The organism is Stenotrophomonas sp. Steno-Z10-HUANG (genome assembly GCF_056393075.1).
In genome coordinates, this window is sequence record NZ_JBWJPA010000008.1 from 112,035 (window position 1) to 169,705 (window position 57,671).

Annotated in this window: 46 protein-coding genes (2 of these 46 cut by a window edge); 21 read left to right on the forward strand and 25 right to left on the reverse strand. The window is 71.5% G+C overall.

Annotated features, from left to right (window positions below):
• From AC06E6_RS12105 to AC06E6_RS12120, 4 genes are all read right to left on the reverse strand, one after another.
• Positions 1-125, reverse strand: partial view of a YbhB/YbcL family Raf kinase inhibitor-like protein gene (locus tag AC06E6_RS12105; protein ID WP_104937684.1) — the beginning only. Its footprint begins 487 nt before the window's first position; 125 of the gene's 612 nt are visible here — the first part of the coding sequence; it begins with the start codon at positions 123-125; its stop codon lies beyond the left edge, outside the window.
• Positions 126-190: 65 nt separating this feature from the next.
• Complete coding sequence (locus AC06E6_RS12110; RefSeq protein WP_240213176.1) at positions 191-2,260, reverse strand: tetratricopeptide repeat protein; 2,070 nt, start codon at positions 2,258-2,260, stop codon at positions 191-193.
• 75 nt (positions 2,261-2,335) lie between these two features.
• On the reverse strand, positions 2,336-3,367 hold the full coding sequence (locus AC06E6_RS12115; RefSeq protein ID WP_240213205.1) for a YheT family hydrolase: 1,032 nt from the start codon (positions 3,365-3,367) through the stop codon (positions 2,336-2,338).
• A gap of 113 nt (positions 3,368-3,480) precedes the next feature.
• Positions 3,481-4,272 carry a lysophospholipid acyltransferase family protein gene (locus AC06E6_RS12120; protein WP_161615006.1) on the reverse strand — a complete coding sequence of 264 codons (792 nt, stop codon included), beginning with the start codon at positions 4,270-4,272 and terminating at the stop codon, positions 3,481-3,483.
• A gap of 123 nt (positions 4,273-4,395) precedes the next feature.
• Here AC06E6_RS12120 and AC06E6_RS12125 point away from each other — a divergent pair, with 123 nt between their 5' ends.
• Positions 4,396-6,972: an EAL domain-containing protein gene (locus AC06E6_RS12125; RefSeq protein WP_240213177.1), complete on the forward strand. Its 2,577-nt coding sequence runs from the start codon at positions 4,396-4,398 to the stop codon at positions 6,970-6,972.
• Between the two features lie 33 nt (positions 6,973-7,005).
• Here the strand turns inward: AC06E6_RS12125 and AC06E6_RS12130 are convergent, their stop codons facing one another.
• The 7 genes from AC06E6_RS12130 to AC06E6_RS12160 form a co-directional block, all read right to left on the reverse strand.
• Positions 7,006-7,425: a hotdog fold thioesterase gene (locus AC06E6_RS12130; RefSeq protein ID WP_161615005.1), complete on the reverse strand. Its 420-nt coding sequence runs from the start codon at positions 7,423-7,425 to the stop codon at positions 7,006-7,008.
• 54 nt (positions 7,426-7,479) lie between these two features.
• Positions 7,480-8,025 carry a DUF488 domain-containing protein gene (locus AC06E6_RS12135; protein WP_240213178.1) on the reverse strand — a complete coding sequence of 182 codons (546 nt, stop codon included), beginning with the start codon at positions 8,023-8,025 and terminating at the stop codon, positions 7,480-7,482.
• 1 nt (position 8,026) lies between these two features.
• A complete protein-coding gene (locus tag AC06E6_RS12140) occupies positions 8,027-8,230 on the reverse strand; it encodes a DUF2945 domain-containing protein (RefSeq protein ID WP_202626473.1) in 204 nt (67 codons plus the stop codon).
• A gap of 68 nt (positions 8,231-8,298) precedes the next feature.
• On the reverse strand, positions 8,299-10,257 hold the full coding sequence (locus tag AC06E6_RS12145) for a phospholipase D-like domain-containing protein (protein ID WP_240213179.1): 1,959 nt from the start codon (positions 10,255-10,257) through the stop codon (positions 8,299-8,301).
• Positions 10,254-10,823 carry a YceI family protein gene (locus tag AC06E6_RS12150; RefSeq protein ID WP_161615002.1) on the reverse strand — a complete coding sequence of 190 codons (570 nt, stop codon included), beginning with the start codon at positions 10,821-10,823 and terminating at the stop codon, positions 10,254-10,256. Before AC06E6_RS12150 ends, AC06E6_RS12145 begins: the two co-directional genes overlap by 4 nt.
• 143 nt (positions 10,824-10,966) lie before the next feature.
• The gene (locus tag AC06E6_RS12155) at positions 10,967-11,443 is read right to left on the reverse strand and encodes a SixA phosphatase family protein (protein ID WP_104937677.1); all 477 of its coding nucleotides are present in this window, start codon (positions 11,441-11,443) and stop codon (positions 10,967-10,969) included.
• A gap of 20 nt (positions 11,444-11,463) precedes the next feature.
• Entirely contained in the window at positions 11,464-12,096 is a 633-nt protein-coding gene (locus AC06E6_RS12160; protein ID WP_104937676.1) for a ParA family protein, read from the reverse strand.
• A 130-nt stretch (positions 12,097-12,226) separates the two neighbouring features.
• On the opposite strand from AC06E6_RS12160, the gene AC06E6_RS12165 reads away from it, so the two are divergent.
• Entirely contained in the window at positions 12,227-13,708 is a 1,482-nt protein-coding gene (locus AC06E6_RS12165) for an AAA family ATPase (protein WP_240213180.1), read from the forward strand.
• Positions 13,709-13,720: 12 nt separating this feature from the next.
• On the opposite strand, the gene AC06E6_RS12170 is transcribed toward AC06E6_RS12165, so the two are convergent.
• Together AC06E6_RS12170 and AC06E6_RS12175 are read right to left on the reverse strand one after the other, a co-directional pair.
• Positions 13,721-14,854 carry a WD40 repeat domain-containing protein gene (locus AC06E6_RS12170; protein WP_478061514.1) on the reverse strand — a complete coding sequence of 378 codons (1,134 nt, stop codon included), beginning with the start codon at positions 14,852-14,854 and terminating at the stop codon, positions 13,721-13,723.
• Positions 14,855-14,989: 135 nt separating this feature from the next.
• A complete protein-coding gene (locus tag AC06E6_RS12175; RefSeq protein ID WP_240213182.1) occupies positions 14,990-15,628 on the reverse strand; it encodes a tetratricopeptide repeat protein in 639 nt (212 codons plus the stop codon).
• Between the two features lie 222 nt (positions 15,629-15,850).
• Between AC06E6_RS12175 and AC06E6_RS12180 the strand changes: the two genes are divergently transcribed.
• From AC06E6_RS12180 to AC06E6_RS12190, 3 genes are all read left to right on the forward strand, one after another.
• Positions 15,851-19,561 (forward strand): indolepyruvate ferredoxin oxidoreductase family protein, encoded by a 3,711-nt coding sequence (locus AC06E6_RS12180; RefSeq protein ID WP_240213183.1) that lies wholly within the window; start codon positions 15,851-15,853, stop codon positions 19,559-19,561.
• Between the two features lie 136 nt (positions 19,562-19,697).
• Positions 19,698-19,955: a helix-turn-helix domain-containing protein gene (locus AC06E6_RS12185; RefSeq protein WP_104940062.1), complete on the forward strand. Its 258-nt coding sequence runs from the start codon at positions 19,698-19,700 to the stop codon at positions 19,953-19,955.
• A 3-nt stretch (positions 19,956-19,958) separates the two neighbouring features.
• The gene (locus AC06E6_RS12190) at positions 19,959-21,278 is read left to right on the forward strand and encodes a type II toxin-antitoxin system HipA family toxin (protein WP_240213184.1); all 1,320 of its coding nucleotides are present in this window, start codon (positions 19,959-19,961) and stop codon (positions 21,276-21,278) included.
• A gap of 51 nt (positions 21,279-21,329) precedes the next feature.
• Here the strand turns inward: AC06E6_RS12190 and AC06E6_RS12195 are convergent, their stop codons facing one another.
• Together AC06E6_RS12195 and AC06E6_RS12200 are read right to left on the reverse strand one after the other, a co-directional pair.
• On the reverse strand, positions 21,330-23,228 hold the full coding sequence (locus AC06E6_RS12195) for a M61 family metallopeptidase (protein WP_240213185.1): 1,899 nt from the start codon (positions 23,226-23,228) through the stop codon (positions 21,330-21,332).
• Positions 23,229-23,262: 34 nt separating this feature from the next.
• Positions 23,263-23,907, reverse strand: a complete 645-nt coding sequence (locus tag AC06E6_RS12200) for a DUF938 domain-containing protein (protein WP_104937670.1) — start codon at positions 23,905-23,907, stop codon at positions 23,263-23,265.
• A gap of 153 nt (positions 23,908-24,060) precedes the next feature.
• Here AC06E6_RS12200 and AC06E6_RS12205 point away from each other — a divergent pair, with 153 nt between their 5' ends.
• The 9 genes from AC06E6_RS12205 to AC06E6_RS12245 all read left to right on the forward strand — a co-directional run bounded on the left by AC06E6_RS12205 (position 24,061) and on the right by AC06E6_RS12245 (position 36,710).
• A complete protein-coding gene (locus AC06E6_RS12205) occupies positions 24,061-25,689 on the forward strand; it encodes a TldD/PmbA family protein (protein WP_240213186.1) in 1,629 nt (542 codons plus the stop codon).
• A 177-nt stretch (positions 25,690-25,866) separates the two neighbouring features.
• A complete protein-coding gene (locus AC06E6_RS12210) occupies positions 25,867-27,501 on the forward strand; it encodes a TldD/PmbA family protein (RefSeq protein WP_104937668.1) in 1,635 nt (544 codons plus the stop codon).
• A 22-nt stretch (positions 27,502-27,523) separates the two neighbouring features.
• Positions 27,524-28,858, forward strand: a complete 1,335-nt coding sequence (locus AC06E6_RS12215) for a TldD/PmbA family protein (protein ID WP_478061519.1) — start codon at positions 27,524-27,526, stop codon at positions 28,856-28,858.
• 135 nt (positions 28,859-28,993) lie between these two features.
• Entirely contained in the window at positions 28,994-29,722 is a 729-nt protein-coding gene (locus AC06E6_RS12220) for a DUF4159 domain-containing protein (RefSeq protein WP_161614995.1), read from the forward strand.
• Between the two features lie 16 nt (positions 29,723-29,738).
• Positions 29,739-30,728 carry an AAA family ATPase gene (locus tag AC06E6_RS12225; protein ID WP_104937665.1) on the forward strand — a complete coding sequence of 330 codons (990 nt, stop codon included), beginning with the start codon at positions 29,739-29,741 and terminating at the stop codon, positions 30,726-30,728.
• A gap of 33 nt (positions 30,729-30,761) precedes the next feature.
• Positions 30,762-31,664 carry a DUF58 domain-containing protein gene (locus AC06E6_RS12230; RefSeq protein ID WP_313233143.1) on the forward strand — a complete coding sequence of 301 codons (903 nt, stop codon included), beginning with the start codon at positions 30,762-30,764 and terminating at the stop codon, positions 31,662-31,664.
• Entirely contained in the window at positions 31,661-32,812 is a 1,152-nt protein-coding gene (locus AC06E6_RS12235) for a BatA domain-containing protein (protein ID WP_427852427.1), read from the forward strand. The genes AC06E6_RS12230 and AC06E6_RS12235 overlap by 4 nt, the downstream gene beginning before the upstream one ends.
• A complete protein-coding gene (locus tag AC06E6_RS12240; protein ID WP_240213190.1) occupies positions 32,809-34,941 on the forward strand; it encodes a DUF4175 domain-containing protein in 2,133 nt (710 codons plus the stop codon). Before AC06E6_RS12235 ends, AC06E6_RS12240 begins: the two co-directional genes overlap by 4 nt.
• On the forward strand, positions 34,938-36,710 hold the full coding sequence (locus AC06E6_RS12245) for a carboxypeptidase regulatory-like domain-containing protein (RefSeq protein ID WP_240213191.1): 1,773 nt from the start codon (positions 34,938-34,940) through the stop codon (positions 36,708-36,710). Before AC06E6_RS12240 ends, AC06E6_RS12245 begins: the two co-directional genes overlap by 4 nt.
• Before the next feature lie 719 nt (positions 36,711-37,429).
• Here the strand turns inward: AC06E6_RS12245 and AC06E6_RS12250 are convergent.
• The 5 genes from AC06E6_RS12250 to tmk form a co-directional block, all read right to left on the reverse strand.
• A complete protein-coding gene (locus AC06E6_RS12250; RefSeq protein WP_478061523.1) occupies positions 37,430-39,349 on the reverse strand; it encodes a M61 family metallopeptidase in 1,920 nt (639 codons plus the stop codon).
• A gap of 96 nt (positions 39,350-39,445) precedes the next feature.
• Positions 39,446-40,612, reverse strand: a complete 1,167-nt coding sequence (locus AC06E6_RS12255; protein ID WP_240213193.1) for an OmpA family protein — start codon at positions 40,610-40,612, stop codon at positions 39,446-39,448.
• Positions 40,613-40,783: 171 nt separating this feature from the next.
• Complete coding sequence (locus AC06E6_RS12260; protein WP_233996266.1) at positions 40,784-41,533, reverse strand: PIN domain-containing protein; 750 nt, start codon at positions 41,531-41,533, stop codon at positions 40,784-40,786.
• Between the two features lie 66 nt (positions 41,534-41,599).
• Positions 41,600-42,541: a 23S rRNA (adenine(1618)-N(6))-methyltransferase RlmF gene (gene rlmF, locus AC06E6_RS12265; RefSeq protein ID WP_478061526.1), complete on the reverse strand. Its 942-nt coding sequence runs from the start codon at positions 42,539-42,541 to the stop codon at positions 41,600-41,602.
• Positions 42,542-42,592: 51 nt separating this feature from the next.
• A complete protein-coding gene (gene tmk / locus AC06E6_RS12270; RefSeq protein ID WP_161615524.1) occupies positions 42,593-43,270 on the reverse strand; it encodes a dTMP kinase in 678 nt (225 codons plus the stop codon).
• A 157-nt stretch (positions 43,271-43,427) separates the two neighbouring features.
• On the opposite strand from tmk, the gene AC06E6_RS12275 reads away from it, so the two are divergent.
• Positions 43,428-43,865: a nuclear transport factor 2 family protein gene (locus AC06E6_RS12275; protein WP_427852423.1), complete on the forward strand. Its 438-nt coding sequence runs from the start codon at positions 43,428-43,430 to the stop codon at positions 43,863-43,865.
• A gap of 55 nt (positions 43,866-43,920) precedes the next feature.
• On the forward strand, positions 43,921-45,123 hold the full coding sequence (locus AC06E6_RS12280) for a DUF3667 domain-containing protein (RefSeq protein WP_240213195.1): 1,203 nt from the start codon (positions 43,921-43,923) through the stop codon (positions 45,121-45,123).
• A gap of 16 nt (positions 45,124-45,139) precedes the next feature.
• Here AC06E6_RS12280 and AC06E6_RS12285 read toward each other — a convergent pair whose 3' ends face one another.
• Positions 45,140-46,165, reverse strand: coding sequence for an AI-2E family transporter (locus tag AC06E6_RS12285; protein WP_161615527.1), 1,026 nt, complete (start codon positions 46,163-46,165; stop codon positions 45,140-45,142).
• A 115-nt stretch (positions 46,166-46,280) separates the two neighbouring features.
• A complete protein-coding gene (locus tag AC06E6_RS12290) occupies positions 46,281-46,748 on the reverse strand; it encodes a hypothetical protein (RefSeq protein ID WP_240213196.1) in 468 nt (155 codons plus the stop codon).
• Positions 46,749-46,923: 175 nt separating this feature from the next.
• Between AC06E6_RS12290 and AC06E6_RS12295 the strand changes: the two genes are divergently transcribed.
• Together AC06E6_RS12295 and AC06E6_RS12300 are read left to right on the forward strand one after the other, a co-directional pair.
• Entirely contained in the window at positions 46,924-49,416 is a 2,493-nt protein-coding gene (locus AC06E6_RS12295; protein ID WP_427852422.1) for a DEAD/DEAH box helicase, read from the forward strand.
• Positions 49,413-50,528, forward strand: a complete 1,116-nt coding sequence (locus AC06E6_RS12300) for a ribonuclease H-like domain-containing protein (protein WP_240213197.1) — start codon at positions 49,413-49,415, stop codon at positions 50,526-50,528. Before AC06E6_RS12295 ends, AC06E6_RS12300 begins: the two co-directional genes overlap by 4 nt.
• A gap of 63 nt (positions 50,529-50,591) precedes the next feature.
• Here the strand turns inward: AC06E6_RS12300 and AC06E6_RS12305 are convergent, their stop codons facing one another.
• From AC06E6_RS12305 to AC06E6_RS12315, 3 genes are all read right to left on the reverse strand, one after another.
• A complete protein-coding gene (locus AC06E6_RS12305) occupies positions 50,592-52,448 on the reverse strand; it encodes a M56 family metallopeptidase (RefSeq protein ID WP_240213198.1) in 1,857 nt (618 codons plus the stop codon).
• A 2-nt stretch (positions 52,449-52,450) separates the two neighbouring features.
• On the reverse strand, positions 52,451-52,837 hold the full coding sequence (locus AC06E6_RS12310; RefSeq protein WP_161615559.1) for a BlaI/MecI/CopY family transcriptional regulator: 387 nt from the start codon (positions 52,835-52,837) through the stop codon (positions 52,451-52,453).
• A 115-nt stretch (positions 52,838-52,952) separates the two neighbouring features.
• Complete coding sequence (locus AC06E6_RS12315; protein WP_240213199.1) at positions 52,953-54,068, reverse strand: saccharopine dehydrogenase family protein; 1,116 nt, start codon at positions 54,066-54,068, stop codon at positions 52,953-52,955.
• A gap of 129 nt (positions 54,069-54,197) precedes the next feature.
• Between AC06E6_RS12315 and AC06E6_RS12320 the strand changes: the two genes are divergently transcribed.
• From AC06E6_RS12320 to gltB, 3 genes are all read left to right on the forward strand, one after another.
• A complete protein-coding gene (locus AC06E6_RS12320; RefSeq protein ID WP_161615561.1) occupies positions 54,198-54,518 on the forward strand; it encodes a hypothetical protein in 321 nt (106 codons plus the stop codon).
• A 100-nt stretch (positions 54,519-54,618) separates the two neighbouring features.
• On the forward strand, positions 54,619-55,017 hold the full coding sequence (locus AC06E6_RS12325) for an I78 family peptidase inhibitor (protein WP_409476106.1): 399 nt from the start codon (positions 54,619-54,621) through the stop codon (positions 55,015-55,017).
• 225 nt (positions 55,018-55,242) lie between these two features.
• A protein-coding gene (gene gltB, locus AC06E6_RS12330) for a glutamate synthase large subunit (RefSeq protein ID WP_240213201.1) crosses the window boundary here: on the forward strand, positions 55,243-57,671 show its 5' portion. 2,026 nt of this gene lie beyond the right edge of the window; only the first 2,429 of its 4,455 coding nucleotides appear in the window; its start codon is at positions 55,243-55,245; the stop codon falls past the right edge of the window.

A 57,671-nucleotide genomic window follows, 5' to 3' on the forward strand; every position in this document is an offset into this window, starting at 1 on the left:
CCTGCCGGCACCTCGCTCCACGCCAGCTGTGGGTTGCGGTTGCCGGCGAAGCCGCTGGCGTCGCCGGCGGCGAATGCGGCCGGGATCGGCCGGCCGTTGTCGAAACTCTGGCTGCTCAGTTTCATTGTCTTCTCCTCTGGGGTGGGGCGCCGGCCATGCCGGCGCCTGCCGCTGCGGGGGAACCGGATGCTCAGGCCTCGGGGTAGCCCAGGCGCGCGGCGACCGGCGCCAGGTGCGCGAACTCGGCCGCCAGCACCTGCGCATACCGGCGCCAGTGGCCGGCCTCGATGGTGGCCGGGCCGAGGCTGCGCACCGGCGGGAAGCGCAGCCCGAAGGCCTGCTCCAGCAGTTCGCCCATCGCCGCCGGGTCGTTGACCGCGGCGTCGATGCGCAGGATCAGATGGGTATACAGGTCCTGTTCGTTGAGGTCGGCCACCTGTTCCAGCACCCGCGCCAGCCAGCGCGCGGCCTCGTCGGCCGAGGTCAGCGCCAGCGGCGCCGGCGCGCCCAGCGCCAGCCATTCGACCAGCATGTCGCGCGGGTCGCGCACCGCGATCACCAGGCGGCCCTCCGGCAGCTGCGGGCGCAGCGCCCACAGCAGGGCGTTGTCCCACCACAGCAGCCAGTCGATCACGTTGCCATCGGCAATGCCGCGCGCCGGCAGGGCGTCGCGCCACTGCTGCACGAACTGCGCCGGGCTCAGGGTGTCGTCGGCCAGGTGCTGCAGGGTATGGAAGTTCTGGAAGGCATCGTCCGGCGGGTTCGGGCCGAAGCGGTCGCTGCGCAGCACCTGGCTGCCGGCGGCCATCACCGACACCACGCGCTCCACGCCCGAGCCCGGGGCGCCCCACACGAACAGCGGGCGCAGCGGGTTGTCCTGGGCGACTTCGCCCAGCGCCGGCCATTGCGCCGGGGCCTTGGCCTGCGGCGGCAGCGGCAGGCGCGACGGCGCCAGTTCAGCGTGCAGGCGCAGCCAGGTGGCCAGCGCCGCGGCCGGCTCGTTGGCCCGGTCCTGCACCGCACCCAGCCAGACCCGCAGTTCCGGACGCGCGGCTTCCGGGGCGTTGTCGATCAACGCCTGGACGTGGGCGATGGCCGAGGCCGGCTCGCGCGCCAGCAACGCCTCGACGATGCGCTGTTCGCCGCTGACGCGGCCCGGCTCCAGCGCGACGATGCGCCGCGCCACGGCCTCGGCGGCGTCCGCTTCCCCGTTCATGTCGTGCAGGCGCATGCGCGCCTCCAGCGCCGGCAGGTGGTCGGGCATCGCCGCCAGCCAGCGTTCGACCACCTCCACCGCTTCCGGGCTGCCGACCGGTGCCACCGCCAGCCGCGCCAGCCACAGGTCGTGCAGCTGCGGGTGCACGTCCAGCGTCGCGTCCAGGTCGGCGCGCGCCTCGTCCTCACGGCCGAGCCGCTGCCAGGCCACCAGCAGCATCTGCAGGGTGGCGCGGTCGCCGGGCAGTTCCGCCAGCAGCGGGCGCAGGTACTCCAGCGCCTGCAGCGGCTGGCCGGAGGCCAGTTCCAGCTCGCCGGCCAGGCGGCGCATGCCCGGGCTGTCGCCTTCCGCGGTGGCCAGCACCTGGCGCATCACCTCGGCGGCACGGTCGGCATGGCCCTGGCGCAGCGCCAGCTGCACCAGCAGGCCGCGCAGGGCGTGGTTGGACGGGTTCAGCTCCAGCACGCGCCGGAACGCCTGCTCGGCGAAGGCCAGCAGGTCCTTGGCCAGATAGGCGAAGCCCAACGCGTAGAGCACGCGCGGGTCGTCGGGCAGGCGCTGGCTGGCGGCCGACAGGACCGCCAGCGCGCGGTCGGCGTCACCGCGGCGCAGCGCGACCATGCCTTCGATCGCGCCCAGCTCCGGGCTGTCCGGCTCGACCCGCGCGGCCATGCGGCCCAGGCGCTCGGCCTCGTCGATGTCCTCGCGCGCCAGCGCCAGGTGCGCCTGCATCAGGTAGGCGGAAAATTCGTTGGGATTGAGCGCGGTGGTGCGCTCCAGCGCCTGCCCGGCGTCATCGATGCGGCGCTGGGCCAGCAACAGGCCGGCATGCTGCAGGTGCAGGTCGGCATCGTCCGGCGCCAGGGCCAGGGCCTGCTCCAGGCTGGCCTGGGCGGCGTCGGCATCGCCGCGCTGCTGGAGGGCCAGCGCCAGCCAGCGGTGGGCCTGCGGTTGCTGCGGTTCGGCGGCGACCCATTCGCGGGCCGTGGCCACGGCTTCGTCGGTGGCGTTGCGGCGCAGGGCGTTGATGATCGTGTCTTGCATGGCGGTCCGGCGTAAGCGCAAAACGCCATTGTAGCCGGGCCGTGGCGCGCCCCCGCCGGCAGCGCCAGCGGCGGCTCAGGCGCCGAGCGCGGGCACCGCCCCCTGCGCTGCCGGGCGCACGCCCACCGCGGCGGCCAGCCGTTGCGCCACCCAGCGCTCGGAAAAGCCATCGCCGCGCAGGTTCTCTATGAAGCCGCAGTGGCCACCCCAGCGCGCGATCTCCAGCCGTGCGTGCGCCGGCAGGCGCCAGTGGCGGAAGGAGGTGAACGGAATCACCGGATCGTCGCGCGCCATCAGGATGTCGGCCGGCACCTCCAGCGCGGACAGGCGCGGGCCGGCGATGGAGTAGCCGTCGAAATAGTCCTGCAGCGTGGCGAAGCCGGTATGCCGCTCCACCAGCCAGCCGGTCAGCGCGCGGATCCCCAGCTTCAGCACCGCGTCGTCGCAGTCGGCCAGTTCCGGGAACAGTGCGCGCTTGCGCCGCAGCGAGCCGGTCCACTTGCGGCGGAAGTACCAGTCGTACATCGCCGGGCCGCGTTCGATGCTGTCCATGGTCTGCGCCGGGTCCAGCACCGGGCACACCGAGGCCACGTGGCGCAGCGGCACGCCGGCGGCGGGCGCGTGCAGGGCCAGGCGCAACGCGAAGTTGCCGCCCAGCGAGTACCCCGCCGCGACCAGCGGCAGGCCGGGAAAGCGGCCGGCCACGTCGCCGGCGGCATGCACCACCTCGCCGATGCGGCAGGAATGGAAGATCCCCGGGTTGAGATGGTGGGTGTTGCCGTGGTCGCGGAAGTTCAGCCGCACCACCTCGAAGCCCTGCTCGAGCATCCGCGCGGCGGTCATGCGCATGTAGCTGGACTCGGCGCTGCCCTCCCAGCCGTGCAGCAGCAGCGCCAGGCCGACCGGCGCCGCCCTGCCCGGCAGGCGGCTGTGCCAGGCCTGCAGGCGCACGCCGTCGCCGCCGTCGAGGATCAGTTCGCGGGTGAGCGCGCCACTGGCCGCCAGCAGCTGCTGGCCGCGGCGCAGGCGCACCCCGCTGGACGCCAGCATCGACTGCAGGTGCGGATTGCGCAGCCACGGCGGCGGTTGGTAGTGGGCGACGCTCAACATGGCGGCCATGCTGCGCCCGTGCGCCGGTAGAGCGCGTGAACCCGCGCCGGCGGCCGGCCGCCGCTCACGGCTGCCCGGCGCTGCGGGAGGCGTGCCACCGCAACACGTCGTTACGGGCCTTCCATCGCCGCGATGATGCGCGCGCGCGAGGTCTCGGCGATGCGCCGGCGCCCTTCCAGGTCATGGCTGGCGACCGGCTCCAGGAAGTGCACTTCGGCGCGGCGGGCCGGTTCGCCGAGCAGGCGCAGGAAGTTGCCGAAGAAACTCTCGCCCGGCGCGAACGCGACCCGGGTCTGGGCATCGCCGCGCACGCCGTAGCGCAGGGCCACCGGCTGCACCGGCACGCCGGTTTCCACCGCCGCCTGGAAGATGCGCGCATGGAACGGGCCGACCTCGTGGCCGCCGCGGGTGCGCCCTTCCGGGAACACCGCCACCGGCCGGCCCTCGCGCAGCCGCTTGGCCATTTCCTCCATCACCCCGCCCAGCGACTCGGTGTTGCCGCGCTGGTGGTAGATGGTGTGGCCGCGGCTGGCGAGCCAGCCCACCAGCGGCCAGCCGGCGATCTCGCGCTTGGCCACGAAACCGACCATTTTCTGGCTGTGGATCATGCTGATGTCGACCCAGCCGACGTGGTTGGCGACGAACAGCACCGCCCCCGGCAACGGCTGGCCGGTGCGCTGCAGGCGGAAGCCGAAGATCCACATCAGGCCGCCCGACCACCAGCGCACCACCTTGTGTTCCAGCGGATCGGTGGCCGCGCCGAGGCGACCGAACGGCGGCGCCATCAGCAGCAGGATCAGCGGCAGGAAGATCACGACGTGGACCAGCAGCAACGGCACGCGGTACAGATAGCGGAACGCACGCGCCACGCTGCCCGGGCGGGCGGGACGGGGGGAAGTCATCCGCGCAAGATACCGGATGCGGTCCGGCTTCCGCCAGCACATGGCGACCGCCTGCCCGGCTCCTCACCCCGGGGCCCGGGCAACGCGGTATAAATCCGCTCACGCCTACAGGGGAGCGTGGACATGGAGCGGTTATCGCGGTCGCTGGCCGGGGACATGCTGCCGCTGTTGTCGGCGGCGCTGGAGCAGGTCGACAGCGGCGTGATCGTGTTCGATGGCCAGAACCGCATCGTGTACTTCAACAAGGCCATGGAAGCCCTGTCCGGCTGGTCGCGCGACGAAGTGGCGGGACGCAACCTGGGTTTCCTGGCGCCGGCGGCCATGCGCGAGCGCTACGACAGCGACTTGCATCCGGGCGCGGCCAACCGCGTGCGCGAACTGGCCAGCCAGCCGCGCGACGTGCAGATGGTGCGCAAGGATGGCCAGACCCGCTGGATCAGCGTGTCGGTGGCCCGTACCCCCGCGGTCGAGGGCCAGATGCACATGGCGTTCGTCCGCGACGTGACCACGCGGCGCCAGCGCCAGGAGCGCGAGCGGCTGCTGTCGCTGGGGTTCGACGAGACCCAGAGCGCGGTGCTGATCACCGACGCCCGCGGCCGCGTGGTGCATCTGAACAAGGGCTTCTGCCGGCTGTTCGGGTTCGATGCCAGCCAGGTCCTGCGCCGCCACGTCGCCACGCTGCTGGTGCCCGACCGCGCCCGGCGCCGCACCACCCTGGCCCAGGCCGCGCGCCTGCTGGCCGGCGAGCCGGTGTGCTGCGACGAACGCGTGGCCTGCCGCGATGGCCGTCCGCTGTGGTGCGCGATCAGCATCAACCCGATCTTCGACGACTACGGCACCCTGGCCAACCTGGTCATCGTGCTGATGGACATCACCCACACCAAGGTGCACGAGGTGCTGCAGCACCGGATGCTGGACGCGCTGGTGCGCGAGGTTCCCACCAGCGAGGTGATGCAGATGATGTGCCGCGACGTCGAGCAGATCGCACCGCAGGTGCTGTGCTCGGTGCTGCGGGTGGAGGACGGGCGTCTGCGCACGCTGGCCGCGCCGAGCCTGCCCGAGGCCTACACCCGGCAGGTGGACGGCATCCCGGTCGGTCCGGGGGTCGGCTGCTGCGGTACCGCCGCGCATACCGGGCAGATGGTGGTGGCGCGCGACATCGCGCTGGACCCCAACTGGCAGGGCATCAGCCACATGGCGCTGGAGCACGGGCTGGCGGCCTGCTGGTCCACCCCCATCAAGGCCAGCGACGGCCGCGTGCTGGGTACGTTCGCCTTCTACTACCGCCGCCCGCACGACCCGGATGCCTTCCACCGGCGGCTGGTGGACGTCATCGTGCACCTGTGCGCGCTGGCGCTGGAGCGCGAGGAGGCGCGCAACCGCATCCGCCGGCTGGCGTTCTACGACGATCTCACCGGCCTGCCCAACCGCAACCTGCTGCATGCCCAGGCCGACCAGGCGATCGCCGCGGCGGCCGCCGCCGAGCAGGCGCTGGCGGTGCTGTTCATCGACCTGGACCGCTTCAAGCAGATCAACGACTCGTTCGGCCACCCCGGCGGCGACCAGCTGTTGCGCGTGGTCTCGCGCCGGCTGCAGGAAGAGGCCGGGCCGGGGGACATCGTCGGCCGCCTGTCCGGCGACGAGTTCGTGATGGTGCTCACCCTGTGCGACGCGCACTCCGCCGGCGAGCGCACCGAACGCATCCTGCGCCGGCTGTCGCTGCCGCTGCAGCTGGACGACGTGCAGATCCGGCCGTCGGCCAGCGTCGGCATCAGCATGTTCCCGCACGACGGCCACGACACCGAAACCCTGCTGCACCATGCCGACGTGGCCATGTACCAGGCCAAGAACAGCGGCCGCAACGGCGCGCGGTTCTACTCGCGCGAGATGGACCACAACGCGCAGGAGCGGCTGGCGCTGGAGACCGCGCTGCGCGAAGCGGTCGAGCAGCACCAGCTGCACCTGCATTACCAGCCGCAGGTGGGCATCGGCGACGGCCGCCTGCGCGGGGTGGAGGCGCTGGCGCGCTGGCGGCACCCGCGCCTGGGCGACGTGCCGCCGATGCAGTTCATCCCGCTGGCCGAGGAATGCGGGCTGATCGGCGACATCGGCCACTGGGTGCTGGAACAAGCCTGCGCGCAGCTGGCGCACTGGCGGCGCACCGGGCTGGAGGTGCCGTCGGTGGCGGTGAACCTGTCGCCGACCGACTTCCACGACCTGGACCTGCCGCTGCGGATCGAACAGGTGCTGCGGCGCGAAGGACTGCTGCCGGGCGACCTGAAGGTGGAGATCACCGAGGACGTGCTGCTGGATACCGACCCCAGCACCCTGCGCACGCTGCACGCGGTGCATGCACTGGGCGTGCGCCTGTCGATGGATGATTTCGGCACCGGCTATTCCAGCCTGAGCTACCTGCGCCTGCTGCCGATCAGCGAACTCAAGCTGGACCGCAGCTTCGTGCGCGGCATCGAGAACGACGAAGTGGCCAGCGCCCTGACCCGCGCCATCGCCCACATCGGCCAGAGCCTGCGGCTGACGGTGGTCGCCGAAGGCGTGGAAAGCGGCGAACAGCTGCGCCTGCTCGGTGAACAGGGCTACGGCATCGCCCAGGGCTACCACTTCACCCCGGCGCTGCCCGCGCACGAGCTGGACAGCTGGATCCGCGAGCATCTGCCGGCCGCCGCGTTCGCGCACGCTTGAGCCGGGGCGCGCCGGGGCCCGGCATGCCTGCGCTCAGGCCGGTACCACCGCCAGGGTCAGGCGCGAGACGCACACCGGCTTGCCGGCCTCGTTGTCGATGCGGATCTCCCAGACCTGGGTGGTGCGCCCGACATGCAGCGCGCGCGCGGTGCCGGTGACCACGCCACTGCGCGCCGCACGCAGGTGGTTGGCGTTGATCTCCAGCCCCACGCAGACCTGGCTGGCGGTATCCACGCACAGATTGCCGGCGCTGCTGCCCAGGGTTTCGGCCAGCACCACCGAGGCGCCGCCGTGCAGCAGTCCGTAGGGCTGGCGGGTGCGTTCGTCCACCGGCATGGTCGCCTGCAGCCAGTCGTCGCCGGCCGCGGTGAAGACGATGCCGAGGTGCTCGATCAGCGTGCCCCGGCTGAGGCGATTGAGTTCGTCCAGTGAAACGGGGGCGCGGAAAGCCATGGCGATGACCGGTGTGGGGGCAGGCCAGTTTACGGTGCCGCGCGCGGGCCGGGCTCAGGCGAACAGATCGTCCTGCGGCGGCGGATAGCGCAAGCGGCCATCGACCACGCGTGCGCTGGCGGTGAGCACGTGCGCTCGCGCCGGGCCGGCATCGAGGATGTGCCGCACCGGGATGCCGCGCACGCTGAGCAGATCGGCGATCAACCGGCGGTGGCAGCGCCACCACGGCGCTTCGGCGCACATCAGCGCGGTGCGGCGGCGCGCGGCCAGTTCCAGCAGCCGCGCCAGCCCGTCGGCGAACTCGGCGCTGTCCAGGTGGTCGGCGTAGCCCTGGAAGGCGGCGTTGCGCCAGGCCCCGTTGGGCGAGCCGGGCCGCGCGCGGCGACGCCCGCCCAGCTGCGGCAGCCACAGGTAATCGATCCCCACCGCCGGAAGCGCGTGCGCCAGCGTCCCGCCGGCAAACCAGGGATGGCGCCGCGAACCCGGGAAGCGGCGCACGTCGGCCACGGCCTGGATGCCGTGGCCGTCCAGCAGCGCGAGGAAATCCTCCCAGCTGCGGGTGGAATGGCCGATGGTCCAGAGCGTCACGGCGCCGTCCATGTCAGCCGATCTTCTCCGGTGTCGTGCCGCGGTGCGTGGCGCCGCGGTCGCTGCGGATCGCGGGCTGCGGGCGGTCGCCGCCGCAGCGGCGCCTGTCGCGCTGGTACAGCATGCCGCGGGCATGCGCCCGGACGACACGGCCGGCGACGCGGCCGGCTTCGGAGTTCCAGCGCACGGGGTCGTCGCGCTGGAAGGCGCTGCCCATCGGCATCCTCGGTGCAGGCAGGGGGACGGCCATTGCAACCGAGGCCACGTCCACGCCCCGTGTGCGCGCTACAGGATGGGTACCAGCCCCGCGCCGAACGCGGTCAGCATGCGCACCAGCAACCACTTGGGGCCGACGTCGACCTCGGGGAAGTCGCCCACCGGCACGTAGCAGCGGCGGAAATCCGGGTCGTGCCGCGACAGCGGCAGCGGGCACTCCGGCCCGGGCTGGAAGGCGTAGTTGGTGGCGTAGCGCCACGGCCACACGTCGAGCACGGGCAGTGCCTCGGAGGCCTTGCCCAGGCTGTAGTTCAGGCCCGACAGCACCGGCGCCTTCTCGCGCGGCGCCACCACCCAGGCATTGTCCGGCGCGATGTCGCGCAGGATGCTCTGCGCCAGCCGCTCGGCGAACACCGGGTCGTCGATGATCACCGCGCCTTCGGTGTTGTAGTTCTCGCTGCGCGGGTCGAAGTTGTGGGTACCGACCACGCCGATGCGGCGGTCCACCACCAGCGACTTGGCATGCAGGCCCATGCGCGCGCCGCGGCGGGTGACCGGCAGCGGGCGGTTGGCCGCCTTGCTGCCGAGGAACGAGGGCCGGGTCTCGGTGCGCAGCACCTCGCGCTCGACCTCGCTGCCGTCGGCGCCGGCGCGGCGCCCGGAACCGCTGCCGCGCACGTTGCTGCCGGCCGCGCTCGCCCCGATCAGGCGGTGCGGCGGCGGTGGCACCCCGGTCCCGTCCAGTGCCGAGGACAGCAGGTTGTCCGGGGCCACCGGCGGATCCAGCGGGAACGGCTTGTACTCGTAGATGTCGAAGCCCAGCACGCGCAGGTTGCGGCGCTTGTACTTGTAGGCCATCGCATAGACGATCGGGTTGTCGGTCGCTGCCAGGCTGTTGGTCGACACCACCACCCGCGGTGGTTGCGGGCGCGCGCGCAGGTCCTTGAAAAGCTGCTGCGCCGGTTCGGACAGCACCAGGTACGGCGTCTGCAGCAGGACTTCGGACCGGGCGCCGGAGATCAACGTGTCCAGTCGCGGTTCGCTGGGGTTGGGCAGCGGGTCGCGGCGGTGCTTGCGCGGCAGGTCGGCGACATAGGCCACCGCGCGCACCGGCAGCGCGGTATCGACGAACGCCTCGGTGACGAACGCCGGGTCGGCCGCCTCCGCCGCGGCGCGCGCCACCCGCTCCGGGCGCATGAAATGCGCCGCCGGCATGTCCGGCACGCCATGCCGCAGCAGGGTGCGGCCGACATCGTTCAGGCGCTCGGCCGGCACGCTGCGCGGCGCGTCCCAGAAGGACTGGAAGTTGGCGGCCATCTCGCGCGCCTCGGGCCCGGCCACCACCACGTCGCGGTCGCGGAAGTTGTACTCGCGGTCCCAGTCGTAATAGTCGTCCTGGTAGTTGCGGCCGCCGACCACGCCGACCACCCCGTCCACCACCAGCAGCTTGTTGTGCATGCGCTGGTTGAAGCGGCGGAAGCAGCACAGCACGCTGCCGGCGTAATCGAAGTAGTTGAGCTTGGCCTTGCCGAACGTGGGGTTGTAGATGCGCAGCTCGAAGTTGGCGTGCGCGCCGGACAGCGCGGCGAGCATCTGCACGTCCGATATCGCCGAGAGCTGGTCGATCAGCACCCGCACCCGGACCCCGCGGCGGGCGGCGTCCAGCAGCGCGTCGATGATCATGCGCGCGCTGTCGTCGGTATCGAAGATATAGGTCTGCAGGTCGATGCTGCGGGCGGCGCTGTGGATCAGGTTCAGCCGCGCCACCAACGACAGCTCGCCCTCGTCGAGGATCGTGGCGTAGTGCCGCGGCGCGCCGGCGGCGGCGGAGTCGGCCATGGCCTGGGCGCCAAGCGCGCGCAGCGGCGAATCCAGCGCGCAGCGATCGGCGCGGGCGCAGTCCAGCGCGGTGGGGCGGGCGGACACGGCGATGCCCTGCGCACGGTCGCGCTGCTGCGGCGACAGCGACGCGCAACCGCCGGCCAGCACGGCCGCGCCAAGCAGCACCAGTCGCAGCAGTAGGTTCACGGCCGGGAAGCGCCCAGCAGGCGCGTACGCAATATGAAGGTCACACGGTCACCGAGGGCGAACTGCCAGCTGTCCATGCCGTAACGACCGCGCTGCACGGTACCCCGGCTTACCAGGTCGCAATCATAGCCCGGGCGGGCGCATTCCGGCGCCTCCAGGCGCAGCACCTCGCGCCGGCTGATACCACGGATGGTCAGCCGCCCCTGCACGCTGCCGCCGCGCTCGACGATGTCCGGTTCGTAGGGATCGGACTCGAACTCGACCAGCGGGTGCCGCTGCGCGTCGAAGAATTCCTCGCCGCGCATCCAGCCGGTGTAGCGCGGCTTGCCGGGAATCTCGACGTACTGGGTGAACATGCGCAGGCGCACCTGGTGGCGGCCATCGGGCAGCACCGTGATCCAGCCATCGAAACGCGGGAACTGGCCCTCGATCCGCTGCCCGAAGCGGGTGCGGATCTCGAAGCCGAAGCGCGAGTGGTCGGTATCGAACTGCAGCGGCTGCGCCGCGGCCGCCGTGCCCGTCGCCGCCAGCCAGCTCAGCAGCAGTCCGCAACGCACCCACCGCATGTGTTCAGTCCCTGTCCACGGCCCCGGGCCAGCGGGCGGCCATGCACGCACGCCCAGCCGGCTTCCGGCCTGTGCCGCCGGGCACGCAGCGTGGCCAGGCGCGGGGGCTGCACCGGTACGGACGACGGAACCGGATCATCGGCTCACGGCCACCAGAATGCGGCCAGACGGGCGATGCCCGGCTCGATGGCCGCGGCCATCGGCAGCGACAGCACCGCCACCGACGCGGTGGGCATGCCGCGGTAGTCGCCGGACTGGCCGCTGTGCATCAGCGCCACCAGCCGCTCCAGGCCGGGGTTGTGGCCGACCAGCAGCAGGCGCTCGACCTCGCGGTGCTCGTCCACCAGCCCGGCCAGGGTGCCGGGGGTGGCGTCGTAGATCCGCTCCTCCAGGCGCTGCTCGACGTAGCCGGTCAGCGACAGCACCGCCTCCAGCGTCTCGCGCGCGCGCCGTGCCGGCGAGCACAGCACCCGGTCCGGCACCAGCCGCTGCTCCAGCAGCCAGCGACCGGCCGCCTCGGCCTCGGCCAGGCCATGCGGGGAAAGCGGGCGGTCGATATCGGCCAGGCCATTGTCGGCCGGCTCGGCATGGGCATGTCGCAGCAGGATCAGTTCACGCATGAGGGTTCATTAGCTCCGGGTCAGACCTTGTTCAACCATTGCAGAAGCGGCTCCCAGTCCTGCTGGTGCTCGCGGACCTGGGCGGAGTGATAGTCGAACAGGCTGCGGCCCAGGCCGACCATGACCACGTAGCTCTGGCTGTCACGCAGCTGCGCGACCACCTCGTAGGGCCACTGCGCCAGCATCTGCCGCGCCTGCTGCGAGGTCTGCGTCCACGGCTTGGTGCGGTTGAGCACCAGCCCCACCGGCAGCGCGCGCGAGTGCACGCGCTTGACCCTGGCCAGACTGTTCAGGAACCCGACGATGGCCTCGATGTCCAGCGCCGACGGCAACACCGGCACCACCACCGCGTCGGCCACGTCCAGGAAATGTTCGAGATCGTCCGCGAGCGCACCGGCCGGGGCATCGATGATCACCTCTTCGGCGCCATCGGGAATGTGTTTCTGCCAGCCCTTCCTGCGCTGGACGTCCACCGGCAGCACGGCACTGTCCAGGCCGGCGCGGCGCTCCGCCCAGCGCGTGCTGGAGCCCTGCGGGTCGGCATCGGCGATCACCGTCGCCCTGCCCTGCAGCGCCGCATGCGCGGCCAGGTGCGTGGCGATGGTGCTCTTGCCCACCCCGCCCTTGGAACCGGCCACCAGGATCGTCTTCATGCACGCCTCGTTTTGCGCGGGACTGCCCGCAGCGTACACCGGCGCGCGACGGCCGCGGTAGTCGGCGCGTGAGGACACCCCTGCCGGGACGGGAGGCTTTGCTATCGTGGCGGCCCACACCGGAGCCACCATGAGCGAACTGCAGGACCTGACCGCGCTGATCCGCGCCAATACCCCGCTGATCGTCATCGAGACCGCGGACGAGGCCCGCGTGGTGGACCTGTTCCGGCAGGCGCTGATGCACGTGTGGCGGGCGCTGTACCGCTGGTCGATCACCGAAGGCCTGCGCCGTATCGACATGGACCGCGAGGACGACGCCGTCGGGCCGCCCGACGCCAGCTCGGCGCTGCGGATGATCCAGGAGGCGGAGCAGCGCGGCATCTACCTGCTGCTCGATTTCCACCCGTACCTGGGCTACGCCAGCCACCAGCGCCTGCTGCGCGACATCGTGCAGCGCCGGCACAGCCAGCCGCACGTACTGGTGCTGGTCGGCACCAAGGTCGAACTGCCGGCCGAGCTTGAAGCGCTGGCCACCCGCTTCAATCCGCGCCTGCCCGACGCCAACGCACTGCTGAAGATGCTGCGCGAGGAAGCGGCCGCCTACGCCGGCGACAACGGCGGCCGCCGCGTGGAAGTGGACCAGGACGCGGTGCGTCAGATCCTGCGCAACCTGCAGGGGCTGAGCCTGCCTGACGCGCGCCGCATCGCCCGCCAGCTGATCTACGCCGACGGCGCACTGCGCGCCGACGACCTGCCGCAACTGGCCAGGCTGAAGTTCGAACTGCTCAACCGCAGCGGCCACCTGCACTACGAATACGACAGCGCGCGCTTCGGCGACGTGGCCGGCGCCACCCGGCTCAAGCGCTGGATCGAACAGCGCAGGGCGGTGTTCGTGGCCGGCGACGCGCCGCCCGGGCTGGACCCACCGCGCGGCATGCTGCTGCTGGGCGTGCAGGGCTGCGGCAAGTCGATGCTGGCCAAGGCCACCGCCGCCGGCTTCGGCGTGCCGCTGCTGCGGCTGGATTTCGCCACGCTGTACAACAAGTACCACGGCGAGACCGAGAAGAACCTGCGCGATGCGCTGGCCTCGGCCGAGCAGCTGGCGCCGTGCGTGCTGTGGATCGACGAAGTCGAGAAGGGCTTGGCCAGCAGCGGCGAGGACGGCGGCGTCTCGCGCCGGGTGCTCGGCTACCTGCTGACCTGGATGGCCGAGCGCAAGGCGCCGGTGTTCATCGTCGCCACCGCCAACCAGGTGCACGAGCTGCCGGCCGAACTGCTGCGCAAGGGCCGCTTCGACGAGATCTTCTTCGTCGACCTGCCCACGCCCGACACCCGGGTGGAGCTGCTGCGCCTGCACCTGGGCAAGCGCGGACTCGACGTCGGGAGCTTCGCCCTGCCCGCGCTGGCCGCCGCCGCCGAGGGCTTTTCCGGCGCCGAGATCGAACAGGCGGTGGTCGCCGGCCTGTATGCGGCGCATGCCGAACGCAGGCCGCTGGACACCGACCTGCTGATGGCCGAGATCAGCAGCACGCGGCCGCTGTCGGTACTGATGGCCGAGCAGGTGCAGGCGTTGCGCGACTGGGCACGCGGGCGCACGGTTCCAGCGGAGTAAAGGCGGCCGTGCTCAGCGCGGCGGCGACCAGGGCACCGATTGGGCCTGGTCCAGATACCTCACGCGCGTGGCGCGACCATGCTGCAGCAGCAACGCCTCGCGCGCCGACGGCAGCAGCACGCCGGTGGCGTGGGTGGTATTGGCGCGGTAGAGCCAGGCCACGCCACCGCGCACATCCAGCAGTTCGATCTTGCCCTCCATACGCGCGTTGCCACCGGCGACGCCGGCCAGTACCAGCCAGTCCTCGCCACAGGTGAAGCCGGCCTGGTGCACGCCGACCAGCGAACTGGAATAGACATGTTCGCGCTGCCAGCCGGCCAGGTTCCAGCGCACGGTCTCGTGCTGCAGGCCGCGGTACAGCGGCGGCACATCGTGCTGCAGCACCTTCGCCCGCGCGGGTGAGCGCTGCACCGTCACCAGCCGGGTGCCCTTGTCGAGCAGCATCACCGCCAGCATGTCGTTGCGTGGCCCCCGGCCGGAAGGGGCATGGCGATCCATGATCTCCAGCCGCGGGATGGCCGCGTCGCGCAGCAGGCGCAACCGCAGTACCACGCCCTTGTCGGTGCCGGCGACGATCAGGCCCGAGGCCTCGTCCCAGTCCAGGCAGGTCACGCCGCCGTCGCCCGGCAGCCGCAACGGCGCACCGGCCAGCGCGCGCCGGGCATGGTCATAGAGGTACAGCTCGTCGCCGCTGGCCAGCAGGTACAGGCCACGCAGCGGCGTGGCCGAGGCCGCGCCGGGCTTCCAGTGCCCTTCGCGGAAGGCACGCAGCAGTTCGCCGCTGCGGGCGTCCCAGACCTTCGGTCCGTTCTCGTGCTGGACAATGTCGCCGGCTTCGACGTTGCCGCTGCTGGAGCGGCTGATCACGATCCCGTCGGCAGGACCGAAAGTGATGTCCTGGGTACGCAGTTCATGGGCCTGCAGCGCGATGCGCGCATCCTTCCTGCGCGCGTCCCACAGTTCCAGCCGCCCCGACGCGCGGCCGACCGCCAACAGCCCCATCTGCGGCGAATACGCCGCCGACCATGCGTCATCGTCCAGCCCGCGGTTGGCGTCCACGAACGACTGGGTGAACTCCGGCCGGATGTCCGCCACATAGGCTGCCAGCAGGACCGGCAGGAACCACAACGCCATCGTGTATCTCATCGCCCCACTCCCTGGTCGATCCAACCACCCTCGCGCCGGCCCCTGGGCCTCCTGCAATGGCAGGGACGCCGGGCCATTCGAGGGACGGGGAACGGGGCGACATCGCGCCGGCGCCGCGTACCCTCACGGCCTGGCTCAGGGCCAGGCCGGCGGATTGGCGGCCCAGGCCTGCTGCACCTCGGCCAGGCGCGCCCGTTCCTCGTCCTTCCATGCCGGCAGCAGCTGCGCCAAGCGCGACGGGTCGTTCCACAGCTGCGGCTCGGTACGTACCGCCGCTGCATACCACTGCACGGCTTCGTCGCGGCGTCCCAGCGTCCACAGCGCCAGCGCCAGCGTCGGCGGCACCCAGGCACCGTTGCCGCGCGCGGCCTGGGCGGCGGCGCTCCACTGCTGCAGCGCCCCTTCGGCGTTGCCGTGGCGATACAGGCTCCAGCCCTGGTTCCAGCGGATCCCCCGGGCCTGCGAGGAGTTCTCCGAGACGGCGGCCAGGGCTTCCTGGTAGAGCTTGTCGCCCAGTTCCACGCGGCTCTCGGCGTAGGCGATGGCGGCCAGCTGCACCGTGGCTTCCACGCCCTTGCGGCCGCGCTCGCGCAGCTTCATCAGCTGCTCCACCAGGTCCGGCTGCTCCGGCGGCAGCGCCTGCACCGGCCGCGCGGCGGCGTCGTCATCGAAATAGAACTCGGCGATTTTCGGCATCCCCTGTGCCCACGCCGTCGAACAGAACAGGCCGGCCAGCAGCATCAGGCCACCGGCCACGCCCCTTATCACCTGCATGTTTCAATCCCCATCATTCATGTTCCAGCAAGGTCCGATCCTAACCGCTCGGCGGGCACTCCGCGACCCCGGGCCCCCGCCCCGGTGCGGCCGTGGACGCGCCGCCGGGTACGGCCCGGGTGCCCGGCAGGGCGCCAAAACCCGCGCTGTTACAATCGCCGGCCGCGTGCGCGCCGCCCTGGCGCGGCAGCCGACGCCAGCCGTTCCTGCAATGGGCCAGCCATGACCAGTACCGCCGAACTCACCTCCCCCGCCTCCGCCAACACGCCGCTGACCGGGGTGCGCGACCGCGATTACACGCTCGAGCACAAGTACACCCGCACCGACGGGCGCATCTACCTGAGCGGCGTGCAGGCGCTGGTGCGGCTGCCGCTGATGCAGCAGCAGCGCGACACCGCGGCGGGGCTGAACACCGGCGGCTTCGTCAGCGGCTACCGCGGCTCGCCGCTGGGCGGCTTCGACCTGGAGCTGTGGCGCGCGCGCCGGCACCTGGACGCGGCGAAGGTGAAGTTCGTACCCGGGCTCAACGAGGACCTGGGCGCCACCATGGTCTGGGGTACCCAGCAGGCCAATCTGTTTCCCGGCGCCAACGTCGATGGCGTGTTCGGCATGTGGTACGGCAAGGGGCCGGGCGTGGACCGCTGCGGCGACGTGTTCAAGCACGCCAACGCCGCCGGCACTTCCAGGCACGGCGGCGTGCTGGCGCTGGCCGCCGACGACCATGCCTGCCGCAGCTCGACCCTGCCGCACGGCAGCGAGGACGAATTCGTCAGCGCGATGATGCCGGTGCTCAACCCGGCCGGGGTGCAGGACATCCTCGACCTGGGCCTGGTCGGCTGGGCGATGAGCCGCTACACCGGGCGCTGGATCGGCTTCAAGACCATCGCCGAGACGGTGGAATCCTCGGCCTCGGTGGACGTCGACCCGTTCGCGCGCCGCATCGTGCTGCCGGAAGACTTCGAGATGCCGCCGGCCGGGCTCAACATCCGCTGGCCGGACCCGCCGCTGGAGCAGGAAATGCGCCTGCACCGCTACGCGGTGAAGGCCGCGCAGGCCTTCGCCCGCGCCAACGGCATCGACAGGGTGGTGATGGATTCGCCGCGCGCGCGGCTGGGCATCGTCACCACCGGCAAGAGCTACCTGGATGTGCTGCAGGCGCTGGAGTACCTGGGCCTGGACGAGAAGGCCTGCGCCGACATCGGCATCCGCGTCTACAAGGTCGGCATGACCTGGCCGCTGGAACCGCAGGGCATCGCCGCGTTCGCGCGCGGGCTCGAAGACATCGTCGTGGTGGAGGAGAAGAAGGCCTTCATCGAGCGGCAGATGAAGGAGTACTTCTACAACTGGCCCGCCGCCTGGGGTGCGCGCCCGTCCATCGTCGGCAAGTACGACGAACAGGGCGAGTGGATCCTGCCGTCCACCGGCGAACTCACCCCGGCGACCATCGCCGGTGTCATCGGCCGCCGCATCCAGCGTTTCTTCAACACCGAATCGATCGAACAGCGGCTGCGCTGGATGGACGAGAAGGAAGCGGAGATGGCGTTGCCGCGGGCGCAGTTCCCGCGCGTTCCGCACTACTGCTCCGGCTGTCCGCACAACACCTCCACCAACGTGCCGGAAGGCTCGCGTGCGATGGCCGGCATCGGCTGCCACTACATGGTGACGTGGATGGACCGCGACACCGACACCTTCACCCACATGGGCGGCGAAGGCGTCACCTGGGCCGGGCAGGCGGCGTTCACCGACACCCCGCACGTGTTCCAGAACCTGGGCGACGGCACCTATTTCCACAGCGGCTCGCTGGCGATCCGCCAGGCGATCGCCGCCGGCGTCAACATCACCTACAAGATCCTCTACAACGACGCGGTGGCGATGACCGGCGGGCAGCCGGTGGACGGCACCCTCAGCGTGCCGCAGATCGCCCAGCAGATGCGCGCCGAGGGCGTGCACACCATCGTGCTGCTGTCCGACGACATCGCCAAGTGGAAGCTGCGCCGGCACGAGTTCCCGCACGACGTCGAGTTCCATGACCGCGCCGAACTGGACGCGGTGCAGAAGCACCTGCGCACAGTGAAGGGCACCAGCATCCTGATCTACGAACAGACCTGCGCCACCGAGAAGCGCCGCCGCCGCAAGCGCGGCAAGCTGGTCGATCCGCCCAAGCGCACGATGATCAACTCGCTGGTCTGCGAGGGTTGCGGCGACTGCGGCGAAAAGAGCTTCTGCGTGTCGGTGCTGCCGAAGGAAACCGAGTTCGGGCGCAAGCGCGACATCGACCAGTCCAACTGCAACAAGGATTTCTCCTGCACCACCGGCTTCTGCCCGAGCTTCGTCACCATCCATGGCGGCCAGCTGCGCAAGGGCAGGAAGAGCGATGCGGCCAGCCTGCTCGACAACCTGCCCGAGCCGGTGTTCCGCAGCGACCTGTCGCAGCCGTGGAACATCCTGATCACCGGCGTCGGCGGCACCGGCGTGGTCACCATCGGCGCGCTGCTGGGCATGGCCGGGCACCTGGAGGGCAAGGGCGCGACCGTGCTCGACCAGACCGGGCTGGCGCAGAAGGGCGGCGCGGTCACCACCCACATCCGCATCGCGCGCGCGCCAGCGGACATCCACGCCGTGCGCATCGCCGCCGGCGAGGCCGACCTGGTGCTGGGCTGCGACATGGTGGTGGTCAACGACTACTGGGCGCTGTCCAAGGTGCGCGGCGAACGCTCGCAGGTGGTGCTCAACACCTACGAAGCGATGCCCGGCACCTTCACCACCCACCCGGACATGCAGTTCCCGGCCGCCGACATCATCGCCGGGGTGAAGGTGGCGCTGGGCGGACGCGACCCGATCCTGCTCGACGCCACCCAGCTGGCCACCGCGCTGCTGGGCGACGCCATCGCCTCGAACCTGTTCATCCTCGGCTTCGCTTGGCAGCAGGGGCTGGTGCCGCTGTCGCTGGAAGCGCTGATGCGCGCGATCGAACTCAACGGCGCCGCCATCGAGATGAACCAGCGCGCCTTCGCCTGGGGCCGCCTGGCCGCGATCGACCCGCAGGCGGTGCAGCAGGCCGCCGGGCTGGTACGCAACGCACCCACCGAAGCCGAGCGCACCCCGGGCACGCTGCGCGAGCTGCCGCCGGGCGAGTGGGAAGGCAGCGAGGCCGGCGCGCCGTCGGCGCCACGCAACCCGGGCAACGAGCCGGAAGTCCGCGGCCTGCCCGCCAGCGACCCGCACCCCGGCGATGCCCCGTTCGCGACCCTGGACGACACCCGCCTGTCGCGCTCGCTGGACGAACTGATCGCGCGCCGCAGCGGGTTCCTCGTCGATTACCAGGATGCGGCCTACGCCAACCGCTACCGCCAGCTGGTGGACGCGGTGCGCCAGGCCGAGCAGCGCGTGGCGCCGGGCAGCACCGCGCTGACCGAGGCGGTGGCGCGCTACTTCTTCAAGCTGATGGCCTACAAGGACGAATACGAGGTGGCCCGCCTGTACACCCGCGGCGATTTCCTCAAGCGCGTGGCACAGCAGTTCGAGGGCGACTACCAGGTGCGTTTCCACCTGGCACCGCCGCTGCTGGCCAAGCGCGACGAACACGGCCGCCTGCAGAAGAAGGAATACGGGCCGTGGATGTTCAGGGCCTTCGGCCTGCTGGCCAAGCTGAAATTCCTGCGCGGCGGCCGCTTCGACGTCTTCGGCCATACCGCCGAGCGCCGCGGCGAACGCCAGCTGATCGCCGATTACGAGCAGACCCTGCACGAACTGCTGGGTTCGCTGGACGCGCGCCGGCTGGCGCTGGCAGTGGAGATCGCCAGCATTCCCGAGCACATCCGCGGCTACGGCCACGTCAAGGAAGCGCACCTGCACGAAGCCAAGGCACGCGAAGCGGCGCTGCTGGCGACGTGGCGCAACCCGAAGGCGCTGCATATCGTGCAGGCGGCTTGACCGCGCAAGGCAACCCAAGCCTTGCGATTGCGTTATGCAATCTATGGGTTGCATAACGCAAATGAAACCTATCGCTTGCCTTCCTTGGAGGCAAGGCATATGTTGCCCCCACCGTTCGTCCCCGGGGGCGCCTGCCATGACCGACAAACGCCACGCCATCCGTGCCGCCCATCAGCTGGGCCCGTTGATGCGGGCATTCCGCAGGCAGGCCGGGCTCAGCCAGGCCCAGTTGGGCGAGCGCCTCGGTATTTCCCGGCAAGCCATCACCGCGCTGGAGCGCGAGCCCGAGGCGGCCACCTTCGAGCGGCTGATGCGGGTATGGGCCGAGCTCGGTGTGGAGGTCTCGCTGCAACCACGTGGGCAGGAAACGCCAGACACCGGCCTGGAGTGGTGAGCCATGGGCGAACTGCGGGTCTGGATGAACGGCCTGGAAGTCGCTTCGTGGCAGGAGGGCGCACGCACCGGGGCACGGCTCACCTATCTCCCCACGTGGCTGGAATCCGAACAGCCGCGCCCGTTGTCGCTGTCGTTGCCGCTGCTGCCGGCCGGTGAAAGCCACCACGGCCCGCGGGTCACGGACTACTTCGACAACCTGCTGCCCGACAACAGCGCCATCCGCAACCGCATCCGCGACCGCTTCGGCATCCGCACATCGGGCACGTTCGACCTGCTGCAGGAAATCGGCCGCGACTGCGTGGGCGCCGTGCAGCTGCTTCCTCCCGGCGTGGTGCCGGAAGACATCCACCGTATCGATTGCACGCCGTTGAGCGATGCCCAGGTGGCGGACCGTCTGCAGGCGGTCACCAGCGGCGTGCTGCCGGGCCGGCACGTGGATGACGAGTTCCGCATCTCCATTGCCGGCGCGCAGGAAAAGACCGCCTTCCTGCGCCATCACGACCGCTGGTGCGTTCCCACCGGCAGCACGCCCAGCACGCACATCTTCAAGTTACCGATGGGGCTGGTCGGCAACATGCGGGCCGACATGCACGCATCGGTGGAGAACGAGTGGCTGTGCATGCAGCTGCTGGCGGCGTTCGGCATGCCTGTCGCCACCACCTCGATCGGCCGGTTCGGCGACCAGCGCGCCTTGATCGTGGAGCGCTTCGACCGCCGGCTTGCCCGCAACGGCCGCGGGTGGCTGCGGTTGCCGCAGGAGGACATGTGCCAGGCCTTCGGCCTGCCCTCCTCGCGCAAGTACGAAAGCGACGGCGGCCCGGGCATCGTGCCGATCATGGAACTGCTGCGCCAATCGGAACAGCCGCAGGACCGTGCCACCTTCTTCAAGACCCAGCTGCTGTTCTGGATGCTGGCCGCCACCGACGGGCACGCCAAGAATTTCAGTCTCCACATCGAGGCGGCGGGACGCTTCCGGCTGACGCCGATCTACGACGTCATCTCGACGTATCCGATCTTCGGCAACGGGCCGAACCATCTTTCCCCGCACAAGGCGGCGCTGGCAATGGCGGTGAGTGGCCGGAACCGGCATCGCCAGCTCCTGCACATCCGTCGCAGGCACTGGAACCAGACCGCACGTGTCTGTGGTGTCGCCAACGGCGCCGAACCGTGGATCGGTGACCTGCTGGAGCGCGTCGAGCCGGCCATCCAGACGGTTGAGGCAACGCTGCCGGCCGACTTCCCGGATCGGGTCGCCACCCCGGTCTTCGAGGGCCTGCGCCACGCCGCCGCGCGCCTGGCGCAGATGGCGCCGGACGATTGACCGCGACGCGCAGCGCTTCGGCGCGCGCGCCGCGCAACCGGGCCAACGCCATCAGCGCCGCGGCGCAAGAATCTTCGTCAGCAGGTCGGTGCGGCCGGCGATGCGGCGCAGGTGCGGGTAGCGCAGGCCGTCGCGGTAGTCGATGCGCACCGTGCGGAAGCTGTCGGCCTGGCGCACGATCAGTTCGACCGGGGAGCCGCCCTTCGCATCACTCACCGCCTGCTTCAGGCGCGCGCCGGTGTAGGCCAGGCCGTTGACCGCCACCACGGTGGCGTCTTTCGCCAGCCCGGCCTTGAATGCCGGGCTGTCCCAGCCCACCCATTGCAGCACGCCGTCGCTGCCGGCCTTCAGCCCCAGCGAGTACTGCAGGTCAACCAGGCCACCGGCCTCGCCGTCGGCGATCACTGGGTTCGCGGTCTCGCTGTAGTACAGCTCCCAGCCCGCGGCTTCCAGGCCGTCCGGCGCGCTGCCGTCACGCGCCTCCAGGCGCTGGCCGATGAAGGCGTCCCACGCGCCGGGCTGCAGCGCTTCCAGCGCCTGCATCACGTCGCTGCGGTCGTACAGGCGGATCTCGCCCTGCGCACCGCCCTGGTGGAAGCGGCGGGCGAAGTCGTCCAGCGCCACCCTGCCCTTGGACAGGGTGCGCAACCGCGCATCCACGCCCAGCCACAGCAGCGTGCTCTCGTTGTAGAACTCGAAGGCGCGCTGCCAGTCGGCCCATGCCTGCGGCCTGGAATTGAAATCGACGATGCCCTGGTGGACGGTGTCGTGCAGGTCGCGCCACTGCCGCCCGGGCTGGGTGGCGTAGTTGGCCTGCAACTGCGCCAGCATCGCCATGGCGTAGTCCGGCGCCCACAGGCCCGAACGCGCGGCCAGCACTACCGCCCAGTACTGGGTCTGGCCTTCGTACATCCACAGCTCGTCGTTGTGCATGGGCGCGTTGTAGTGCGGCACCCAAGTCGGGCGCGGCCGCCACGCCTTGCCGATCCACGCATGTGCGTATTCGTGCGGCAGCAGGTCGTTGTCGGTGTAGGGACGCTCGCCGCGCAGGTAGCCGTCGTGCATGCCGTTCTCGCTGGACTGCGCATGCTCCAGGCCGATGCCGCTGAACACGTCCGACACCGCCAGCAGGAAGTCGTAGCGCGTGTACGGGCGCGCGCCGAACACCTTGTCCGCTTCGTGCACCAGCGCGCGGTGCGCATCGAGCACCTTCGGCTCGGCCTGCAGGCCCTGCGGGTTCTCGGCGACCACGTCCAGCCACACCGGCCGGGCGGCCTTGTCGTCCAGCGCGAAGCGCCTGAACCAGCGCCCGGCGAATACCGGCGAATCGATCAGGGTCATCAGCGACACCGGCGCGTAATGCTCGACCGCGCCGTCGCGCCGGGTCACGTCCAGCGCAGTGCCGCTGCTCCAGCCCTCGGGCAGGCGCAGGGCCGGCTTGACCTGGATGCCGCGCGCATCGAAACCGGCCGGGTACAGCACCACGCGGTGCCACTGCAGGTCGAGCAGGTTGGGCGTCATCGCCACCCGGCCCTGGTCGGCGGCGGTGGGCGACAGGTACTGGAACTGGACGTCGAGCGCGTCCACGCCTTCCGGCACCTGCAGCCGGAAGGCGTACATGTCGCCGGAGTCGCGGGTCCACGGCAGCGGCTGGCCATTGCCGCGGATCACCAGCCCGGCCATCTGGTTGATCGGCCCGGTCGGCGCATGGTTGCCGGGTATCCACTGCGGGTACCACAGGGTCAACGGACCGGGCGACACCGGAATGCGCTGGCGCACGCGCTGGATGCGCCGTTCCAGGTCGCTGGCATCCACCTCCAGCTCGATCACGCCCGGGTAGCTTGCCTGCACCTGCATCGCCGCCTGCCGCGCCTGGCCGCCCTGCGCGTGCGCGCACGCCAGCGGCGCCAGCCCCAGCACCATCGCCAACCACCACTTGTGCGCGTACATCCGTTCCCCTGCCCCGTGTTGAAGTTTCCGCATCCTAGCCGTTCCGCAGCGGTGCCTGCTGCCACACCAGGGTGCGGTTGTTGGCCGGCATCGCCGCGTCCTCGAGCAGCTGCAGCCCGTGCGCGCGCGCCAGCGCGTCGACCGCTTCGAAATCGCGGATGCCCGAACGCGGGTCGCGCGCCTTCAGCCAGCCGTCGAAGACGCGGTTGCTGTCGCTGCTGAAGCCGCCACCGTAGTTGAACGGCCCATAGGCGATGAACCGCGCGCCGGGCGCCATCAGCGCGGGCAACCCGGCGAACAGTGCCTGCACCTGCTCCCAGCCCATGATGTGCAGCGTGTTGGCGGTGAACACCGCATCGAAACCGGCCACGCCGGCGGCCACCGGCAGCGCCGGTGCCGGCTGCAGCCCGGCGCCGGCCACCGCCTGCAGTTCCAGCGCGGCCGGGGTATTGGCCAGCGCGGCCTCGTCCAGCCACAGGCCGATGCCCGGCAGGTGGTCGCGGTGGTCGCTGGCCTGCCAGCGCAGCCACGGCATGGCCGCGGCGAAATACACCGCGTGCTGGCCGCTGCCGCTGCCGATCTCCAGCACGTTGCGGGCCTCGCCCAGGTGGCGGCGCAGCACCGCGAGGATCGGCTCGCGGTTGCGGTCGCAGGACGCGGCATGGGGTTTGGCGGTCATCGCGGCAGCGGCGGGCAGGGGACCCGGGCGATTGTGCCGGAGCGCGCATCGACGCCGCGCATGACCATGGTCACTTGTGCGCGCACCGTGTCGCGGCCGAGATTCGGTGGTTACGCGCGGTGCGCCCGCATCGCATCACCCAGGGAGTCCCGCATGCAACGCCGCCAGTTCCTCGCGCTTTCCGGCCTCGGCCTCGCCGGCATGATGTTGCCCAATGCGCGCCTGATCGCCGCCGAGGAACTGCTCGCGCCGGCCGACGTGGCGCGCAAGAAGGCACTGGCCGACAGCGTGCTGGCACTGGCGCGCAGGGGCGGCGCCAGCTATTGCGACGTGCGCATCGGCCGCTACCTCAACCAGGCCATCATCACCCGCGAGGACAAGGTCCAGAACGTCACCAACAGCGAGTCGGCGGGCGTCGGCATCCGGGTGATCGTCGACGGCGCCTGGGGCTTCGCCGCCAGCAACCAGTCCAGCGAACAGGGCGTGGCCGCGGCAGTGGCGCAGGCACTGGCGATCGCCCGTGCCAATGCGAAGATCCAGACCCGGCCGGTGCAGCTGGCGCCCACCCCCGGGGTGGGCGAGGTGCGCTGGCAGACGCCGATCCGCCGCAACGCGATGGCGGTGCCGGTCAAGGACAAGGTGGAGCTGCTGCTGGCGGTGAACGCCGCCGCGCTCAACGCCGGCGCCAGTTTCATCAACTCGCAGCTGTTCCTGGTCAACGAACAGAAGTACTTCGCTTCCAGCGACGGCTCGTGGATCGACCAGGACGTGCACCGCATCTGGCTGCCGTTCACCGCCACCGCGATCGACAAGGCCAGCGGCAAGTTCCGCACCCGCAATGGGCTGTCGGCGCCGGCCGGCATGGGCTGGGAGTTCCTCGACGGCGACGCCGCCGGCAAGTACCACCTGCCGGGTGGCGTGATCGGCTATGGCCACTCCTACGACCCGGTGGAGGACGCCATCGCCGCGGCCAGGCAGGCGCGCCAGAAGCTGACCGCGCCGTCGGTGAAGCCGGGCAAGTACGACCTGGTGCTGGACCCGTCCAACCTGTTCCTGACCATCCACGAGAACGTCGGCCACCCGCTGGAGCTGGACCGCGTGCTCGGCTACGAAGCCAACTACGCCGGCACCAGCTTCGCCACCCTGGACAAGCGCGAGGCCGGCTTCCGCTGGGGCAGCGACATCGTCAACTTCACCGCCGACAAGACCGAGCCCTACAGCCTGGGCGCGGTGGGCTACGACGACGAGGGCGTGAAGTGCCGGCGCTGGGACCTGGTGAAGGACGGCATCCTGGTCAACTACCAGGCCACCCGCGACGAGGTGCATATCCTTGGCGAGAACGCCTCGCACGGCTGCAGCTATGCCGATTCGTGGAAGAGCGTGCAGTTCCAGCGCATGGCCAATGTCTCACTGGCGCCGGGCAAGGTGCCGCTGACCCCGGCGCAGATGGTCAAGGACGTGGAGAACGGCATCTACATCCACGGCCGTGGCTCCTATTCCATCGACCAGCAGCGCTACAACGCGCAGTTCGGCGGCCAGCTCTGCTACCAGATCCGCAACGGCGAGATCACCGGCATGGTCGAGGATGCGGCCTACCAGATCCGCACGCCGGAGTTCTGGAACGCCTGCTCGGCGATCTGCGATGCGCGCGATTTCCGGCTCGGCGGCTCGTTCTTCGACGGCAAGGGCCAGCCGGGCCAGGTCTCGGCGGTATCGCACGGTTCGGCGACGACCCGCTTCGACGGCATCAACATCATCAATACCGCGCGCAGCCTGGGCTGAGCCCCGGCGCGCCAGGCCTGCGGGGGCCGGGGGCGGCGGCCACAGCGGTGAAGGCGGTACCGGTTCCTATGTCTAAAGTCACTACCGCGGCCAGCCGCGTCCCGCAAGAATCAAACGGTTCGCAGAGCACCGCGGAGCCACTGTCGTTCGTTGCCGTACCGCAACCGGAGAACTGCCTTGCAAAGACGTGACTTCCTCGCCCTGACCGGGCTTACCGCCGGCGGCCTGCTGGTGCCGTCGTTCTTCGGCAAGGCGATCGCCGCCGAACAACTGCTCACCGCGATCGACCCGGCGTTGAAGAAGCGCCTGGCCGACGATGCCATGAACGCGGCGCGCGCCGCCGGCGCCAGCTACTGCGACGTGCGCATCGGCCGCTACCTGCGCCAGTTCGTGATCACCCGCGAGGACAAGGTGCAGAACGTGGTCAACACCGAGTCCACCGGCGCCGGCATCCGCGTGATCGCCAACGGCGCCTGGGGCTTCGCCGCGACCAACGACCTGAGCCCGGCCGGCGTGGTCAAGGCCGCGCAGCAGGCCGCCGCCATCGCCAAGGCCAACGCCCGGGTGCAGACCGCGCCGGTGCAGTTCGCCAAGGCGCCGGGCTTCGGCGAGGTGAGCTGGCGCACGCCGATCCGCAAGAACGCGATGGAGGTGCCGATCAAGGACAAGGCCGACCTGCTGCTTGGGGTCAACGCCGCCGCGCTTGCCGCCGGCGCCAGCTTCGTCAACTCGATGCTGTTCCTGGTCAACGAGCAGAAGTACTTCGCGTCCACCGACGGCTCCTACATCGACCAGGACGTGCACCGCATCTGGGCGCCGATGTCGGTGACCGCCATCGACAAGTCCACCGGCAAGTTCCGCACCCGCGACGGCCTGTCCTCGCCGATGGGCATGGGCTTCGAGTACCTGGACGGCGACGCCGGCCAGAAGTTCGTGTCGCCCAACGGCGTGGTCAACTACGGGCTGTCCTACGACATGCGCGAAGACGCGGTCGCGGCCGCCCGCCAGGCGCAGGAGAAGCTCAAGGCGCCGTCGGTCAAGCCGGGCAAGTACGACCTGGTGCTGGACCCGTCGCACACCTGGCTGACCATCCACGAGTCGGTCGGCCACCCGCTGGAACTGGACCGCGTGCTCGGCTACGAGGCCAACTACGCCGGCACCAGCTTCGCCACCCTGGACAAGCGCGAACAGCATTTCCAGTACGGCAGCGACAAGGTCGACATCTTCGCCGACAAGACCCAGCCCGGCAGCCTCGGCGCGGTCGGTTACGACGACGAAGGGGTGAAGTGCAAGAAGTGGGACCTGATCCGCGAGGGCAAGCTGGTCGACTACCAGACCATCCGCGACCAGGCGCACATCCTCGGCAAGACCGAGTCCGACGGCTGCTGCTACGCCGATTCGTGGTCGAGCGTGCAGTTCCAGCGCATGGCCAACGTTTCGCTGGCGCCGGGCAAGACGCCGCTGAGCGTGGCCGACCTGATCAAGGACGTGGAGAACGGCATCTACATCATCGGCGACGGCTCGTTCTCGATCGACCAGCAGCGCTACAACGCGCAGTTCGGTGGCCAGCTGTTCTACGAGATCAAGAACGGCCAGATCACCCGCATGCTCGAGGACGTGGCCTACCAGATCCGCACGCCGGAGTTCTGGAACGCCTGCAGCGCGGTGGCCGACGAGCGCGACTACCGCCTGGGCGGTTCGTTCTTCGACGGCAAGGGCCAGCCGGGGCAGGTCTCGGCGGTGTCGCACGGCTCGTCCACCGCCCGTTTCGACGGCATCAACGTCATCAATACCGCGCGCAGCCTCGGCTGACCGTCCAAGGAGTTCCTGAGCAATGAGCATCTTCACCGAACAGCAGGCCAAGGCCATCCTGGACAAGGTCATCGCGCTGTCCAAGGCCGACGAATGCACCGCGACCCTGGCCGGCTCCATCGACGGCAACATCCGCTTCGCGCTGAACAACGTCTCCACCAGCGGCATGGTCACCAACGCCGAGCTGGCCGTGCAGGTGGCCTTCGGCAAGCGCGTGGGCACCGCTTCGATCAATGAGTTCGACGACGCCTCGCTGGAGCGCGTGGTGCGCCGCGCCGAGGATCTGGCGCGGCTGGCGCCGGAGAACCCGGAGTTCATGCCCATCATCGACAGGCAGGACTACAGGCCGAGCCCGACCTTCAGCGAGTACACCGCCGCCATCGACCCGGAGTTCCGCGCCAAGGTCGCCGCTGATTCCATCGCGCCGTGCCGCGGCCACGGCCTGGTCGCCGCCGGCTTCCTCGAGGACAGCCGCGGCTTCGTCGCCATCGCCAACAGCAAGGGCAACTTCGGCTACCAGCGCACCACCTCGTTCGACTACACCTGCACGGTGCGCACCGAGGACGGCCGCGGCTCGGGCTGGGTCGGGCGCAACCTGAAGGACGCGGCCGACTTCCACGCCGACCAGGAGATCGAGATCGCCAAGCGCAAGGCGATCGAATCGGCTGAAGCCAAGGCGCTGGAACCGGGCAAGTACACGGTGATCCTGGAGCCGGCCGCGGCCGCCGGCCTGATCAGCTTCATGATGAACTTCTTCGACGCGCGTTCGGCCGACGAGGGCCGCAGCTTCCTGTCCAGGAAGGGCGGCGGCAACAAGCTCGGCGAGCAGGTCTACGACCCGCAGGTGAACATGTTCGCCGACCCGTGGCACCCGGACGCGCCGGTGCTGCCGTGGGACGGCGAAGGCATGCCGCGCGAGCGCATGGCGATCATCGAGAACGGCAAGGTCGCCAACCTGAACTACTCGCGCTACTGGGCGCAGAAGCAGGGCAAGACCGCCAATGCGCGGCCGGGCAACCTGCTGATGAGCGGCGGCAGCAAGTCGATCGCCGAGCTGGTCAAGGGCACGCAGAAGGGCATCCTGCTCACCCGCACCTGGTACATCCGCCTGGTCGACCCGCAGACCGTGCTGCTGACCGGCCTGACCCGCGACGGCACGTTCTACATCGAGAACGGCCAGATCAAGCACCCGGTGAAGAATTTCCGCTTCAACGAATCGCCGGTGATCATGCTCAACAACATCGACGAGCTGGGCAAGCCCGTGCGCGTGGCCGGCGACGAGTCCAGTTTCGTGATGATGATCCCGCCGATGCGGCTGCGCGATTTCACCTTCACCTCGCTGTCCGACGCGGTCTAGGCAGGCCTGCTTCGCGGGCCTTGCCCGCCCCCGGTCGCGCTGGCGCGAAACCGGGGGCCCCGCGCCCCGCTCCTGCCAGCGCCCCCGCGGCTGTCGCCGCGCCCCCCTTTACCCGGAGGGGGGCCCTGTCCCGAGATGTTCCCGCCTTTGTCACCGTCCCGGCTAACGCGTGCGCAATTCCTCCACCTGCTGCTCGGCGGCGCGGTGGCGGCCACGTTGCCCGGCAGGGCGCGCGCGCAGGCCAGCCGCTACGATTTCTGGTTCACGCGGCTCAAGTACGACTCCGGCGACTGGGACGTGGACGCGCGCATGCCTTCCAACCTGATCACCTCGCTGATCGACTACACCACGCTGCGCGTCGACCCTGTCGAGCATGTCATCGCGCTGTCCGACCCGAAGATGCTGCGCGCGCCGTTCTGCTACCTGGCCGGGCACAAGCTGGTCGAGTTCAATCCGGACGAGCGCCGCAACTTCGAGCGCTACGTGCGCAACGGCGGCTTCGTGCTGGTGGACGACTGCAACCACGACATCGACGGCCTGTTCGCCACTTCGTTCGAGGCGCAGATGCGCGCCATCTTCGGCGCCGGCGCGCTGGCCAAGCTGCCCAACACTCACCCGCTGTACCGCAGCTTCTTCCGCTTTCCCGACGGCCCGCCGGCGACCACGTTCGAACTGAACGGCTGGGGCGACGACCTGGTGCACGACTACCTGAAGGGCATCGAGATCGACGGCCGCCTGGGCGTGCTCTACAGCAACAAGGACTACGGCTGCGAATGGGACTACGACTGGCGCAACAAACGCTTCCTGGCCGAAGACAACACCAAGTTCGGCGTGAACATCGTGATGTACGCACTGACGCACTGACTCCATTGGTGACCGCATGAACACCCCCGTCCACGATCTCGACTCCCTGCTGCCCCGCCTGGGCGAACTGCGCGGCGCGCTGGCGCAGGCGGTGGTCGGCCAGCAGGAAGTGGTCGAGCAGCTGCTGATCGGCCTGCTCGCCGGCGGCCATTGCCTGCTCGAGGGCGCGCCCGGGCTGGGCAAGACGCTGCTGGTGCGCTCGCTCGGCCAGGCCCTGGAACTGCAGTTCCGGCGCGTGCAGTTCACCCCCGACCTGATGCCCAGCGACATCCTCGGCACCGAGCTGCTGGAGGAAGACCACGGCACCGGCAAGCGTGCATTCCGCTTCCAGCGCGGGCCGGTGTTCACCAACCTGCTGCTGGCCGACGAGCTCAACCGCACCCCGCCCAAGACCCAGGCCGCACTGCTGGAGGCGATGCAGGAGCACACCGTCAGTTACGCCGGCACCACCTACGCGTTGCCCGCGCCGTTCTTCGTGCTGGCCACCCAGAACCCGATCGAGCAGGCCGGCACCTATCCGCTGCCGGAAGCGCAGCTGGACCGCTTTCTGCTGCACGTGCGCGTGGATTACCCGAGCGAGGCCGAGGAGCGCGACATCCTGGCGCAGACCACCGGCCGCGGTGGCGGCGCGGTGCCCAAGGTGATGGATGCCGACGCGGTGCTGGCGCTGCAGTCGGCGGTGCGCGACGTGCATGTCGGCGCCGACCTGCTGACCTGGATCACCCGGCTGGTGCGCGCCAGCCGCCCGGGCGACGGCGCGCCGGCCGAAGTGAACAACTGGATCAAATGGGGCGCCGGCCCGCGCGCCGGGCAGTCGCTGGTGCTGGCGTCCAAGGCGCGCGCGCTGCTGCATGGGCGCTTCGCCGCCACCCGCGAGGACGTGCAGGCACTGGCCGCGCCGGTGATGCGCCACCGCCTGCTGCTGTCCTTCGCCGCCGAGGCCGAGCAGAAGAGCGCCGACGACGTGATCGCCGCGCTGCTGCGCGCGGTGCCGTTGTCCACCTGATCCAGACCGGCCCGAGCCCCGCCCGCACCCACCTTGGCCGCCACCGCGCCACCGCTGATTCCCGCCGACGTGCGCAGCCGCCTGCGCGGCCTGCGGCTGCTGCCGCAACGGGCCAGCGGCAGCCGCGGTATCGGAGTGCACGCCAGCCGCAGCCGCGGCGCCGGGCTCGAGTTCGCGCAGTACCGTGCCTACGAGCCCGGCGACGAGCCGCGCCAGATCGACTGGAAGCTCTACGCGCGCTCGGACCGCTTCTTCGTGCGCGAATCCGAACGCGAAAGCCCGCTCACGGTATGGCTGCTGCTCGATACCAGCGCCTCGATGGCGCAGGCCGACCAGGCGCGGCGCGACTGGACCCGCCTGCAGGCCGCCTGCGCCCTGGCCGCGTGCGTGGCGCAATTGGCGCTGCAGCAGGGCGACGCCTTCGGCCTGATCGCCATCGGCGGCGACGGCGTGCGCCTGGTCCCGGCCGGCCATGGCCTGCGCCAGCGCGACCGCGTGCATCTGCAGCTGCATGCCCTGCGCGCGCAGGGCCGGTGGCCGGCGCACGCAACGCTGGCGCCGGTATGGGAACGCATCGCCGGCAACGACCTGGTGGTGATGATCGGCGACGGCTTCGACGACACCGCCATCGCCCTGGCCGAACGCCTGGCCCGGGCCGGCCGCGATGTCGTGCACCTGCAGCTGCTGACCGCCGAGGAGCGCGACTTCCCGTTCCGCGACGGCCATCGTTTCCGCGACCCGGAAACCGGCGATGAACTGCTCGGCGACGGCGCCCTGCTGCGTGCCGGTTACCTGGCGCGCTTCGCCGAGGCGCGGCGCACGCTGGATGCACGGCTGCAGGCCGCGGGCATCCGCCATGACACCGGCTTCCTCGACGAGCCCATCGACGCCCCGCTGCAACGCCTGGCCGGTGGCCGCGGAGGCAGCGGCGCATGAGCCTGGTGTGGCTGTTCCCCGCGGGGCTGGCCGCGCTGGCGGCGCTGCTGCTGCCGTTGCTGATCCACCTGGCGCGGCGCGACGAGCAGCGGCTGATCGATTTCGCCGCGCTGCGCTGGCTGTCGGCCAGGCCACGCCCGCGCCGGCGCATCCGCTTCGACGACTGGCCGCTGCTGCTGGTGCGGCTGCTGCTGCTCGCGCTGCTGGCGGTGCTGCTGGCGCGGCCGGCGCTGCACGGCGTCGAGGACGATGCGCCGCGCGTCGCCGTGGCGCCCGGCGTGGACATCGCCGCCGCGCGCGGCGCGACGGGCAGCGGTGACGCGCGCTGGCTGTGGCTGGCGCCGGGCTTCCCCGCGGTCGATGCGGGCGCCGCGCCCCCGCCCGCGCAGCCGCTCGCCAGCCTGCTGCGCGAACTGGATGCGACGCTGCCGGCCGGCGCGCCGCTCACCGTGGTCGTGCCGTCGGTGCTGGACGGACTAGACGCGCAGCTGCCGCGGTTGTCACGCGCGGTACGCTGGCAGGTCGTCGCGGCCGCGCCGCCCGCCGCCGCTGCCACCGCCGCGCCGGCACCGCGCCTGCACATCCGCCATGACCCCGCCGGCGCCAGCGCCCTGCCGTGGCTGCGGGCCGTCGGCCAGGCATGGAACGCCGCCACGCCGGCGGACATCGGCGGCGACGACCAGCCCTTCACCGACGACGCGGGCGTGCGCGTCTGGCTGTCGGCCAGACCGGTTCCCGCCGCCGTGCAGGCATGGGCGCGCGCGGGCGGCCGGTTGCTGGTCGATGCGCGCACGCCGCTGCCGGCCGACACCCAGCGCCTGCCGGTCTGGCACGACGACAGCGGCGCGCCGGTGATCGAACAGGTGGCCGGCGGCGGTGGACGCTGGCTGCGCTGGGCCGCGCCGCTGCAGCCGGCCACCCTGCCGGTGCTGCTGGACGCCGGGTTCCCGCAGCACCTGCGCGACGTGCTGCAGGCGCCGCCGGCACCGACGCGGGCGCTGGCCGCGGCCATGGCGCCGGGCCGCGGCGCGGCCGCCTGGCCGCAGCCGGCGTACGAACCCGTGCCGTGGCTGGCCGCCGCCATCGCCCTGCTGTTCCTGCTGGAACGCTGGCTCGCCAGCGCGCGCCGGCGCCGGGGGCCGCCATGAACCCGCAGGCCCTGCTGCGTGGCGCGCGGCGCCGGGTATTGCTGATCGTCCTGGCCGGCGGCGTGCCGCTGGCACTGGCGGCGGGCGCGCTCGCGATGCGCCTGGCCGGTTTCGACGCCGGCAGCGTGGCCCTCACCCTGGCGCTGCTCGCCGTCGCCACTGTCGCCACCTGGCGCGCACGGCGCCTGGACACCCGCTGGCTGATCGCGCGCCTGGACCAGCAACCGCGCCTGGAGGACAGCGCCGACCTGCTGTTCGCCGCGCCGGAAACGCTGAACCCGCTGCAGCAGCGCCAGCGCGCGCGCATCGAACAGCGCCTGCGCGCGGCGCCGCCCGACCTGCGCCCACGCTGGCCGTGGCCGCGCTTGGCCGCGTGCTTCGGCGCCGCACTGCTGGTCGCCGCCGCCGCACTGCTGTGGCCGCGCACTGCCGCGGTGGTCGCGGGCGGCCACGATGCCTCCGCGACTGCCGCTGCCCCATCCGCGCCGCCCGCGCTGCGCGGCACGCGGCTGCAGGTGACGCCGCCCGCCTATACCGGCCAGCCCACCAGCGCCGGCGCGAAGCTCGACGCGCGCGCCCTGCAGGGCAGCCGCCTGCACTGGCAACTGCGCTTCGCACCGCAGCCGCAACAGGCATGGCTGCAGTTCCACGATGGCCGCCGGCTGCCGCTGCAGCGCGACGGCGACCACTGGCAGACCCGCGAAACCCTGCAGCGCTCCGGCCTGTACCGCATCGCCACCGAACCGGCGCTGGCCGGGGCCGGGCGCGCGTGGCGGCTGGAGGTGGTGCCGGACCGGCCGCCGCAGGTGAAGGTGATCGAACCGGTGCAGACGCTGACCCGCGCCGCGCCGCGCCAGCGCCGCTGGCCGCTGCGGTTCGAAGCGCGCGACGATTTCGGCGTCGCCGCCGGCGCGGTGCTGGAGCTCACCACCGCCAAGGGCAGCGGCGAGAACATCGACTTCCAGCAGCGCCGCATCGAGCTGGCCGGCAGTGGCCCGGCCACCGCGCGCCGTTTCGCCTACGACGTCGACCTGGCGGCGCTGGGCGTCGGCCCCGGCGACGAGGTGGTGGCGCGCCTGGGCGTGCGCGACAACCGCGCGCCGCAGCCGCAGGAAGCGCGCAGCCCCAGCCTGATCCTGCGCCTGCCCAGCGCGCAGGAAGTGCAGACCAGCGACCTGGAAGGCGCAATCAAGAAAGTGATGCCGGCCTATTTCCGCAGCCAGCGCCAGATCATCATCGACGCCGAGGCATTGCTGAAGCAGCGCGGCGCGCTCGATGCCGACACCTTCACCCGGCGGGCCGATGCCATCGGCGTGGACCAGCGCATCCTGCGCCTGCGCTATGGCCAGTTCCTCGGCGAGGAGGCCGAGGGCGGCGCCAAACCGCCGCCAACCAGCGACAGCGCGCCCACCGGCGACACCGCGGCCAGTGAGCACGCGCACGACGATGGCCATGACCATGGCGAGGCCGGCGACGGCAGCGCAGCGGCGTTCGGCAGCGCCACCGACGTACTCGCCGAGTACGGCCATACCCACGACCACGCCGAGGCCGCCACCCTGCTGGATCCGCAGACCCGCGCCATCCTCAAGGCCGCGCTCGACCAGATGTGGCAGTCCGAAGGGCACCTGCGCCAGGGCCATCCCGACCAGGCGCTGCCCTACGCCTACAAGGCGCTGGGTTTCATCAAGCAGGTGCAGCAGGCCGAGCGCGTCTACCTGGCGCGGGTCGGCCCCGAGCTGCCGCCGATCGACCTGGCGCGGCGCATGGGCGGCAAGCGCGACGGGCTGGGCAACCGCGGCCTGCAGCTGCCGCCACGCAAGCCCGGCGACCGCACCCCGGTGGACGCATGGCGGGCGCTGGCGGCGGCGGACGCGGCGGTCGACCTGGACGCGCTCTCGCGCTGGCTCGATGCGCATCCGCAGACGGTGCCCGACCCGCTCGACATCGCCGCCGCCATCGACGCACTGCGCCAGCAACCGGATTGCCATGCCTGCCGCCAGCGCCTGCGCGACCAGCTGTGGCCGGCGCTGCCGCGCGCCCCCGGGCCGCCGGCGCGGCGCGATGCCGCCGACGCCATGGGCCGTCGCTACCTGGATGCCCTGGCCGCACCGCAGGAGACCGCGCGATGAGTGCCTGGCTGCCGTTGGGGGTCATCGCCCTGGCCGTACTGCTCGCCAGCCTGCGCCTGTGCCTGCCGCCACGACCGCCGCGCGCACGCCTGGCAGTGCAGCTGGTGCTGCAGCTGGCGGCGGCGCTGCTGCTCGGGCTGGCGCTGTTCCCGCCACGCCAGGCGGTGCCTGCCGATACGCTGCTGGTCGCCACCGCCGGCACGCGCGCGGCGGAGCTGGCGGCGGTTCGTGCCGCCATCCGGGTACGCCTGCCGGAAGCGCCGGCGCTGGCGGGGGTGGAGCGGGTACCCGACCTGGCCACCGCCCTGCGCCAGCACCCTGGCACCCGCGAACTGGTCATCGTCGGCCAGGGCCTGCCGGCGCGCGACCGCGATGCCACACTGCCGCCGCTGCGCTTCCTGCCCGGTGCCGCGCCGCAGGGCCTGGTCGAACTGCAGGCGCCGCCACCGCTCGCCGCGGGCGCGCGCTTCGAGGTGGGCGCACGCGTGCACGGCCTGCCGCAGGCGCGGGTGGAGCTGCTCGACCCGGCCGGGCATCGCGTCGCCCTCGCCGCCCCCGGTGACGGCGGTCGCGTCCGCCTGGCGGCCAGCGCGCGCGACGCCGGCGACGTCGAGTTCACCCTGCGCGTGCTCGACCGCGAGGGCAGGCGGCTCGACCAGGTACCGGTGCCGGTGCGCGTGCGCCCGCTGCCGGCGCCCACGCTGCGCCTGCTGGCCGGCGCCCCGGGGCCGGAACTGAAGTACCTGCAGCGCTGGGCCGCCGACAGCGGCGCCACCGTGCAGACCGGCATCCATGTCGGTGGCGGGGTGCAGCTGGGCGATGCACCGGCGGCGATCGAGCCGGCCAGCCTCGCCCGGCTCGACCTGCTGCTGCTCGACGAGCGCCGCCTGGCGGCGCTGTCCTCGGCGCAGCGCGCGGCCATCGCCGCGGCGATGCGCGACGGCCTCGGCGTGCTGGTGCGCATGGGCGGCGCGCTGGACGCCAATGCCAGGCGCACCCTGCGCGACTGGGGGCTGGAGGTGCGCGGTGGCGAACGGACCGCCACGCTGAAGCTGCGCGATGCCGATACGGGCGCGGATGCGGATGCAGATACTGACGGTGGGCGCGCGCCCGCGGCGCCGGCCATCGAGCGCTTCGACCTGGCGTTCGCCAATCCCGGCGTGGTGCCGCTGCTGCGCGCCGCCGACGGCAGCGCGATCGGCGGCTGGCGCGCCGTCGGCCGCGGCCGCATCGGCCTGTTGCCAGTCGCCGACAGCTACACCCTGGTGCTGGCCGGCCACGCCGACACCCATGCCGAACTGTGGAACCAGGTGCTGGCGGTGCTGGCGCGGCCGCTGCCGGCATCGCCGCTGGCACGGCTGCCCGCCTGGGCCTGGGCCGGTGAGCGCACCGCGCTGTGCGGGCTGCCCGACGGCACCCGGATCGAAGCCCCCGATGGCGGCACGACCCCCCTGCTGGCCGATCCACGCGCCGGCAACTGCAGCGGCTGGTGGCCGCGGCAGGCCGGCTGGCACCGCGTCGTCGCCGGCGATACCAGCGCCGGGATACGGGTCATCGCCCCGGCCGACGCACGCGCCCTGCACGCGCAGGCCACGCGCGAGGCCACTTCAGCCTTGCGCGGCAGCACCGGAATTACCGCAGCATCCGCGCTGCCGGTGCCCGGCCCCCGCTGGCCGTGGCTGCTGGGCTTCATTGGCGTGGCGGCACTGCTGTGGTGGCTGGAGCGGCGGCGCCCGGCTGTCATCCGCCGTGCCACAGGCGCGCCGTAGGCCGCGACCGGTGCTTCCGCGGGGTCTCCGGCGACGCCCTGCGGCGCCCTGCGATCGCTGGCCATGACCGCCCGGCGGCGTCACCGCGCGCGGGGAGCAGCAGCCAGCGGTACGGCGTCGTGCCCGGGTATTCCCCCGGCCGGAGCGCCATCCGGGCGATGCCCCGGGGTCGCCAACTCCCGCAGCGGCGCGGCAGGGTGGCGTCGCTGTTGCGGTGGCGTGCTTTTGCCTCAGATTGGCGGACAGAGGCCCGCTTCCCCGCGCACCGCGTACCGGTCGGCGGGTCGGCGGGTCGGCGGGTCGGCGGGTCGATGATCCCGGCATCGGATGCAACCCGCAGCACGTTACTGTGCGCCGGCCTTCAGCTCACGGGTGCCGCACCCGCCGCCGGATCGCACCCGTCCGGCTTCCGGCCTGGCACCCGGCCCCCTCCCGCGACCACGACCCGTGCGAGCTGCCCGGGCGCGATGGGCCTGTCCTTGCCGGCCTGCGGCAAGCGGCTGACCGGCTCGATCCGGAGCGGGCATCGGGCAAAGCACCCTGCCGCCGGCGGCTGCCGGTGCCTGGCAGGCAGGCGCGCGCAGCGGCATGCCTGCCGTGACAGGCAACGGGGGCGGCGATCCGCGGCCGTCCGCTGGCCACTTCACCTCGTGGACAGGGCAGGCTGACCAGATGCCCGCCTGCCCCGTCCAATGTCCGCCCGTTGCCTTCCGCCGCTTTTACCTGCGCGCGCTGAAGATCGGCGTCAGGTAGTCGGGGGTGCCCTCGATGCGCTGCAGCGACGGGTAGCGCAGGCCGCCGCGGTAGTCGATGGCGAACGTGCGGTACACGTCCATGTCCTTGACCAGCAGGCGGATCGGCTGCTGGCCGTCCTTTGCCGCGCGCACCGCGTCCTCCAGCTCCCCGGCGCTGTACTGCAGGTCGTTGACCGCCAGCACCTGCATGCCGCTGCCGAGGCCGGCGTTGAACGCCGGGCTGTCCCAGCGCACCTCGCCGATGCGGCCATTGCCGTCCAGCGACAGCCCCAGCGAGTAGATGAAGCTGGCGCCGCGGCCCTTCATCGTCGCCGTGTAGTAGGCGCTGGGCGTGTCGGTGTAGACCAGCTTCCAGCCGGACGCCTCGATGCCGCCGGTCAGGCCCACCCGGCGCTCGAGGCGGTCGCGCAGGAATCGCGCCCAGTCGCCGGTGGGCTGCACCTGTTCCAGGGTCGCGGCGACGTCCTCGAAGGTGTAGGTGTCCGGTCGTTGCCATTGGCCGTCGTTCTTTCCGAAGAAGGCGCGGGCGAAATCATCCAGGCTGCGCCTGCCGCTGCTGAGCCGGCGGATGCGCACGTCCGCTTCCAGCCACAGCATCTGCCCGCCCTGGTAGTAGTCCTCGCTCATCTGGTAACCGCGGTAGGGCTTGGGCTTGCGGCGCGCGATCACCGGGTCGTTGGTGGTGTCGCCCAGCGAGCGCCATTCCAGGCCGGGGCGGTTGTCGGCGTAGGTGGCCGCGACCAGCGCCAGCGCGTCGCGCGAGGCATCCAGCGGGCGGATGCCGGAACGCGCGGTCAACACGTTGCCCCAGTACTGGGTCTGGCCCTCGTAGACCCACAGCAGGCTGCCCTGCATCGGCACGTTGTAGTTTAGCGTCGCCAGGTCGGCCGGGCGCCGGTACTTGCCGTCCCACGAATGCGTGTACTCGTGGCCGAGCAGGTCGCTGCTGCCGACCTTGGGATTCCAGCCGCTGAAATAGTCGCGGTCCTCGCTGTTCTCGCTGGAGCGCTGGTGCTCCAGTCCAATGCCGCCGAGCTGGCTGGTCACCGCGAACAGGGAATCGTAGTGGTTGTAGTGCTCGGCGCCGAACAGCCGGCGCGCCTGGGTCACCAGCGCGCGGTGCTGGGCGATGTGCTCGGGCTTGGCCTCCAGGTCCTTGGCGCGGTCGGCGAACACGTTCAGGCGCACCGGCCGGGTGCCGGCCGGGGCCAGATCGAAGGTACGGTGGTAGCGGCCGGCGAACACCGGCGAATCGACCAGGATCTCCAGGTTGGTCGGCGCGTAATGCACGGTGTCGCCGTCGCGGCGCTCGACCTCCAGCGCACTGGCCGCTTCCCAGCCCTGCGGGTAGCGGGCGCTGGCGCGGTAGCTGATGGCGTGCGCGGCATGGCCGGCCGGGTACAGCACCATCGCGATCCACTGCAGGTTGAGCATGTTCGGGGTCATCACCGTGCGCCCCTGCGCGGCATCGGTGGGGCTGAGGAACTGGTAGTCCATGCGCAGCTCGGCCACGCCTTCGGGCACCTGCACGTTGAAGGTGAAGACGTCGAGCGGATCGCGGGTCCATTCCAGGCGCTGGCCGTTGCCGGTGACGACCAGCCCGGCCAGCTTCTCGATCGCGCCACTGGCGGCATGGTTGCCCGGCAGCCATGCCGGATAGTGGAACCGCTGCAGCCCGGGCCGCACCGGCACGGTCTGGCGCACCTTGAACACCCGCTGGCCGAGGTCGGTGGCATCCACCTCCAGCCGGATCGTGCCCGGATAGGCCGCCTCGCTGATGGCGACGCCGCGGGCGTCGGTGGCGGGCACGGCCGGGGTGGCGTGTGCCAGGCCCAGGGCGGCCATCAGTGCCAGTCCCAGCAGGGCGGGGCGGATCGGGTGCATCGGCAGGTCTCGCGTCGGTTCGGGACCGCGATGATCGCCGCAGCCGCTACCCGGCGCACGGGCCGTTAGCCATGCCCCGGCCTGCGAGAACCCGGCTCAGGTCCGCACGAAGATCTCCACGCGGCGGTTGAGCTGGCGGCCGCCGGGGTTGTCCCGCCCGTCGACGTCGTTGGGCGCCACCGGCTGCGCCTCGCCATAGCCACGCGCGCTGGCGTCCTGCGCCACGCCGCGCTGGCGCAACGCCGCCACCACCGCCTGCGCGCGCCGCTCGGACAGCGCCTGGTTGTAGTCGTCGCTGCCCTTGGCGTCGGTATGGCCGCGGACTTCGATGGCGCGCGAGGGCACCTTCTGCAGCGCGGTGGCCAGCGCGTCCAGCACCTTGCCGGCGTCGGCGCGCACCTGCGCCTTGTCGAAGTCGAACAGCACCTTGTCGTTGAGGGTGACGACGAAGCCGCATGGCGCGCCGGACGGCCTGAACTTGTCCAGCAGCGGGAAGCGCCCGGCCGGCGGCAGCGGCGGCAGCGGCGCCATGCGCACCTCGCGCGCGACCGCGCCCACGGTACCGGTGCCGTCGCCGCGGTTCTCGGCGATGCCTTCGGGCCCGCCGATCCAGCGCCCGGAGCCATCGGCGCGGACCTCGATGCTGCCTTCTTCGCCCACCCACAGGCCCGAGCCATCGCCATGGTTCTCGATGTTGCCGAAGTCGCCCACCCAGGTGCCGCCCCCCTTGCCGTCCAGCTCGATATGCCCATGCTCGCCGACATAGGTGCCGGAGCCGTCGGCCTTCACCTCGAAGGTGCCGGCACTGTTGACGATGCTGCCGCTGCCATCGGGATTGACCCGCACCACATCCTCGTCGGTCACCGCCAGGCCGCTGCCATCGGCGGCCACCTCGAACACGCCCTCGCCGGCAACGCGCTGCAGGTTGCCGGCGGCATCGAGATTGGTGAAGCCGCTCTCGTTGACCAGCGCGCCGTCGGTGGCGCAGTTCGCCGGGCGCACGCTGATGCCGGCCACCGGGTCGATCAGTGCCTGCATCGAGGCTTCCAGCTGCTTCTGCGCCGGGCCGCTGCCGACGAGGCTGGGCACCATGATCGGCGGGATCGCCGGGAACTCGAAAGCGGCATCGGCCGGCGTCGCATCCGCCTGTTCCTGCGTCGCCACGGCGGCCGCCTCCGCTTGCGTGGCGGCCGGCGGTGACGACGGGCTGCAGGCCGGCAGCAGCAGGGTCAGGCAGGCCAGCGACAGGGGGGTAAGGCGCATGCAGCAGCTCCTGGGTCGGGGAGCCGCACTGTCGGCGATGCCGCGTTCAGGCCCCGTGACCAGCCACCACCCGGGGCGTCGGCGGACACCGTGCAGCGCGGGCTGCCTGCCTGCACGATGGGCGCGGCCGCCCCGGGACGCGGCCATGCCGCCGGCCGGAGCCCATGGCGCTCAGTCGTAGCGCACCTTCAGGCCATCCAGCTTCACCACGCCGGCCTGTTCCAGGCCGGCCACGATCGCCCCCACGTCGTCGGCGCCGATCTGGTTCTGGAAGTGCGCGGCGACATGCTTCTTCAATGCGGCGAGGGTTCCCGGCCGCCCGGTTTTCGTCTTCGACAGTACGGTCTTCATCCGCGTCAGCCGCTGCATGGCCGTGGCGGGCGCCGCGGCGACCGGTGCATCGGGCAGCGGCCGCGGGGGCGCTTTGTCCACCACCACCGTCACCGCGTTCGCCTTGGGTTTCGGTTTCGGTTGCGCCGCGGGCACCGCGCTCACCTCGGTGGCCGCGGCCGATGCGAACAGCGGCATGCCGGCGATCGCCGTCGAGCGGCAGGCGAATATCTTCCTGCCCTTCAGGTGTTCCACCAGCGGATCGAAGCCGGTGTCACGGGAAATGATGTGGAAGAACCCACGCGGGTCGCTGGCGGACAACTGGCCGATGTAGAACGCGATATGGAAATCCAGCGCATTGGGGCCATTGCCCGAGATGCGCACGTAATCGGCACGCTCGCGCATGGCCTGCATCTGTATCGCCAGCTCGGCCGACAGCTTGGCCTGGCCGGCACCCACGAACACCCACAGGCGGATGTCCGCACGGTCCAGAAGCCGCAGGTCGGTGGGCTGCACGTTCTCGTGATCGATCAACACGTAGTTGATGCGGCCACTCCCCATGGACAGTTGTCCGACGGCCTCGCTCGGCATGCTGCACGCTCCCTGTTTCCCGGGCGCATCATGGCCCGACGGCAGCCGATGTTCCAATGGCGGCGGTTACCCCGCCGGCCACCCGGCCCGGCGCGCGGCGGCGTGGAAGGTCCAGGCGACGAACCGGCTCTGCTTGCTGCCCTGCGCCATCGCCACTTCACGCACCTCGAGCGCGCCGGCACGGGACAGTTGCCGGTGCAGGTCGGCCAGGTGCTCGCGCTTGGCGACCAGCGAGCTGAACCACAGCACCTGGGCCTGTACGGCCACGCTCTCGCGGATCATCCGCCGCAGGAACGAGGCCTCGCCGCCGGTGCACCACAGCTCGTTGGCCTGGCCGCCGAAGTTCAACAGCGGCGGCCTGCCGCGCGGCGCGGGCTTGCCGTCGCCAAGATTGCGCAGCTTGCGCTGGCTGCCCTGCGCCGCCTCCCTGGCCGAGGCGTGGAAGGGCGGGTTGCACAGGGTCAGGTGGAAGCGGTCCTGCGCCTGAACCACACCGGCGAACAGGCTGCCGCGCGCGTGCTGCAGGCGCAGTTCGATCAGCCGGTCGAGCCCGTTGCCCTGGACGTTGGCGGCGGCCGAGCGCAGGGCGACGGGATCGATGTCGCTGCCGACGAACGACCAGCTGTACTCGGCCTGGCCGAGCAGCGGATAGATGCAGTTGGCGCCCACGCCGATATCGAGCACGCGCACCCCGGGCCCGCGCGGGATCGTGCCACCGGCGTCGGCGGCCAGCAGGTCGGCCAGGCCGTGCAGGTAATCCGCGCGGCCCGGTACCGGCGGGCACAGGTAGCCGGCGGGGATATCCCAGTGGCCGATGCCGTAGTCGCTGGCCAGCAGCGCGCGGTTGAGTTCGCGTACCGCCAGCGGATCGCTGAAATCGATGCTCTGCCCGCCGTCCGGGGTGCGTCGCAGGTACGCGCGCAGCGCCGGGTTGGCCGCCAGCAGCCGTGCCATGTCGTAACGGCCCTGGTGGCGGTTGCGCGGATGCGGGCCCGCGGCCGCCGGCACGGGGCGCCGCTTCGCCGGGGGCGGAGGCGTCGGCATCGCGGAGGTGGGAGGTCAGTGGCCGGTGGCCGGCGCCGGGTCCTGCGCCTGGAAGCGCCGCAGCGGTCCGCCCTGCCCATCGGCGCGTGCGGCCAGCGCGGCGGCGATGGCCGCACGCGCGTCGCGCAGCACTTCGGCTTCGTTCTGGCTGGCGTCGATCACCTGCTTGCCGGGCAACTCCAGCTGCTGGAAGATCGCCCGGCAACGCTCCAGGTTCTGCGCCGTCTCGAAATGGTTGGGCACGTCGCCGCGGGCGTGGATGCGCGCCAGCCCGGTGGCCGGCGGCAGGTCCAGCAGCAGCAGCAGGTGCGGCCGCGGCGCGAAGGCGTTGAGCTGCAGCAGTTCGTCCACCGGCAGGCCGGCGGCGCCCTGGTAGGCCACCATCGATGGAAAGTAGCGGTCGAGGATCACCACCGCGCCGCGCGCCAGCGCCGGCGCCACCAGTGCTTCGACGTGCTGGCGGCGGTCGCGCAGCAGCAGGTCCACTTCTTCCTGCGGACTCAGCCGCCCGGTCGCCGCCGAGGCCCGCAGCTGCGTGCCCCACGGCCCGTTGGTCGGCTCCTTGCTCAGCACCACCTCGGCGCCGGCCCGCTCCAGCGCCTCGGCCAGCCCCCGCGCCAGCGTGGACTTGCCGGCACCGTCGATGCCCTCGATGGCGATCAACAGGCCGCCGGGAATGTGCTCTTTCGTCATCGCGGTACTGTAGCCGAAGCGGTCCGGCGCACCCACCCTTGACGTGCCGCCGCCGGCCACCCCGCCGCGGGCCAGTGACCATCGGCCCATGCCGCGCGCCGCGGCGGCCGCCACACTGCCGCGACCTGGGAAGGAGCCAGCCATGCCGCCAGCCGCGATGCGCTTTCTGCTACTGGGAATGCTGTGGGTCGCCGGCGGCGCCGGCGCGGCACCGCCGGACGCCGCCACCCTGCGGGCCATCGAGGCCACCGCCCACGACTACATGGACGGACAGCTGGAGGGCGACCCGGCGCGGGTGGCGCGTGCGCTGCACCCGGACCTGGCCAAGCGCAACCTCGTGGACAGGCCCGACGAAACCCTCGGGCTGGGCCGGATGAGCGCGGACGAACTGGTCCGCCTTACCCGCGAAGGCGCGTTGAAGACCCCGCGCGAACAGTGGCAGCGCACGGTGAGCGTGCTGCAGGTGGACGAGGACATCGCCACGGTGCGGCTGGAAAGCCCGTGGTTCATCGACCACCTGCAGATGGGCCGCTTCGACGGCCGCTGGGTGATCGTCAACGCGCTCTGGCACCGCAAGCCGCGACCGCGCAGCTGACCGCGCCGGCAATGCCCGCTATCGTGTCGCGTCCCGGCTTCCACCCGCGCTCCCGATGAACCCGACCCCAGACGACACCGCCGTTGCCGAGGTTCCCGCCGTCGTCCACGCGCACGGGCATGGGGCCTGCGCCAACTGCCGGGCGGCGCTGCAGGGCCATTACTGCCACCACTGCGGGCAGTCGGCGCACAACCCGCTCAAGCACGTGGGGCACGCGATCGAAGAGGTGTTCGAGTCGTTCTGGCACCTGGACGGGCGCATCTTCCGCACGCTGCGCGACCTGCTGGTGCCAGGCCGGGTCGCGCTCAACTACCTCCGCGGCCAGCGCGTGGGCTACGTGCAGCCGCTGCGGCTGTTCGTGATCCTGACCCTGTTCACGTTCTTCGTCGGCAAGCTGACCCTGCATGTCGACGACATGACCCTGAACGGCGGCGACAACACGCTGTTCGCCAACGCGCAGACCGTGCAGGAAGTGGAGGCGATACGCGCGGCGCAGCAGGCCGGGATCGAGCGCCAGCTGGCGGCTTCGCCCGCGGCCACGCCGGCATTCACGGTGGCCATGGCCGCGCTGAACACCGCCGCTGCACGGCGCACCTCCGAACTGCGCGGGCAGCCGGCGCCCGCGCCGGACACCGTGGCCTCGGCGATGACGCGCGCGGCGCAGGCGGCGGGCCAGGCCACCGGGCGCCAGCAGGCTACCGTGTTCGACTCCGACATCAACGGCAGACCCTGGGATCCGGAGACCAATCCGGTGGTGGTGCAGGGCATGCCGGCATTCTTCAACCACTGGCTCAACCAGCGCCTGGCCAACGGCAAGGCCAACGTGGAACGCATGGGCGGCAAGACCGACCTGTACGTGCAGGCCTTCCTCACCGCCCTGCCCGGCGCGCTGTTCTTCCTGATGCCGGTGTTTGCGCTGGTGCTGCGCGTGGCCTACCTGGGCCGCCGCATCGGCTACCTCGAACACCTGGTGGTGGCGCTGTACAGCCATGCCTGGCTGATGCTGGTGCTGCTGGCCACGTTCCTGACGATCGGCGTCACCGGCGCCATCGGCAACCGCGTGGTGAACGCCATCGGCGATGGCATCCACGTGGTGCTGTGGCTGTCGGTTCCCGTCTACCTGCTGTGGATGCAGCAGCGCGTGTACGGCGGCCGCGGGTGGGCGACGCTGGCGCGCTACGTGTTCATCGGCGGCATCTACTTCTGGCTGGTGATCCTGGGGGTGACGTACGCGGCGCTGGCCGGGGTGTCGTCCTGAGCGGCCGGACGCGGGCTCACACCCAGCCCTGGGCCACCAGCTCGCGCTTGACGTAGGCGTAGAACACCGGCGCGGCGACCAGCCCGGACAGGCCGAACGCCGCTTCCATCACCAGCATCGCCAGCAGCAGTTCCCAGGCATGGGCGCGGATCTCGCCGCCGACGATGCGGGCGTTGAGGAAGTACTCCAGCTTGTGGATCACCACCAGGAACAGCAGCGCGGCCACCGCGACGTAGAACGACACCGACAGCGCGACGATGGTGATCACGGTGTTGGAGATCACGTTGCCCACCACCGGCAGCAGGCCGGCGAGGAAGGTGATCAGCACCAGGGTCTTGGCCAGCGGCAGGTGCACGCCCAGCAGCGGCAGCACGCCCAGCAGGAAGATCGCGGTGAACAGGGTGTTGAGCAGCGAGATCTTGAGCTGGGCGAACACCACCTGGCGGAACGCGGTGGCCAGGTGGCTGGTACGGCCGACCAGTTCCCGCGCCAGCGGCCCCATGCGTGGCAGCGGCAATTCGTCGTACAGCGCGATCATCGCGCCCAGCACCATGCCGATCAGCACCCGCACGCCGATCTGCACCGCCGAGGTGCCGGCGACGCCGAGCTGGCGGCGGTGCTCGGCCACCCATTCGTTCACCCCGGCGCGCAGCGCCTGCATGTCCTCGGGGATATACGGCTGCAGCAGCGGCGGCACCTGGTGGCGCGAGGTATTGAGGATTTCCATCAGCTGCGCCAGCAGCGCGTCCGGCCCGCCGGTTTCGTTGCGGAAGAACGACACCACCGCGATGATCGCCAGGCCCAGCAGGCCGATCACCGCCACCGACAGCACGGCCACCGCCATCGCCCGCGCCCGGCCCGGCGGCAGCCGGCCCTCCACGGTCGAAGCCAGCACGTGGCTGAGGTGGAACACCAGCAGGCCGGACAGCAGGGTGACCACCAGGCCCAGTTCCAGCACCGCCCACATGCCCAGCAGCATCAGCACCCAGGCGGCGATGCGCGCCGGCGGCGTCGCTGGCTTCAGGGGGAGGAGGTCGGTCACTGCGGCAGGCCCGTCGAAGATGCGCCATGGTAGGCGATCACGCTGCCGGCCAACCGTGCCGATGCGGCGCTTCCCGGCAGGCGCGGGCGGGAAAGGCCGCGCCCGGGGCCGGCGCTCAGTCGCCGGGCGGGGCCTGGCAACCCTCCTGCTGCGCACAGAAGCGCAACGCGCGGCGGCGCTGGTCCTCGCTCAGCTCTGGCGGTGGGCGGGCGATGGCCGACTGGATCTGGTCGCGGCCGCCGGTCAGCTTGTGCAGGCCCTTGGCAGCGGCCATCAGGCCGTAGCTGATGCCCATCAGCAGGTAACCGCCGCTTTGGCTGACCTGCTCGGGCGTGGGCGGTTCGCTCCATGAACGGCTGAAGCGGTTGGGCTCGATCTTCACCGGGTTGCGGAAGCGGTACAGGTCCAGCGGCGTGTCGTCCTCGGGCTTGAGCGCGCGCACTTCCTCCAGCGTCCTCACCGCGTCCGTGGACGCCGCCGCAGGGTCGGCCGCGGGGTCCGCCGCGGGCACCGTATCCACGGCCGGTGGCGATGCCTGCTGCGCCTGCGCCGCGCCCACCAGCACCATCCCCGCCAACACCATTGCGTACCATCGAGGCCTTGCCACCGTTCCTGTCCCTGCCGGTTGCCGAAGCAGGCAGCATACGGGCGCCACCTTCAGATTGCGTTGGCGGCGCACCGGGCGTTCAGCCTGCATGGGTCTCACAGGCTGAGACGGCGCCGTGCTTCCATGCCGTCTTTGGATCGGCACTACCGGCATGGCGTTCTCCCTCGCTCCCCGCACCGAAGCCAGCGAACGGGCGCTGGCCACCACCGACGGCCTGCCCTCGCGCGACGGCGCGCTGCTTGGCCAGCGGCTGGCACGGCGCTATCGCGACCGCGTCACCGGCAGCTTCACGATCCCGGGCCGCGAAGGCAGCTACGCGCCGATCCCCGACGACGTCCCCGAGGCGCTGCAGGCCGCGCTCCGGGCGCGCGGCATCGAACAGCTGTACTCGCACCAGGCCGACGCCTGGAACGCCACCCAGCGCGGCGAGCACGTGGCCGTCGTCACCCCGACCGCGTCGGGCAAGTCGCTGTGCTACACGCTGCCGGTGGTGAGCGCGGCGATGCAGGGCAACGCCAAGGCGCTGTACCTGTTCCCGACCAAGGCGCTGGCCCAGGACCAGGTGGCCGAGCTGCTGGAGCTCAACCGCGCCGGCGACCTCGGCGTGAAGGCCTTCACCTTCGACGGCGACACGCCCGGCGACGCGCGCCAGGCGATCCGCCTGCACGGCGACATCGTGGTCAGCAACCCGGACATGCTGCACCAGGCGATCCTGCCGCACCACACCAAGTGGGCGCAGTTCTTCGAGAACCTGCGCTACGTGGTGATCGACGAGATCCACACCTACCGCGGCGTGTTCGGCAGCCACGTCACCAACGTGATCCGCCGGCTCAAGCGCATCTGCGCGTTCTACGGCGTGCGCCCGCAGTTCATCCTGTGCTCGGCCACCATCGGCAACCCGCATGCGCATGCCGAGGCGCTGGTGGAAGAACAGGTGCATGCGATCACCGAGAGTGGCGCGCCCAGCGGCCCCAAGCACGTGCTGCTGTGGAACCCGCCGGTGATCAACCCGGACCTGGGCCTGCGCGCCTCGGCGCGCTCGCAGGCCAACCGCATCGCCCGCATCGCGATCAAGAGCGGGCTCAAGACGCTGGTGTTCGCGCAGACCCGGCTGATGGTGGAGGTGCTGACCAAGTACCTGAAGGACATCTTCGACAACGACCCGCGCAAGCCGGCGCGGATCCGCGCCTACCGCGGCGGCTACCTGCCCACCGAGCGCCGCGAGGTGGAGCGGGCCATGCGCGCCGGCAGCATCGACGGCATCGTCAGCACCTCGGCGCTGGAGCTGGGCGTGGACATCGGCGCGCTCGACGTGGTGGTGCTCAACGGCTACCCCGGCAGCGTGGCGGCGACGTGGCAGCGCTTCGGCCGCGCCGGTCGCCGCCAGCAGGCCGCGCTCGGGGTGATGGTGGCCAGCAGCCAGCCGCTGGACCAGTACGTGGTGCGGCACCCGGACTTCTTCGCCAACGCCACCCCCGAGCACGCGCGCATCGCCCCGGACCAGCCGCTGATCCTGTTCGACCACATCCGCTGCGCGGCGTTCGAGTTGCCGTTCCTGAGCGGGGAGCCGTTCGGCCCGGTCGACCCGCTGGTGTTCCTGCAGGCGCTGGCCGAAACCGGCGTGGTGCACCAGGAAGGCGAGCGCTGGGAATGGATCGCCGACAGCTACCCGGCCAACGCGGTGAGCCTGCGCGCGGTGGCCGATGGCAACTTCGTGGTGGTGGACCGCAGCGACGGCAAGCAGCAGATCATCGCCGAGGTGGACTATTCCGCCGCCGCGCTGACCCTGTACGAAGGCGCCATCCACATGGTGCAGAGCACGCCCTACCAGGTCGAGCGGCTGGACTGGGACGGGCGCAAGGCCTACGTCACCCGTACCCACGTGGACTACTACACCGACAGCATCGACTTCACCAAGCTCAAGGTGCTGGACCGCTTCGACGGCAATGCCGCCGGACGCGGCGATTCGCACCACGGCGAGGTGCACGTGGTGCGGCGCGTGGCCGGCTACAAGAAGATCCGCTACTACACGCACGAGAACATCGGCTATGGCCCGGTCAACCTGCCCGACCAGGAGCTGCACACCACCGCGGTGTGGTGGCAGCTGCCGCAGGCCACCCTGCTGCGCAGCTTCGCGCAGAAGCAGGATGCGCTCGACGGCTTCCTCGGCGCGGCGTACGCGCTGCACATCGTCGCCACCGTGGCGGTGATGGCCGACGCGCGCGACCTGCAGAAGGCGGTGGGCAATGGCGACGGCGCGTGGTTCGCGGTGGCCGACCAGAGCGGCCGCGGCCAGCTGCGCGGCAACGAGGGCGGCGACGGCGCGGTGGAGCTGATGCAGAGCTTCGTGCCCACCGTTTACCTGTACGACAACTTCCCCGGCGGCGTGGGCCTGAGCGAGCCGCTGTGGCAGCGCCAGGCCGAACTGGTGCAGCGCGCGCTCGAGCTGGTGGAGCGCTGCGACTGCAGTGCCGGCTGCCCGGCCTGCGTCGGCCCGGTGCTGGCCGCGCAGGAACAGGGCCAGGGCGAAACACCGCGCTCGCTGGCGTTGAAGGTGCTGTCGCTGCTGTCGGCCGAGCGCTGCGCGCAGGTGCCGGCGGTCACGGCTGACGCGGTGGACGAGGCGCTCGACCTGCTGCCATGAGCGTCAGCCTGGACAAGCTCAAGGCGCTGCGCAGGCAGGCCGGGCATGCCGATGCCGCCGTTGCCGCCCACCCTGCGGCGGCGCTGCCGGGCCCCGCGCCATCGGCCACGGAACCGGCCCGGCCGCCGCCCCCGGCAATGCCTGCGCCTGCGCCGTGCGCCGCACCGGCGCCGGAAGCGCCCGCGGCGTCGCCGCAGGCGCCGCTTCCGCAACGCCATGACGCCGCGCCGAGGCCAGCATCGCCACCACGCGGTGACTCGGTGTTCGGGTGGGTCGAGCAGATCCGGCACAAGCCCGCGGCCGTGCCAGCGCGCACGCCCGACAGCGATGGCCTGCGCCGCCTGCTGGCCACGCGCGGGCGCGCGGTGGCCACGGCGCCGCGCCTGCCACGCAACGGCCCGGTCGACCGCGCGCTTCCGGGCACCGAGATCGCACCCGGCCTGCACCTGATCGAGGCCTTCCTGCCGCAGCCGGTTCCGGCGCAGCCGCTGTCACTGGCGTTCAGCAGGCGCCCGGACGACACCGTGCGGCCGCAGGACCTGCTGTTCTTCGACACCGAGACCACCGGCCTGGCCGGCGGCACCGGCACCCGCGCTTTCATGATCGGCGCCGCCGACTGGCATCGCGATGCGGCGCGCGGCGAAGGGCTGCGCGTGCGCCAGCTGCTGATGTCCACGATGGGCGCCGAGAGCGCGATGCTGGAGGTGTTCGCCAGCTGGCTGGCGCCGACCACGGTGCTGTCCAGCTACAACGGCCGCTGCTACGACGCGCCACTGCTGAAGACGCGCTACCGGCTGGCGCGGCGCGGCGACCCGCTTTCCGCGCTGGACCACGTCGACCTGCTGTTCCCGACCCGGCGCCGCTACCGCGGTACCTGGGAGAACTGCCGGCTGGCGACCATCGAGCGGCAGCTGCTGCGCATCCAGCGCGAGGACGACCTGCCCGGTTCCGAGGCACCGGCCGCCTGGCTGGACTATCTGCGCGGCGGCAGCGCGCGCAACCTGCGCCGCGTCGGCGAACACAACCACCAGGACGTGGTGACGCTGGCGCAGTTGTTCCTGCGCCTGGTGCAGGCCGAGGCCGACGAGCGGGCATCCTCGCTGGCCCCGTAGAGGCGGGGCTTGCCCCGCCTTCACGTTGCAATGCCGGCGCCGACCCGCGCCGGCGAGGACCCCTCACCCGCGGACCGGCTGCGCCAGGCCGTCGCGGATCGCCTGCTGGATCAGGCGCTCGGCCTCGCGCTGGGCACGCACGCTGGCGGCGGCCTGCTGGCGACCCAGCTCGGCCTGCTGCCTGCCCAGTTCCGCCTGCCGGCGCGCCAGTTCACGCATCTCCTCGCGCATGGCCGGGGTGTCGATCTGCGCGCGCAGTTTCTCGGCCTCGCGGCGGGCGGCTTCGGCCTGTTCGCGGCTCGTCGTGGCATCCCCGCCGTGCGCGGCCAACGCCAGTTCCGCCTGACGCGCGGCCAGCTCGCCGATGCTGGCGCCGATGTCACCCATGCGCCCGCCGATCTCGCCCTGGCGTTCGCCCAGCTTGCCCTGGCGCTCGCCGAGGCGGCCCTGCTGCTCGCCCAGCCGCGTGGTTTCGGCGAAGGCCTGCTCGAACCGCGACAGCACCCCGGCATCGCGCACCACGTAGGCGCGGCCATCGCGACGCAGCAGCAGCACGCCATTGCCGTCGTCCAGCCGGCGCGCCTGCTCCAGATCGGCCATCGAGCCGTTCATCACGCTGTGCTCGTCTTTCAACAGCACATAGCCGTTGCTGCTCGGGCTCTGCGAAAGATGGATCACGCCATGGGTCGACACCCGCGGCGCGGGCGGCGCGGGCGGCGCGGGCGGTGCCGGCGGGGCCGGCGGGGCCTTGGAGGCGGCCGGGGCTGCCGGCGGCGGCGGCGCGGGCAGCGCCGGCGCGGTGCCCTTGGCCCTGATCACGGTGTGCACCACCGAATGGTCGCCCTTGGGCACGGCAGGCGGGCTTGGCACGGCCGGTACCGCGGGGGCCGCGGGCACCGGCGGCGGGGACGGCGGGGACGGCGGTGCCGGCATGGCCACCAGGCGCATCGGCAGCACGCCGACCAGCGCCACCGCGGCGACGATCAGGCCCGCGCCCAGGCGCGGGAAGGACGAGGGGTTCTGCAGCATGAGCAGTCTCCGCTTGAGGCTCAGGTAGGTGGGCGAGGCGCTGGCGAGGCCGGCGCCGGGCCGGGGGCTGACGCCCAGCTGCAGCAGCAGGCGTCCGTAGTGCTGGCGGCAATGGCGGTTGCCGGCGACCACCGCGGCATCGACCGCCGCCTCGCGGGCGATGGCGTACTCGCGGGCCGCCAGGTGCACCAGCGGGTGGAAGAAGAACAGGTGCTGGGCCAGCGCCGGCACCAGGCCCAGCCACAGGTCGCGGCGCTGCAGGTGCACCAGTTCATGGGTCAGGGCCATGTCCAGGTCGTCGTCGCCCATGCGCGGCAGGCCACGCGCCGGCAGCAGCAGCACCGGCCGCCAGGGGCCGACCAGCTGCGGCGAATCGATGGCCGCGCTGAGCATCAGCCGCGGCGCGCGGCGCAGGCCGTGGGCTTCGGCCGCCAGCTGCAGCGCGGCATCCAGGCGACGGTCGTCGCTGGGCCGTGCCGTGCGCAGCAGGGCGCGGCTGGCGCGCCAGGCCGAGGCGGTGCGCAGCGCCATCACCAGTACCCCGGCCAGCCACAGCGCCATCACCACGTGCAACCACGACCAGCCGCTTTCCAGCGGCAGTGGCTGCATCACGATCAACGGTGCGGCGGTGGCCTGCGGCTGCGCGGCGGCGGCCTGCTGCACCACGTCGACGGTGGTGTCCATCGCCGGCAGCACCGGCAGCTGCAACGGCGCGCTCCAGACCAGGCCGACCAGCGCCTGCAGCGCCACCAGCCACCACAACCCGCACTGGGTTGCCGCCGGCAGTCGCCGCACGCAGCGGCACAACACCCACACCAGCGCGGTGAGCACGACGGTCTGCACGCTGGTGGCGAGCAGGCGATTTCCCAGCAGTTCGAACAGGCTGTCCATGATCAATCCTCCCGGCGCTGCGATTGCAGCCTGCTGACCAGCGCTTCGAGTTCGGCCAGTTCGTTGTCGCTGACCTCGGCCTTCTCCGACATCCACGCCACGAACGGCGAGATCGAGCCCTGCAGGGTCTTTTCGACGAAGCTGCCGACCGCGCTGCTCACCACCTCCTGCTGGTGCGCGGTGGAGCGGTAGCGGTACACACCCTGGTCCTGCGCGCGCTGCAGGTAGCCCTTGCCGCGCAGCCGCTCCATCATGGTCAGCACGGTGGAGCGGGCCAGGCCGCGCGCCTCGCCGAAGCCGGCGGCGACTTCGCCGACGCTGGCCGGTTCGTTTTCCCCGATGTACTGCAGCAGGGCCAGCTCCTGGTCCCCGATGGTCTTGCGGCGCATGGTCGACTCCGTGACTACATTTGTCGCCACGGTAGCCATGACTACAAATGTAGTCAATAGTCCGGAAGGCATACCGCCCGGTGTCGGGCTGAATGCTTCAGGTTGCGGTGCCCGCTCAGGACACCTGGCTGTCGATCTGCCAGCGGGCGAATTCGGCTTCGAACTCCGGCAGGTCCAGCAGGCCCAGGCACGCCTGCGCACCGACCGGCAGCGGTTCGCCACGCGCCAGGCGCCGCGCCAGCAGCACCGCGGCGAAGGTGGGAATCTCCGGCCCGTGCAGCATCGGTGCGGTGAGGTCCCAGTGCACCCGGTGGGCGACGCCGCCGCGCTGCCCGCGCAGGGTCACGCGCATGCCGCCCAGGTCGGTGCCGAAACGATCGAAGCAGCGCCCGGCGCGGGCGAACGCACCGGCCAGCGCCGCCATCGGCAGCGGCACGCCACGGTGCCGCAGCCAGGCCAGGGCCGCCAGGCAGCGCGACAGCAGCGGCAGTTCCAGCGCGGCACGGAAACGCACGGTCGACACGCCTGGATGGCGCTGCACCAGCAGGTCGTGGTCGGGCACGTCGCAGGGCGAGGCCAGCCGCGGTGCGATGCGCGCGAACGTGACCGGCTGCGGGTCGGCCCAGCCGACGACCGGCTGCCAGCGCCCGTCGATCCAGCAGCGGAACGACTGCCCGCAGTACGACAGCACCGCGCGCACCGTGGCCATGCCCAGCGGGGTGGCCTGCGCCGGCGCGATCACGATGTCGATGGACTGCAGTACGTCCAAGCGCCCGCGCAGCGCATCGACCACCGCGCCGGACAGGGCCGGCAGGGTACTGGCGCCGCTGATCGCGCTGCGTCCGTGCCGGCGCGCCACGGCATCGAGCTGCGCGGGAAAATCGCGGACGAAATCGCGGCCGTCGGCCAGGTCGATGTAATGCATGCCCGCCTCCAGGCACGCACGCGCGACGCCGTAGTCCTGCCCCTGGAACGGTCCGGCGGTGTGGATGACCAGGTCGGCGCCGGTCGCGCGCAGGTCATCGGCGAACGTCGCCGCGGCCGTATCCAGCCGCCGGCACTGCACCGGCGCCATCTCCATCCCGGGCAGGTTGGCCGCCGCGCGCTGCGGGTGGCGCCCGGCGGCGATGACGGTGATGCCCGGGGTCGCCGCCAGCGCGCGCACGATGCGCGCGCCGAAATGCCCGTACCCACCGAGCACCACGACCCGGCAGCCTTCCTGTTGCGACATCGATCCACTCCGCATGCGGCGATGCACGCATTATCGGCGGGCATCGCCGCGGCCGTCGCGGCTGGCTTTCATCGCCCGCACACGGCGGCGGCGGCAGGCTCGGCACACCGCCCCGCCATGGAGTCCGCCATGTACCGCAGCCTGATCCTCGCCGGCACCGTCGTGCTGTCCGCCGCCGCCTGCAGCAGCGCCCCGGTCGCCGGCATCCAGCCCATCGACGGAGTCATCTCCGGCCAATGCCACACCGACATGGTGCTCGGCGCGGCCGGGCTGGCCGCCTCGCCGGCCACGGTGGAACGCGCGCGGGTGGACAGCGACAGCCTGCAGGTGCAGACGGTGCGCGGTGGCACGCGACTGCCGGCGACCCCGGCCAGCGCCACGTCCGGGGGCGACCGCCTCACCATCGAGGTCGGTCGCGGCAACGCCATCACCGCGCTGCGCTGCGGTTGAACGCGGCGCCCGCGCATGCAGGCGGGATGACGCGCTGCGACGGTACAGGCCTGGAACCAGGCGATATGCTTCGGTGTCCTTCATCAGCACTGGAGTTCCGATGCGAATCCCGACGATGCCGCGCGCCGTGCGCCGCCCCACCGCCCTGATCGCCGCCCTGTCGCTCGTGCTCGCGCTGGGCGCGTGCAAGGGCCCGGCCCCGGAAGAACAGGAGCAGGCGCTGGACCAGGCCAAGCAGGCCGCCGATGCCGCCGCCACCCCGGACCAGGGCGTCGCCACCACGCCGCCGCCGGTGGGCAGCTGCGATGCCAGCCAGGTCGAAGGCCTGGTCGGGCAGGCTTACACCGAGGCGCTGGCCGAGCAGGCACGACAGGACGCCGGGGCCGCCAAGCTGCGCCTGCTCAAGCCCAACCAACCGGTCACCATGGAGTTCCTGGGCGAGCGCCTGAACATCGAAGTGGATGACAAGGACGTGGTCACCGGGGTCCGCTGCGGCTGACCCGGAACACGCCGCAAAGCCTTGCGGCGCAAGGGTTTGGTTGCTGCCGCAACCATGCGTTGCGGCACCGCAGCATCTGTGTTCTAGTCGAGCGCATCCGGTGGCCTCAACGCTGCGCTCCAGTGACGGGCATGCCGTGCACGCGACAGCAACATGGCCGTGCATGGGGTGCCGCGGTGGACGAGGGTGAGGTGTCGCCGCCCACCCGCGCACCACGAGGCCCAGATGACCCTCCGCACTCGCCAGGGGCTCTACGACCCGCAAGACGAACGCGACGCCTGTGGTTTCGGCATGGTCGCGCAGCTGGACGACCAGCCTTCCCGGCTCCTCGTCGACACCGCGATCGCCGCGCTCTCGCGCATGACCCACCGCGGCGGCGTCGCCGCCGATGGCCTCACCGGCGATGGCTGCGGCCTGCTGCTGCGCAAGCCCACCGTGTTCCTGCGGCGGCTGGCGGAGGAAGCCGGCATCGCGCTCGGGCCGAACTTCGCCGCCGGCGTGGTGTTCCTGCCGCATGACCCCGCGGCCGCGCAGCGCTGCCGCGGGGAGCTGGACGCGCAGCTGCGCGCGGCCGGCTGCCATCCGCGCGGCTGGCGCGAGGTACCCATTGATGCCAGCGTCTGTGGCGAGCTGGCGCGCGACACCCTGCCGGGAATCGAGCAGGTGTTCGTCGATGCCGATCCGGGGCAGGACGCCACGCAGTTCGCGCTGGCGCTGTTCCTGGCGCGACGCCGCAGCGAACAGGCCCTGCGCGATGTCGCCGATTACTACGTCACCACGCTCAGTGCCGACGCCATCAGCTACAAGGGCATGGTGCTGCCGGACAAGCTGAGCACGTTCTACCCGGACCTGCAGCGCCACGAACTGGCCGCCAGCGTGGTGGTGTTCCACCAGCGCTTTTCCACCAACACGATGCCGCGCTGGCCGCTGGCGCACCCGTTCCGCCTGCTCGCCCACAACGGCGAGATCAACACCATCGAGGGCAACCGCCACTGGGCGCAGGCGCGCAGCCGGGTATGGAAGACCCCCAGGTTCGACATCGCCGAGTTCGACCCGGTGATCTCGATGCACGGCTCGGATTCGCAGAGCATGGACAACATGCTCGAACTGCTGGTGGCCGGCGGCATGGAGCTGATCCAGGCGCTGCGCATCCTGGTGCCGCCGGCGACCCAGTCGCTGGAATTCAAGGACGCCGACCTCGCCGCGTTCTACGAGTTCTACGGCCTGAACAGCGAGCCATGGGACGGCCCGGCCGGGATCGTCGCCTGCGATGGACGCTACGCGGCGTGCACGCTGGACCGCAACGGCCTGCGCCCGGCGCGCTGGATGCTGACCGCCGACCGCCACTTCCTGGTGGCGTCCGAGGCCGGGGTGTGGGAAGTGCCCACCGAGCGCGTGGTGCGCAAGGGCAAGCTGGGGCCGGGGCAGATGATGGCCATCGACCTCAAGCGCGGCGACCTGCTCGACTCCGACGCCATCGACCGCATCAACCGCGCGCGCGCCCCGTACAAGCAATGGCTGCACCAGGGCGTGACCTACCTGCAGACCGAACTGATCGACCCCTCGCTCGCCGAAGAGCCGTTCGACGAAGCCACCCTGCGCAGCTACCACAAGCTGTTCCAGCTCACCGCCGAGGAAGTGGAGCAGGTGCTGCGGCCACTGGCCGAGACCGGGCAGGAAGCCACCGGCTCGATGGGCGACGACACCCCCATCGCCGTGCTCAGCCGCCACACCCGGCCGCTGTACGACTACTTCCGCCAGGCGTTCGCGCAGGTCACCAATCCGCCGATCGATCCGCTGCGCGAAGACTGCGCGATGTCGCTGACCACCCAGCTGGGCAGGGAGACCAACATCTTCCATGCCGGGCCGGAGACGGTGAACCACGTCATCCTCAACTCGCCGGTACTGAGCCAGCGCAAGCTGCGGCAGTTGCTGAAGATGGAGCAGTACGTCGAACGCAACCGCCTGATCGACCTGTCCTACAGCGTCGAGGAAGGCCTGGCCGCCGGCATCGCGCGCATCTGCGCGCAATGCGAGCAGGCCGCCCGCGACGGCGCGGTGATGCTGCTGCTGTCCGACCGCTACCCGGTGCCGGAACGGCCGATGGTGCATGCGCTGCTGGCCACCAGCGCGGTGCACCACCACCTGTCGCAGCGGGGCCTGCGCTGCGACATCAACCTGATCATCGAAACCGGCACCGCGCGCGACGCGCACCACATGGCCTGCCTGCTGGGCTTCGGTGCCACCGCCGTGTACCCGTACCTGGCCTACCAGACCCTGTTCGACATGGGCCGGCGCGGCATCCTGCTGCTGAAGAAGGGCGGCGAGGTCTCGCAGATCGGCCGCAGTTACCGCAAGGGCATCTACAAGGGCCTGAGCAAGATCATCTCCAAGATGGGCATCTGCACCGTGGCCAGCTACCGCGGCGCGCAGCTGTTCGAGATCGTCGGGCTGGACCCGGACGTGGTGCGGCTGTGTTTCCCCGATGCCACCGCGCGCATCGGCGGCGTCGGCCTGGCGCGGCTGGATGCCGAAGCCCGCGAACTCGCCGCGCGCGCCTGGAACGCGCTGGCCCCGGCCGAAGTCGGCGGGCTGCTCAAGTACGTGCACGACGGCGAGTACCACATGTACAACCCGGACGTGGTGCTGACCCT

Coding starts and splice junctions, on each gene's coding strand:
- AC06E6_RS12205 (WP_240213186.1), top strand. CDS start 24,061: ATGCAACGCCGCCAGTTCCTCGCGCTTTCCGGCCTCGGCCTCGCCGGC.
- AC06E6_RS12165 (WP_240213180.1), top strand. CDS start 12,227: ATGAGCGAACTGCAGGACCTGACCGCGCTGATCCGCGCCAATACCCCG.
- AC06E6_RS12125 (WP_240213177.1), top strand. CDS start 4,396: ATGGAGCGGTTATCGCGGTCGCTGGCCGGGGACATGCTGCCGCTGTTG.
- AC06E6_RS12310 (WP_161615559.1), bottom strand. CDS start 52,837: ATGCGCCGCAAGACCATCGGGGACCAGGAGCTGGCCCTGCTGCAGTAC.
- AC06E6_RS12250 (WP_478061523.1), bottom strand. CDS start 39,349: ATGCACCCGATCCGCCCCGCCCTGCTGGGACTGGCACTGATGGCCGCC.
- AC06E6_RS12150 (WP_161615002.1), bottom strand. CDS start 10,823: ATGCGGTGGGTGCGTTGCGGACTGCTGCTGAGCTGGCTGGCGGCGACG.
- AC06E6_RS12155 (WP_104937677.1), bottom strand. CDS start 11,443: ATGCGTGAACTGATCCTGCTGCGACATGCCCATGCCGAGCCGGCCGAC.
- AC06E6_RS12135 (WP_240213178.1), bottom strand. CDS start 8,025: ATGGACGGCGCCGTGACGCTCTGGACCATCGGCCATTCCACCCGCAGC.
- AC06E6_RS12290 (WP_240213196.1), bottom strand. CDS start 46,748: ATGGTGTTGGCGGGGATGGTGCTGGTGGGCGCGGCGCAGGCGCAGCAG.
- AC06E6_RS12325 (WP_409476106.1), top strand. CDS start 54,619: ATGCGAATCCCGACGATGCCGCGCGCCGTGCGCCGCCCCACCGCCCTG.
- AC06E6_RS12130 (WP_161615005.1), bottom strand. CDS start 7,425: ATGGCTTTCCGCGCCCCCGTTTCACTGGACGAACTCAATCGCCTCAGC.
- AC06E6_RS12315 (WP_240213199.1), bottom strand. CDS start 54,068: ATGTCGCAACAGGAAGGCTGCCGGGTCGTGGTGCTCGGTGGGTACGGG.
- AC06E6_RS12215 (WP_478061519.1), top strand. CDS start 27,524: ATGAGCATCTTCACCGAACAGCAGGCCAAGGCCATCCTGGACAAGGTC.
- AC06E6_RS12185 (WP_104940062.1), top strand. CDS start 19,698: ATGACCGACAAACGCCACGCCATCCGTGCCGCCCATCAGCTGGGCCCG.
- tmk (WP_161615524.1), bottom strand. CDS start 43,270: ATGACGAAAGAGCACATTCCCGGCGGCCTGTTGATCGCCATCGAGGGC.
- AC06E6_RS12175 (WP_240213182.1), bottom strand. CDS start 15,628: ATGCAGGTGATAAGGGGCGTGGCCGGTGGCCTGATGCTGCTGGCCGGC.
- AC06E6_RS12255 (WP_240213193.1), bottom strand. CDS start 40,612: ATGCGCCTTACCCCCCTGTCGCTGGCCTGCCTGACCCTGCTGCTGCCG.
- AC06E6_RS12280 (WP_240213195.1), top strand. CDS start 43,921: ATGAACCCGACCCCAGACGACACCGCCGTTGCCGAGGTTCCCGCCGTC.
- AC06E6_RS12300 (WP_240213197.1), top strand. CDS start 49,413: ATGAGCGTCAGCCTGGACAAGCTCAAGGCGCTGCGCAGGCAGGCCGGG.
- AC06E6_RS12305 (WP_240213198.1), bottom strand. CDS start 52,448: ATGGACAGCCTGTTCGAACTGCTGGGAAATCGCCTGCTCGCCACCAGC.
- AC06E6_RS12190 (WP_240213184.1), top strand. CDS start 19,959: ATGGGCGAACTGCGGGTCTGGATGAACGGCCTGGAAGTCGCTTCGTGG.
- AC06E6_RS12195 (WP_240213185.1), bottom strand. CDS start 23,228: ATGTACGCGCACAAGTGGTGGTTGGCGATGGTGCTGGGGCTGGCGCCG.
- AC06E6_RS12110 (WP_240213176.1), bottom strand. CDS start 2,260: ATGCAAGACACGATCATCAACGCCCTGCGCCGCAACGCCACCGACGAA.
- AC06E6_RS12160 (WP_104937676.1), bottom strand. CDS start 12,096: ATGAAGACGATCCTGGTGGCCGGTTCCAAGGGCGGGGTGGGCAAGAGC.
- AC06E6_RS12295 (WP_427852422.1), top strand. CDS start 46,924: ATGGCGTTCTCCCTCGCTCCCCGCACCGAAGCCAGCGAACGGGCGCTG.
- AC06E6_RS12120 (WP_161615006.1), bottom strand. CDS start 4,272: ATGACTTCCCCCCGTCCCGCCCGCCCGGGCAGCGTGGCGCGTGCGTTC.
- AC06E6_RS12140 (WP_202626473.1), bottom strand. CDS start 8,230: ATGGGCAGCGCCTTCCAGCGCGACGACCCCGTGCGCTGGAACTCCGAA.
- AC06E6_RS12235 (WP_427852427.1), top strand. CDS start 31,661: ATGAGCCTGGTGTGGCTGTTCCCCGCGGGGCTGGCCGCGCTGGCGGCG.
- AC06E6_RS12275 (WP_427852423.1), top strand. CDS start 43,428: ATGCGCTTTCTGCTACTGGGAATGCTGTGGGTCGCCGGCGGCGCCGGC.
- AC06E6_RS12240 (WP_240213190.1), top strand. CDS start 32,809: ATGAACCCGCAGGCCCTGCTGCGTGGCGCGCGGCGCCGGGTATTGCTG.
- AC06E6_RS12200 (WP_104937670.1), bottom strand. CDS start 23,907: ATGACCGCCAAACCCCATGCCGCGTCCTGCGACCGCAACCGCGAGCCG.
- AC06E6_RS12170 (WP_478061514.1), bottom strand. CDS start 14,854: ATGAGATACACGATGGCGTTGTGGTTCCTGCCGGTCCTGCTGGCAGCC.
- AC06E6_RS12245 (WP_240213191.1), top strand. CDS start 34,938: ATGAGTGCCTGGCTGCCGTTGGGGGTCATCGCCCTGGCCGTACTGCTC.
- AC06E6_RS12220 (WP_161614995.1), top strand. CDS start 28,994: ATGTTCCCGCCTTTGTCACCGTCCCGGCTAACGCGTGCGCAATTCCTC.
- AC06E6_RS12320 (WP_161615561.1), top strand. CDS start 54,198: ATGTACCGCAGCCTGATCCTCGCCGGCACCGTCGTGCTGTCCGCCGCC.
- AC06E6_RS12225 (WP_104937665.1), top strand. CDS start 29,739: ATGAACACCCCCGTCCACGATCTCGACTCCCTGCTGCCCCGCCTGGGC.
- AC06E6_RS12180 (WP_240213183.1), top strand. CDS start 15,851: ATGACCAGTACCGCCGAACTCACCTCCCCCGCCTCCGCCAACACGCCG.
- AC06E6_RS12260 (WP_233996266.1), bottom strand. CDS start 41,533: ATGCCGAGCGAGGCCGTCGGACAACTGTCCATGGGGAGTGGCCGCATC.